The 56,509-nt window shown below is 60.6% G+C and carries 50 protein-coding genes and 4 pseudogenes (1 of these 54 cut by a window edge); 26 read left to right on the plus strand and 28 right to left on the minus strand.

Annotation, left to right across the window (positions count from 1 at the left end; genetic code table 11):
• Positions 1–549: 549 nt before the first annotated feature.
• Positions 550–915, minus strand: coding sequence for a 6-carboxytetrahydropterin synthase QueD (queD, locus tag ACVOLS_RS12640; RefSeq protein WP_057627955.1), 366 nt, complete (start codon positions 913–915; stop codon positions 550–552).
• Positions 916–1,098: 183 nt separating this feature from the next.
• Between queD and ACVOLS_RS12645 the strand changes: the two genes are divergently transcribed.
• Together ACVOLS_RS12645 and ACVOLS_RS12650 are read left to right on the plus strand one after the other, a co-directional pair.
• Positions 1,099–3,729 carry a TonB-dependent receptor gene (locus ACVOLS_RS12645; RefSeq protein ID WP_481545870.1) on the plus strand — a complete coding sequence of 877 codons (2,631 nt, stop codon included), beginning with the start codon at positions 1,099–1,101 and terminating at the stop codon, positions 3,727–3,729.
• Between the two features lie 176 nt (positions 3,730–3,905).
• Positions 3,906–6,482, plus strand: coding sequence for a M14 family zinc carboxypeptidase (locus ACVOLS_RS12650; RefSeq protein WP_481545871.1), 2,577 nt, complete (start codon positions 3,906–3,908; stop codon positions 6,480–6,482).
• A gap of 18 nt (positions 6,483–6,500) precedes the next feature.
• Here ACVOLS_RS12650 and ACVOLS_RS12655 read toward each other — a convergent pair whose 3' ends face one another.
• Complete coding sequence (locus tag ACVOLS_RS12655) at positions 6,501–6,872, minus strand: hypothetical protein (protein ID WP_481545872.1); 372 nt, start codon at positions 6,870–6,872, stop codon at positions 6,501–6,503.
• A gap of 259 nt (positions 6,873–7,131) precedes the next feature.
• Positions 7,132–8,532: a DEAD/DEAH box helicase gene (locus ACVOLS_RS12660; RefSeq protein ID WP_481545873.1), complete on the minus strand. Its 1,401-nt coding sequence runs from the start codon at positions 8,530–8,532 to the stop codon at positions 7,132–7,134.
• A gap of 372 nt (positions 8,533–8,904) precedes the next feature.
• Between ACVOLS_RS12660 and ACVOLS_RS12665 the strand changes: the two genes are divergently transcribed.
• Both ACVOLS_RS12665 and maiA read left to right on the plus strand, forming a co-directional pair.
• Entirely contained in the window at positions 8,905–9,894 is a 990-nt protein-coding gene (locus tag ACVOLS_RS12665; protein WP_481545874.1) for a fumarylacetoacetate hydrolase family protein, read from the plus strand.
• An 89-nt stretch (positions 9,895–9,983) separates the two neighbouring features.
• The gene (gene maiA / locus ACVOLS_RS12670; protein WP_481545875.1) at positions 9,984–10,640 is read left to right on the plus strand and encodes a maleylacetoacetate isomerase; all 657 of its coding nucleotides are present in this window, start codon (positions 9,984–9,986) and stop codon (positions 10,638–10,640) included.
• Positions 10,641–10,867: 227 nt separating this feature from the next.
• Here the strand turns inward: maiA and ACVOLS_RS12675 are convergent, their stop codons facing one another.
• Positions 10,868–11,998, minus strand: coding sequence for a PilT/PilU family type 4a pilus ATPase (locus tag ACVOLS_RS12675; protein ID WP_282266812.1), 1,131 nt, complete (start codon positions 11,996–11,998; stop codon positions 10,868–10,870).
• Positions 11,999–12,095: 97 nt separating this feature from the next.
• On the opposite strand from ACVOLS_RS12675, the gene ACVOLS_RS12680 reads away from it, so the two are divergent.
• The 11 genes and pseudogenes from ACVOLS_RS12680 to ACVOLS_RS12730 all read left to right on the plus strand — a co-directional run.
• Positions 12,096–12,482: a DUF4398 domain-containing protein gene (locus ACVOLS_RS12680; RefSeq protein WP_481545876.1), complete on the plus strand. Its 387-nt coding sequence runs from the start codon at positions 12,096–12,098 to the stop codon at positions 12,480–12,482.
• Positions 12,482–13,363: an OmpA family protein gene (locus tag ACVOLS_RS12685; protein ID WP_481545877.1), complete on the plus strand. Its 882-nt coding sequence runs from the start codon at positions 12,482–12,484 to the stop codon at positions 13,361–13,363. The genes ACVOLS_RS12680 and ACVOLS_RS12685 overlap by 1 nt, the downstream gene beginning before the upstream one ends.
• 329 nt (positions 13,364–13,692) lie before the next feature.
• Positions 13,693–13,911, plus strand: coding sequence for an HP1242/YdcH family protein (locus ACVOLS_RS12690; RefSeq protein ID WP_481508019.1), 219 nt, complete (start codon positions 13,693–13,695; stop codon positions 13,909–13,911).
• 180 nt (positions 13,912–14,091) lie between these two features.
• Entirely contained in the window at positions 14,092–15,462 is a 1,371-nt protein-coding gene (locus tag ACVOLS_RS12695; RefSeq protein ID WP_481545878.1) for a pyridoxal-phosphate dependent enzyme, read from the plus strand.
• A gap of 84 nt (positions 15,463–15,546) precedes the next feature.
• On the plus strand, positions 15,547–16,779 hold the full coding sequence (locus ACVOLS_RS12700; protein WP_481545879.1) for a cystathionine gamma-synthase: 1,233 nt from the start codon (positions 15,547–15,549) through the stop codon (positions 16,777–16,779).
• 2 nt (positions 16,780–16,781) lie between these two features.
• The gene (locus ACVOLS_RS12705; RefSeq protein WP_481545880.1) at positions 16,782–17,600 is read left to right on the plus strand and encodes an ABC transporter permease; all 819 of its coding nucleotides are present in this window, start codon (positions 16,782–16,784) and stop codon (positions 17,598–17,600) included.
• Complete coding sequence (locus ACVOLS_RS12710; protein WP_481545881.1) at positions 17,590–18,903, plus strand: ABC transporter ATP-binding protein; 1,314 nt, start codon at positions 17,590–17,592, stop codon at positions 18,901–18,903. The genes ACVOLS_RS12705 and ACVOLS_RS12710 overlap by 11 nt, the downstream gene beginning before the upstream one ends.
• On the plus strand, positions 18,900–21,002 hold the full coding sequence (locus ACVOLS_RS12715; RefSeq protein WP_481545882.1) for a GT99 family glycosyltransferase N-terminal domain-containing protein: 2,103 nt from the start codon (positions 18,900–18,902) through the stop codon (positions 21,000–21,002). The genes ACVOLS_RS12710 and ACVOLS_RS12715 overlap by 4 nt, the downstream gene beginning before the upstream one ends.
• The gene (locus ACVOLS_RS12720) at positions 20,999–23,755 is read left to right on the plus strand and encodes a glycosyltransferase (RefSeq protein ID WP_481545883.1); all 2,757 of its coding nucleotides are present in this window, start codon (positions 20,999–21,001) and stop codon (positions 23,753–23,755) included. Before ACVOLS_RS12715 ends, ACVOLS_RS12720 begins: the two co-directional genes overlap by 4 nt.
• Complete coding sequence (locus tag ACVOLS_RS12725) at positions 23,752–24,813, plus strand: glycosyltransferase family protein (RefSeq protein ID WP_481545884.1); 1,062 nt, start codon at positions 23,752–23,754, stop codon at positions 24,811–24,813. The genes ACVOLS_RS12720 and ACVOLS_RS12725 overlap by 4 nt, the downstream gene beginning before the upstream one ends.
• A gap of 48 nt (positions 24,814–24,861) precedes the next feature.
• Positions 24,862–25,059 (plus strand): annotated as a pseudogene (locus ACVOLS_RS12730) (IS630 family transposase); the annotation flags it as partial.
• 70 nt (positions 25,060–25,129) lie between these two features.
• On the opposite strand, the pseudogene ACVOLS_RS12735 reads toward ACVOLS_RS12730, so the two are convergent.
• From ACVOLS_RS12735 to ACVOLS_RS12795, 13 genes and pseudogenes are all read right to left on the minus strand, one after another.
• A pseudogene (locus ACVOLS_RS12735) lies at positions 25,130–25,561 on the minus strand (integrase core domain-containing protein); the annotation flags it as partial.
• An 18-nt stretch (positions 25,562–25,579) separates the two neighbouring features.
• Entirely contained in the window at positions 25,580–25,855 is a 276-nt protein-coding gene (locus tag ACVOLS_RS12740) for an integrase core domain-containing protein (RefSeq protein WP_481545885.1), read from the minus strand.
• A 41-nt stretch (positions 25,856–25,896) separates the two neighbouring features.
• Entirely contained in the window at positions 25,897–26,193 is a 297-nt protein-coding gene (locus tag ACVOLS_RS12745; RefSeq protein ID WP_481545886.1) for a DDE-type integrase/transposase/recombinase, read from the minus strand.
• Between the two features lie 210 nt (positions 26,194–26,403).
• Positions 26,404–26,720, minus strand: a pseudogene (locus ACVOLS_RS12750) (DUF1153 domain-containing protein).
• A 485-nt stretch (positions 26,721–27,205) separates the two neighbouring features.
• The gene (locus ACVOLS_RS12755) at positions 27,206–27,763 is read right to left on the minus strand and encodes a hypothetical protein (protein WP_481545887.1); all 558 of its coding nucleotides are present in this window, start codon (positions 27,761–27,763) and stop codon (positions 27,206–27,208) included.
• 258 nt (positions 27,764–28,021) lie between these two features.
• The gene (locus ACVOLS_RS12760) at positions 28,022–30,130 is read right to left on the minus strand and encodes a hypothetical protein (RefSeq protein WP_481545888.1); all 2,109 of its coding nucleotides are present in this window, start codon (positions 30,128–30,130) and stop codon (positions 28,022–28,024) included.
• Entirely contained in the window at positions 30,127–31,257 is a 1,131-nt protein-coding gene (gene rffA / locus ACVOLS_RS12765) for a dTDP-4-amino-4,6-dideoxygalactose transaminase (RefSeq protein WP_481545889.1), read from the minus strand. Before rffA ends, ACVOLS_RS12760 begins: the two co-directional genes overlap by 4 nt.
• A gap of 32 nt (positions 31,258–31,289) precedes the next feature.
• A complete protein-coding gene (locus ACVOLS_RS12770) occupies positions 31,290–31,652 on the minus strand; it encodes an EamA family transporter (RefSeq protein WP_481545890.1) in 363 nt (120 codons plus the stop codon).
• A gap of 25 nt (positions 31,653–31,677) precedes the next feature.
• Positions 31,678–32,382: a WbqC family protein gene (locus ACVOLS_RS12775; RefSeq protein WP_481545891.1), complete on the minus strand. Its 705-nt coding sequence runs from the start codon at positions 32,380–32,382 to the stop codon at positions 31,678–31,680.
• Positions 32,379–32,954, minus strand: coding sequence for a PglD-related sugar-binding protein (locus ACVOLS_RS12780; protein ID WP_481545892.1), 576 nt, complete (start codon positions 32,952–32,954; stop codon positions 32,379–32,381). Before ACVOLS_RS12780 ends, ACVOLS_RS12775 begins: the two co-directional genes overlap by 4 nt.
• Positions 32,951–33,898 (minus strand): glycosyltransferase family 2 protein, encoded by a 948-nt coding sequence (locus tag ACVOLS_RS12785; RefSeq protein ID WP_481545893.1) that lies wholly within the window; start codon positions 33,896–33,898, stop codon positions 32,951–32,953. Before ACVOLS_RS12785 ends, ACVOLS_RS12780 begins: the two co-directional genes overlap by 4 nt.
• 93 nt (positions 33,899–33,991) lie before the next feature.
• Positions 33,992–34,930: an electron transfer flavoprotein subunit alpha/FixB family protein gene (locus tag ACVOLS_RS12790; RefSeq protein ID WP_481545894.1), complete on the minus strand. Its 939-nt coding sequence runs from the start codon at positions 34,928–34,930 to the stop codon at positions 33,992–33,994.
• Positions 34,930–35,676: an electron transfer flavoprotein subunit beta/FixA family protein gene (locus tag ACVOLS_RS12795; protein ID WP_481513749.1), complete on the minus strand. Its 747-nt coding sequence runs from the start codon at positions 35,674–35,676 to the stop codon at positions 34,930–34,932. Before ACVOLS_RS12795 ends, ACVOLS_RS12790 begins: the two co-directional genes overlap by 1 nt.
• Positions 35,677–35,920: 244 nt before the next feature.
• Between ACVOLS_RS12795 and rfbB the strand changes: the two genes are divergently transcribed.
• From rfbB to rfbD, 4 genes are read left to right on the plus strand one after another with little or no spacing between them, the layout of a single operon-like run.
• Entirely contained in the window at positions 35,921–36,976 is a 1,056-nt protein-coding gene (gene rfbB, locus ACVOLS_RS12800) for a dTDP-glucose 4,6-dehydratase (RefSeq protein WP_481545895.1), read from the plus strand.
• Between the two features lie 51 nt (positions 36,977–37,027).
• Positions 37,028–37,915 (plus strand): glucose-1-phosphate thymidylyltransferase RfbA, encoded by an 888-nt coding sequence (gene rfbA, locus ACVOLS_RS12805; protein WP_481545896.1) that lies wholly within the window; start codon positions 37,028–37,030, stop codon positions 37,913–37,915.
• A complete protein-coding gene (gene rfbC / locus ACVOLS_RS12810) occupies positions 37,912–38,469 on the plus strand; it encodes a dTDP-4-dehydrorhamnose 3,5-epimerase (RefSeq protein WP_481545897.1) in 558 nt (185 codons plus the stop codon). Before rfbA ends, rfbC begins: the two co-directional genes overlap by 4 nt.
• Positions 38,466–39,365, plus strand: coding sequence for a dTDP-4-dehydrorhamnose reductase (rfbD, locus tag ACVOLS_RS12815; protein WP_481545898.1), 900 nt, complete (start codon positions 38,466–38,468; stop codon positions 39,363–39,365). Before rfbC ends, rfbD begins: the two co-directional genes overlap by 4 nt.
• A gap of 94 nt (positions 39,366–39,459) precedes the next feature.
• On the opposite strand, the gene ACVOLS_RS12820 is transcribed toward rfbD, so the two are convergent.
• Together ACVOLS_RS12820 and ACVOLS_RS12825 are read right to left on the minus strand one after the other, a co-directional pair.
• Complete coding sequence (locus ACVOLS_RS12820) at positions 39,460–40,863, minus strand: mannose-1-phosphate guanylyltransferase/mannose-6-phosphate isomerase (protein WP_481545899.1); 1,404 nt, start codon at positions 40,861–40,863, stop codon at positions 39,460–39,462.
• A gap of 8 nt (positions 40,864–40,871) precedes the next feature.
• The gene (locus tag ACVOLS_RS12825; protein WP_481545900.1) at positions 40,872–42,218 is read right to left on the minus strand and encodes a phosphohexomutase domain-containing protein; all 1,347 of its coding nucleotides are present in this window, start codon (positions 42,216–42,218) and stop codon (positions 40,872–40,874) included.
• A gap of 172 nt (positions 42,219–42,390) precedes the next feature.
• On the opposite strand from ACVOLS_RS12825, the gene ACVOLS_RS12830 reads away from it, so the two are divergent.
• Both ACVOLS_RS12830 and ACVOLS_RS12835 read left to right on the plus strand, forming a co-directional pair.
• Positions 42,391–43,122: a CoA transferase subunit A gene (locus ACVOLS_RS12830; protein WP_481545901.1), complete on the plus strand. Its 732-nt coding sequence runs from the start codon at positions 42,391–42,393 to the stop codon at positions 43,120–43,122.
• Position 43,123: 1 nt separating this feature from the next.
• Positions 43,124–43,750, plus strand: coding sequence for a CoA transferase subunit B (locus ACVOLS_RS12835; protein WP_481545902.1), 627 nt, complete (start codon positions 43,124–43,126; stop codon positions 43,748–43,750).
• Between the two features lie 65 nt (positions 43,751–43,815).
• Here ACVOLS_RS12835 and ACVOLS_RS12840 read toward each other — a convergent pair whose 3' ends face one another.
• Complete coding sequence (locus tag ACVOLS_RS12840; RefSeq protein WP_481545903.1) at positions 43,816–45,885, minus strand: glycoside hydrolase family 99-like domain-containing protein; 2,070 nt, start codon at positions 45,883–45,885, stop codon at positions 43,816–43,818.
• Positions 45,886–46,010: 125 nt separating this feature from the next.
• On the opposite strand from ACVOLS_RS12840, the gene ACVOLS_RS12845 reads away from it, so the two are divergent.
• On the plus strand, positions 46,011–46,610 hold the full coding sequence (locus ACVOLS_RS12845) for an alpha-ketoglutarate-dependent dioxygenase AlkB family protein (RefSeq protein ID WP_481545904.1): 600 nt from the start codon (positions 46,011–46,013) through the stop codon (positions 46,608–46,610).
• Here ACVOLS_RS12845 and ACVOLS_RS12850 read toward each other — a convergent pair.
• From ACVOLS_RS12850 to ACVOLS_RS12865, 4 genes are read right to left on the minus strand one after another with little or no spacing between them, the layout of a single operon-like run.
• A complete protein-coding gene (locus ACVOLS_RS12850) occupies positions 46,564–47,211 on the minus strand; it encodes an ABC-type transport auxiliary lipoprotein family protein (protein WP_481545905.1) in 648 nt (215 codons plus the stop codon). The genes ACVOLS_RS12845 and ACVOLS_RS12850 overlap by 47 nt on opposite strands.
• Entirely contained in the window at positions 47,208–48,134 is a 927-nt protein-coding gene (locus ACVOLS_RS12855) for an MlaD family protein (protein WP_481534592.1), read from the minus strand. The genes ACVOLS_RS12850 and ACVOLS_RS12855 overlap by 4 nt, the downstream gene beginning before the upstream one ends.
• A gap of 1 nt (position 48,135) precedes the next feature.
• Positions 48,136–48,945 (minus strand): ABC transporter ATP-binding protein, encoded by an 810-nt coding sequence (locus tag ACVOLS_RS12860; RefSeq protein WP_481545906.1) that lies wholly within the window; start codon positions 48,943–48,945, stop codon positions 48,136–48,138.
• A 4-nt stretch (positions 48,946–48,949) separates the two neighbouring features.
• Positions 48,950–50,062: an ABC transporter permease gene (locus ACVOLS_RS12865; protein WP_481545907.1), complete on the minus strand. Its 1,113-nt coding sequence runs from the start codon at positions 50,060–50,062 to the stop codon at positions 48,950–48,952.
• An 83-nt stretch (positions 50,063–50,145) separates the two neighbouring features.
• Here ACVOLS_RS12865 and ACVOLS_RS12870 point away from each other — a divergent pair, with 83 nt between their 5' ends.
• Entirely contained in the window at positions 50,146–51,417 is a 1,272-nt protein-coding gene (locus ACVOLS_RS12870) for a threonine/serine exporter family protein (RefSeq protein ID WP_282266883.1), read from the plus strand.
• Positions 51,418–51,712: 295 nt separating this feature from the next.
• Here ACVOLS_RS12870 and ACVOLS_RS12875 read toward each other — a convergent pair.
• The 3 genes and pseudogenes from ACVOLS_RS12875 to ACVOLS_RS12885 form a co-directional block, all read right to left on the minus strand.
• Positions 51,713–52,090: pseudogene (locus ACVOLS_RS12875) on the minus strand (H-NS histone family protein); the annotation flags it as partial.
• 175 nt (positions 52,091–52,265) lie between these two features.
• A complete protein-coding gene (locus ACVOLS_RS12880; protein WP_481545908.1) occupies positions 52,266–53,960 on the minus strand; it encodes a proline--tRNA ligase in 1,695 nt (564 codons plus the stop codon).
• Positions 53,961–54,260: 300 nt separating this feature from the next.
• Positions 54,261–54,650 (minus strand): DUF4124 domain-containing protein, encoded by a 390-nt coding sequence (locus tag ACVOLS_RS12885; RefSeq protein ID WP_481545909.1) that lies wholly within the window; start codon positions 54,648–54,650, stop codon positions 54,261–54,263.
• Positions 54,651–54,732: 82 nt separating this feature from the next.
• Between ACVOLS_RS12885 and pssA the strand changes: the two genes are divergently transcribed.
• Genes pssA through rimI form a run of 3 tightly spaced genes read left to right on the plus strand, consistent with a single transcriptional unit; the run spans position 54,733 to position 56,473 of the window.
• Positions 54,733–55,512, plus strand: coding sequence for a CDP-diacylglycerol--serine O-phosphatidyltransferase (gene pssA, locus ACVOLS_RS12890; protein ID WP_481537978.1), 780 nt, complete (start codon positions 54,733–54,735; stop codon positions 55,510–55,512).
• 56 nt (positions 55,513–55,568) lie between these two features.
• Entirely contained in the window at positions 55,569–55,991 is a 423-nt protein-coding gene (locus tag ACVOLS_RS12895) for an alanine acetyltransferase (RefSeq protein WP_481545916.1), read from the plus strand.
• Positions 55,988–56,473, plus strand: a complete 486-nt coding sequence (rimI, locus tag ACVOLS_RS12900) for a ribosomal protein S18-alanine N-acetyltransferase (RefSeq protein WP_481545910.1) — start codon at positions 55,988–55,990, stop codon at positions 56,471–56,473. The genes ACVOLS_RS12895 and rimI overlap by 4 nt, the downstream gene beginning before the upstream one ends.
• Before the next feature lie 12 nt (positions 56,474–56,485).
• Here the strand turns inward: rimI and ACVOLS_RS12905 are convergent, their stop codons facing one another.
• Positions 56,486–56,509: the 3' end of an EamA family transporter gene (locus ACVOLS_RS12905; RefSeq protein ID WP_481545911.1), read on the minus strand. Its footprint extends 801 nt past the window's final position; the window shows 24 of its 825 coding nt (coding positions 802–825); its start codon lies off the right edge, out of view; the stop codon is at positions 56,486–56,488.

Genomic DNA, 56,509 nt, shown 5'->3' on the forward strand with positions numbered 1-56,509 from the left:
GGGGGGGTGGGGGTGGGTGGTCTTCGGAGTAGGTCGTCGGGGTTGGCTGCCCCGCGGGCGGGCCGGCGCGCCCCCGGCCTCCCCCCCCCCGCCCGCCCCCCCCCCCCACTACCGCTCCCTCCCTTTGCCGCAGGCAAGGGGAGGGTTGGGGAGGGGTTGGCTTTGAGGCTTCATGCACGGCCAGCTTCGCGGCTCACACCGCTCCTACAAGGGCTGCTGCATGGTCGGGAAGTCCATGTAGTGCCGAGCCATGCTCGGCTGGGGAGTTCACGGGAAGGCCTCTGCCGAGCATGGCTCGGCACTACGCTCTGCTCCCTCCCTTTGCCGCAGGCAAGGGGAGGGCTGGGGAGGGGTTGGCTTTGAGGCTTCATGCATGGGCAGCTTCGCGGCTTACGCCGCTCCTACAAATGCCGCTGCATGGCGTGTAAAGCCCTGCCGAGCATGGCTCGGCACTACAGGTGGCTCCGGTAGAGCCCCTGCCGAGCGTGGCTCGGCACTACAGGTAACTCCGGTAAGGCCTCTGCCGAGCCTGGCTCGGCTCTACCGCAGTCAGGCTGCCTTGTCGCCCTTGTAGCTGCAGCCGGAGGTGCAGGTTTCGTGCACGACTACTTCGCTGAGCAGTGGCAGTGCGGGCTTCAGCTTTTCCCAGATCCACATCGCCAGGCGTTCGCTGGTGGGGTTTTCCAGGCCGGGGATGTCGTTGAGGTAGTTGTGGTCGAGCTGGTCGTAGAGCGGCTGGAAGGCGGCCTTCAGCTCGCTGAAGTCCATGATCCAGCCGGTCTCAGGGCCGGGTTCGCCGCTGACCCGCAGTTCCACGCGGAACGAATGGCCGTGCAGGCGCGAGCACTTGTGGCCGACCGGGACGTTGGGCAGCCGGTGTGCGGCTTCGAGGGTGAAAACCTTGAAAATATCCATGGACGCAATTGTAGGGTGCGGCCGTCGCCCAGCGTATGCACCTGTGATGCCAGCAGTAGTTTCATATCCATCCGGATGGAGCGATGTAACCGATGGTTATGTGCGAATGCAACAAAGTGATTGGCCGGACATTTGACTGTTGTGAGGTACTGCTGGCGTTGTCATTCACCTCTCCCGGACTCCATGCCTACTCGTTCCATGCTCGCTTTCGCGGTGGCTGCTGCCATCGCTGCTCCCTCCCTCGCCCTGGCCGAAGCCGCTGCCGACGGCAGCAAGACCCTCGATGCGGTGCGCGTCACCGGCTCCAACATCAAGCGCACCGATACTGAAACCGCGAACCCGGTGCAGGTGATCGAACGCCAGCAACTGGAGCAGACCGGCAAGGCCAGTGTGGCTGACCTGCTGCGTTCGATCTCCGCCAACACCGGCAACGCCAGCAACGAAACCAGCAACAGCGGCTGGGCCTCTGGCTCGGCCGGCATCGGCCTGCGCGGCCTGTCGCAGAAGAACACGCTGGTGCTGCTCAACGGCCGTCGCCTGGCCAACTACGGCTTCCCGTCTGGTGGTCTGTCGGATACCTTCGTCGATCTCAACGCGCTGCCGCTGGTCGCGGTGGAGCGCATCGAAGTGCTGAAGGACGGCGCCTCGGCGGTATACGGTTCCGATGCAGTCGCCGGCGTGGTCAACATCATCACCCGGCAGAATTTTGAAGGTGCCGAAGTCGGCGTCAGTGGCGGCACCTCCGAAGCCGGTGGGCTGGACCAGCAGAACCTCAAGTTTGTCGGCGGCATCGGCGATCTGGACCGCGATGGCTACAACATCCTGGTGTCGCTGGAAGGCTATAACCGCGACCGTCTGGATCAGGATCAGCGCGATCTCACGCGCTCAGGCATCTATACCGACAAGGCCGGTGGTCGCTGGAATGGTTGGTCGGCCAAGGGCGCGCGCTACCTGATCGGCGGCAAGTCGGTGCCGATGCTCGATGCCGCCGGTAACTGCCCGGAAGGCACGGTGCTTACCGCCAGTGCACCGATCGATGGCTTGGCTGGTGATACCTGCGCCTTCAACCAGGCGCCGTACACAACGTTGATCCCGTCGACCAAGCGTTGGCAGGCTTACGTCAACGGCACGCTGCGCATCAACGATTCGGTGGAAGCCTTCGCCGATGTGATCTACAGCGACATCAAGGGTGTGTCGTGGTTTGGTTCCAGTCCGTTCTTCACCTTGGAAAGCGGGCGCTTCGCGCTCAACGCCGACACCGGCCTGGCCGAGCCGGTGCGCTCGACGCTGCCGGCAGCCAATCCGTACAACCCGTACGGCGTGGACGTGCCGATCGAATACACCTTCTTCAACCTTGGCGGCACCATCAAGACCAACCGTTCGCGCTCCTACCGTGGCGTGCTCGGCCTGCGCGGGCAGACCGAGAAATGGGACTGGGAAGTCGGCGCGTTCCAGGCCGCCAGCAAGCAGCGCGAGACCGTCTCCGGTGGTTTTGCCAATCGTTGGACGCTGTACGACGCGCTGGCCAGTGGCAGCTACAACCTGCTCAATCCGTCAGCGACCGATCCGGCGGTGCTGGCTGCGATCGGCCTGAGCACGTTGCGCCCGGCCGAATCGGTGCTCAAGGGTGTGGACGCCAAGGTGTCCGGTACTTTGGGTGAAACCTGGGCGGGCGAGATTGGCTTTGCCGCCGGTGCCGAATGGCGGCAGGAAAAGCTCGACTCCAACAATCCCTGGCAGATCGATGCCGGCCTGCAGGTGCGTCCGGCAATCGCCGAAGTCCACGGCCAGCGCCAGGTCAGCGCCGCCTATGCGGAAGTAAGCGTGCCGCTGCACAGCACGCTGGAACTGCAGGCTGCCGCGCGTGCCGATCACTACAGTGATTTCGGCAATGCATTCTCGCCCAAGCTCGGCCTGCGCTGGCAGCCGCTGGATTGGTTGCTGGTGCGTGCTGCGGCCTCGCGTGGCTTCCGTGCGCCGTCGCTGTCGGAGAACTCGGCATCCACCAGCATCGCCTATGGCTCGGTGGTCGATCCGCATGATCCGGACGTGGCCGGTTCACGCCAGAACCCGACCTTCTTCACTGTCGGTAATACCAATCTCGATCCGGAGCGCACCCGCAGCTTCAATGCCGGCTTCGTGTTGTCGCCGTGGCAGAACACCAACCTCAGCGTCGATTACTACCGCATCAAGCTGGACAACCTGATCGGCACCGGCAACACCACCACGCTGGTGGCGGACAACAATCCGGCCGATGTGCTGCGTGACTCACGCGGCAAGCTGCTTGCGGTCTACAACCGTTACCAGAACCTGAGCCAGCTGGAGACCTCCGGCATCGACATCGAGCTGCGCCAGCGTTGGCAGACGGCAGCTGCAGGTGACTTCGGCCTGTCCTCGGCGCTGACCTATGTCATCGACTACAAGCGACCGCAGGTGGTTGGTGGTCCGCTGGTTGACTACGCCGGCTCCAACCTCGGCCCGTCGCTGCCGGATACCAAGGCCACCACCACGCTGGACTGGGCCTTGGGTGATTGGCGCACCGCGCTGACCTGGTATTACACCAGCAGCTATGACCAGGAAGGCAGTGCCGCGGCAAAGGCCGTGCAGAAGCAGGTTGCCAGCTACAGTCAGTTCGATCTGTACCTGGGCTACACCGGCATCGACAAGCTGACCGTGTATGCGAAGGTGCAGAACATCGGTGACCGCCAGCCACCGTACGACGCCACCTTCCCGGGTGTGCGCGCACCGTATGACTTCAGTCAGTACGACCTGCGCGGGCGCTATTACACGCTGGGTTTTGATTATCGCTTCTGATCTGAAGCCCGCAGTGCTTTAGCCCCTCTCCCGTTTACGGGAGAGGGGTTGGGGTGAGGGCAGCTTTTGGAGCATTACCGGGAAAGCCCCTGCCGAGCATGGCTCGGCACTACATGTTTCGCTTTTTCATTCGAAGTCCCGCAACAACGTTCATGCAATAGGGGAGTGCTACATCCATGTCGTTCCGCTTTTTACGTCTGCTGCCAGTGCTGCTGCTGGCAACACTTGTCAGCCTGTCGCCGGCCCATGCCCAGAACAGCTACTACTTCCCCACCGTGCAGCAGTTCGATGCGAAGGTGCCATCGCCGCAGCAGTTCCTCGGTTACGAGATCGGCAGCCACTACACCCGGCATGACCAGCTGGTGGCCTACTTCAACGAACTGGCGCGCGTTTCGGACAAGGTCAAGGTCGAGGTCATCGGCCAGAGTTACGAGCAGCGCCCGCTGCTGTTGGTCACCATTACTTCGCCCCGCAACCACGCGCGCAGCGCCGAGATCGCCGCGCAACGACAAGCGTTGATCGATCCTGCACAACCGCTACCCGGTGCTGATGCTCCGGCGGTCGCGTGGTTGGGTTACAGCGTCCACGGCAATGAAACCTCCAGCGGTGAAGCGGCGATGCTTACCGCCTACTATCTGGCTGCCAACCAGGACGCGGAAACCGCGCGCTGGCTCGACCACGCGGTAGTTGTGATTGATCCGGCACAGAACCCGGATGGACGCGACCGTGCCGCCAACTGGCATAACGCCTGGGGTTCGCGTCCGCCATCTGCTGATCCGGCCGACAAGGAACATGTCGAGCCTTTCCCCAGCGGCCGCGTCAATCACTACTTCACCGATCTCAACCGCGATTGGCTTGCATTGGCACAGACCGATAGCTGGCCGAAGGTCGCACAGTTCCATCGCTGGTATCCGAACATCCAGATCGACTTCCACGAAATGGGCAAGGACAGCACTTACTACTTCGAGCCGTCGCCGAAGAGCATGGAAAGCCCACTGTTGCCCAAGTCTTCGTATGAGGCGAACAAGTGGCTGGCACGTTTCCATGCCAAGGCGTTGGATGATCTGGGCTCGCTGTATTACACCGGCGAGAACTTCGACAACTTCTCGCCGATCTATGGCTCCACCTATCCGGATTTCCACGGTGCGGTCGGTGTGACCGTGGAGCAGGCCAGTTCGCGTGGTCTGGTACAGGAATCGGTGAATGGCCCGCTGCATTTCAACTTCACCGTCCGCAACCAGGTGGCGACGGGCCTGGCCAGCGTGCGCGGTGTGGTGGAAGACCGTGATCGTCTGTTTGCACTGCAGAAGGACTTCTTCCGCAGCGCGTTGAAGCAGGCCTCGGCCTATCCGGTGCACGACTGGGTGTTCGGCGATGCTGCCGACGCCACTTTGACCCGCAAGCTTCTGGCCGTGTTGCTGCAGCATCGCATCGAGGTACATGCGCTGGCGCGCGATGTGGAAGTGGATGGCAAGCGCTTCCAGGCCGGTTCGGCCTACGTGGTGCCGGCACGGCAGCCGCAGTTCCGCCTCGCGCATTCGATCTTCGAGTTCACCCCGGCGGTGAAGGGCGATGTGTTCTACAGCGGCACTTCGTATGCGGTGGCGCCTGCCTATGGCCTGCGTTATGCCGGCAGTCGTGGTGCCGTGCCGAGCGGTGCGGTGGTGGATGCAGTGCCGGTGGCACCGGGCGGCATCAGCGGCGGTCGTGCTGGCTTCGCCTATGTGGCCGATGCACGTGACTTCGGCAGCTTCCGTCTGCTGGGCGGGCTGCTGCGTGACAATGTGCGTGTGCGCACCGCGCACCAGCCGTTCACTGCTTCTACCGCGAACGGTGATGTGGCCTTTGGTCATGGCGCGGTGGTGATTCCGGTTGCGGGCCAGACCGTGGACGGCGAATTGTTGCAGGCCAAGGTGCTGGCGCGTGCGCAGGAAGCCGGTGTCACGGTTTACGCCTTGGCCAGTGGCCGCGCTGCCAGCGGCATTGATCTGGGCAGTGACAATGTGCGCGTGCTGCGTACGCCAAGCATTGCGCTGGTGATGGGCGAGGGCGTGTCCGCCACCGAGATTGGCTCAACCTGGTTCTCGCTGGATACCTCGCTGGGCTTGCCGTCCAGCAAGCTTGACCCGTCGCAGTTGGCCAGCGTTGATCTGGCGCGCTACACCTCGATCGTGCTCTCCGGCGGCACCTATACCAACGTCAGTGATGCCGGTGTGGCGGCGCTGAAACGCTGGATTGCTGCCGGTGGTTCGCTGGTGGTTTATGGCAGCGGCGCGCGCTGGGCGATCGACAAGGGTCTTGCCGAAGCCAAGCTGCACGAAGGCGACAAGAAGGATGAGGCGGAGCGGTTGGATTTCGGCACGGTGCGCGATGTGTTCGCGCTGGGCCGGGTCAGCGGCAACATCCTGAGCGCTGATATAGACCCGACCCATCCGCTGGGCTTTGGTGTGCAGCAGCGTCGCATCTGGGTCAACAAGGAAGGCGGGCTGGTATTCGAGCCGGTGAAGAATGCCTTCCTCAATGTGGTGAACATCGACCGCGAGCCGGTGGTGAATGGCTATCTGTCCGATGCCAATCGTGCACGTGTATCGGGTTCCAGCTATCTGCAGGTGGTGCCGACCGGGAGTGGCAACGTGGTCTTGTTTGCCGATGACCCGGCGCATCGCAAGTATTGGCATGGCACCGAGCGCTTGCTGCTCAATGCCTTGTTGCAGGCGAACCATCTGAGCACGCCGCGCCAGCGCGGGGAGTAAGGTTTAGCCCCGCAGTGCTCATAGCCCCTCTCCCGCTTGCGGGAGAGGGGTTGGGGTGAGGGGGCGGTGCATAGCACCGTGCTGTTCTGCTTTTCTCGGCCAGCGGGTATGGGTATCGCAAAGGCCAAAAGCCGCCCTCATCCGCCCCTGCGGGGCACCTTCTCCCGTAAACGGGAGAAGGGATAAGAACAAAGCTAAAGCGCAAAGCGCAAATCCAAATCCAAAGCGCAAATCCAAATCCAAAGCGCAAATCCAAAGCGCAAAGCCAAAGCCAAAGCGCAAAGCCAAAGCCAAAGCCAAGGCCAAAGCCAAGGCCAAAGCCAAAGCCAAGGCCAAAGCCAAGGCCAAGGCCAAAGCCAAGGCCAAGGCCAAAGCCAAGGCCAAAGCCAAGGCCAAAGCCAAGGCCAGAGGCCAGAGGCCAGAGGTGCAGGCGCGGTGCCGACTCTCGACGTGGCAATGACAGGCCTTCCCTTCTCCCGCTTGCGGGAGAAGGTGCTCCGCAGGAGCGGATGAGGGGAAGCCTTTGATCTCGCCTTGGCTCCTGCACGAGGCCAACGTCAAAAGCTTGATACTCAACATCGCAAAAACCAGAAAGGCCGACGCAATGCGTCGGCCTTTCTTTGCAACTCATCCCAACAAAAAGTTGGAATCAGGCGCTGGTACGGCTCTGACCGCGGCCACCACCACCACGACGCTGACCACCACCCGGGTGGGCATCACGACGCTGCTGGCCATTGCCGGCATTGCGCTGGCCACCTGGCTTCTGCGGCTGGCCGCCACGGCCGCCGCGCGGTGCATCGCCGGTCGGGCGACGTGCGGCATGGCCGCCGTTGCCGCGACGCGGTGCCTTGTGGCCGCCCGGATGCTCAGCCTTGCCCGGTGCGCTGTTGCCCCAGCGAATCGGGGTGTGCGGCTCAAAGCCCGGAACGTCACGGATGTCCATGTCGCGGTCGAGCAGACGCACGATCTGGCGCAGCAGCTTGGCTTCGTCCTGGGCAACCAGCGAGACCGCCTCACCGGTCGAACCGTTACGGCCGGTACGGCCGATACGGTGCACGTAGTCTTCCGGCACCATCGGCAGGTCGTAGTTGATGACCTTCGGCAGCTCGTTGATGTCGATGCCGCGGGCAGCGATATCGGTAGCCACCAGCACGGTCACGCGGCCGGCCTTGAAGTCAGCCAGTGCGCGCAGGCGCTGGCCCTGGCTCTTGTTGCCGTGGATCGCCGCGGTCTTGATGCCGGACTTCTCCAGGAAGTCCGCCAGCTTGTCGCAGCCATGCTTGGTGCGGCCGAACACCAGCGTCTGCACGCGGGAGTCCTTGGCCAGCAGGTGCAACAGCAGCTCACGCTTGCGCGCGCCGTCCACCGGGTGCACGCGGTGGGTGATGGTCTCGGCAACGGTGTTCTTCGGCGTGACCTGGATCTGCTCCGGGTTATGCATGAACTCCAGCGCCAGCTGCTTGATGCTGTCTTCGAAGGTGGCCGAGAACAGCAGGGTCTGGCGGTTCTGGCGCGGCAGCTTGGCCAGGATGCGCTTGATCGAGGGCAGGAAGCCCATGTCGAGCATGCGGTCGGCTTCGTCCAGCACCAGGATCTCGACGCCGGACAGGTCGACGCTGCGACGCTCCAGGTGGTCGATCAGGCGGCCCGGGCAGGCGACCAGCAGGTCGACGCCACGACGCAGGATGTCCAGCTGGTTGCCCATGCCCACGCCACCGTAGATGCAGGCGCTGGGGATACGCAGGTACTTGCTGTAGCTACGCAGGCTGTCATGCACCTGGGTAGCCAGTTCGCGGGTCGGTGCCAGCACCAGGGCGCGCGGACGGCGCGGGCCATTGCCCACGCTCTGCGGCGAGGTAGCCAGGTGCTGCAGCAGCGGCAGGCCGAACGCGGCGGTCTTGCCGGTACCGGTCTGGGCGCCGGCCAGCAGGTCGCGGCCGTCCAGCGCAAGCGGAATGGCCTGCTCCTGGATCGGGGTCGGGTTTTCATAGCCCTGCTCGGCGAGCGCGCGCAGCAGGAAGGGCGCAAGGCCCAGGTTTTCAAACGACATGGAGTACTCCGAAACATGAAGAACGCGCGCCCATAGGGGCTTGCGTTGCTGATCATTGAAGACCAGCTGATCTCGGAGCGTTCCCGTAAACCGCGCTGCAAGATCTGGATGCAACCAACGCGGTGCGCTGGCTGGAATGCGTGACGATAGGCGTCGGAGTGGGGGCGGGCGGGCGGATGGGCCAGATGGCCGCTGATCCTGCACCGCCGGCGATCCCTGAGGGAAACGGACGGCCGCTGGCAGACCGCGCTAGTCTAAGGGATTGTTTCGGCGGGCACAAAAACGCCCGTTCAGCATTCGGCTGGTGAGGCTGGTGGTAGCTGGCTTATTCATTACAATTGAAACTTATTTCTCCGCAGACTGGACACTCCCATGAAGCTTGGTTCCCTGAAGGATGGCGGCCGCGACGGCACCCTGATCGTGGTTTCGCGTGATCTGACCCGTGCTGTGCGGGCCGCTGGCATTGCCGCCACCCTGCAGCAGGCGTTGGAAGACTGGTCGAATCTGGCGCCGCGCCTGAACGCGCTGTCCGAGCAGCTCAATGCTGGTGCCGTGGACGGCGAGTTCGCCGTGGACATGCAGGCGCTGGCCGCGCCGCTGCCGCGCGCCTACGAGTTCGTCGATGGCAGTGCCTACCTGCCGCACGTGGTGCGGGTGCGCAAGGCGCGTGGCGCCGAAGTGCCGGAAAGCTTCTACACCGATCCGCTGATGTACCAGGCCACCAGTGCCGGTTTCTATGGACCGCGTGATGCAGTGAAGGTGATCAGCGAGGACTACGGCATCGACCTGGAAGCCGAGATCGTGGTCATCACCGACGACGTGCCGATGGCGGTGACGCCGGAGCAGGCTGCTGGTCACATCCAGCTGGTTGGTCTGGTCAACGACGTCAGCCTGCGCAACCTGATCCCGGGCGAGCTGGCCAAGGGCTTCGGCTTCCTGCAGTCCAAGCCGCGCTCGGCGCTGAGCCCGGTGTTCGTGACCCCGGACGAGCTGGGTGCCGCCTGGCAGGACAGCAAGCTGCACCTGCCGCTGGTGACCCACATCAACGGCAAGTGGTTCGGTGCGCCGGAAGCCGGCGTCGACATGCAGTTCAACTTCGCCCAGCTGGTAGCGCACGCGGCCAAGACCCGTCCGCTGTCGGCCGGTGCGATTGTCGGCTCTGGCACGATTGCCAATGAAGACACCGCATTGGGCGCATCCTGCTTCGCCGAACAGCGCACCGTCGAAACCCTGCGCGACGGCAAGCCGTCGACGCCGTTCATGAGTTTTGGCGACGTGGTGCACATTGAGATGCTGGACCGTGACGGCGTCAGCATTTTTGGTGCGATTGAACAGCGCATTGAGCAGGCTTCGCGTCCCTGATAAAACAGTTCGTGCATTGACTGTGCTGGCGGTGAAGGAATCCTCACCGCCAGCCGCTATTGTGGTGGCAGGTGATGGGGGAATCTGACATGGAAGCAGGGCTGTCGCTCTACAGTTATTGGCGCTCGAGTGCCGCTTATCGCGTGCGCATCGGCTTGAACCTGAAGGGTCTGGAGTACGCACTCATACCGGTGCATCTGGTACGTGATGGTGGGCAGCAGCATGCGCCGGATTACGCCGCATTGAACCCGCAGGAGCTGGTGCCCACGCTGCGTCATGGCGAGCGTGTACTGACCCAGTCGCTGGCCATTCTTGAGTACCTGGACGAGGTTTTTCCCGAGCCAGCCCTGTTGCCGGCAGATGCGGGCGGCCGTGCGCGCGTGCGTGCGTTGGCACAGCAGGTGGCCTGCGACATCCATCCCCTGAACAACCTGCGGGTGATGCAGTTCTTTGATCGCGAATGGAATGTGCCGCAGCCCGAACGCGACGAATGGACGCTGCATTGGATGCGGACTGGCTTTGCCGCGCTGGAGACGATGCTGGCAGGCTCGTTCGACACTGGGCGGTATTGCCATGGCGCCGAGCCCGGCTTGGCCGACTGCTGCCTGGTGCCGCAGCTGTACAACGCCCGTCGCTTCCATCTGGACCTGACCCCATATCCGACCCTGCAGCGGATTGAAGAAGCCTGCCTGGCGCTGCCGGCATTCGATGCAGCCCGTCCGGAAAACCAGATCGACGCGGTTTAGCCCGGCGGGATGGTTGTGGGAGCGGCGTCAGCCGCGAAGCTGATTTGCCATGTAGGAGCGGCGTAAGCCGCGAAGCCGGCATTGCATCCGAAGCAGCAGATCACCCAATGCCCGGCGAAGCTGCAGCCCGGGTCCATCAGTGGTTTCGCGGCTTACGCCGCTCCTACAAAAGTTTGGTTCAAAAAAAGCCCCGCAACGCGGGGCTTCTTGTTGCACGAACCGCCAGCTCAAAACCCGTGCGTGATCGCCGCAGGTGCCGACACCGCGAAATCCGCATATGGATCATGCTCGCCGCTGCCACCTTCGGAGAGGCGGAACTTCAGCGCCAGGCCATCGCGCGAGTCGGCGGCGCGCAGCGCTTCCTCCTGCTCGATGATGCCGTCCTTCACCATCCGGAACAGGCACTGGTCGAAGCTCTGCATGCCTTCTTCCAGCGAGTCTTCCATTGCCTGCTTGATGGTGTGCACCTCGCCACGGCGCAGCAGGTCGCGGATCATCGGCGTGTTGATGAGTACTTCGGTTGCCGGCCGACGACGGCCGTCCTTGCCCTTGACCAGGCGCTGCGACACCACTGCACGCAGGTTCAGTGACAAGTTCATCAAGACGTTCTTGTGCGCGCTTTCCGGGAAGAAGTTGAGGATGCGCTCGATGGTCTGGTCGGCGTTGTTGGAGTGCAGCGTGGCCAGGCACAGGTGCCCGGTTTCGGCGAAGGCGATGGCTGCCTCCATGGTCTCGGCATCGAGGATCTCGCCGATGAGGATCACGTCCGGTGCTTCACGCATCGCGTTCTTCAGCGCGTTGTGGAAGGCGTGGGTGTCCAGGCCGACTTCGCGCTGGTTGACGATGGACTGCTTGTGCTTGTGCAGGAATTCGATCGGGTCCTCGATGGTGAGGATGTGCCCGGTCGAGGTGCTGTTGCGGTGGTCGATCATCGAGGCCAGCGAGGTCGACTTGCCCGAGCCGGTCGAGCCGACCACCAGTACCAGCCCGCGCGGGGTCATGATCACGTCCTTCAGCACCTGCGGGAGGTTGAGCTCCTCGATGCTGGGGATGCGGCTCTTGATCGCACGGATCACCATGCCCACTTCGCCGCGCTGCTTGAACACGTTGACGCGGAAGCGCCCGGCGTCGGCCAGGGCGATGGCCATGTTCAGTTCCAGGTCGCGCTCGAACTGCGGCACCTGGCCCTCGTCCATCAGCGAATAGGCGATTTTCTTGACCATGCCGGGGGGCAGGCCGGTATTGCCCAGCGGGTACAACTTGCCTTCAATCTTGATGTAAACCGGCGCTCCGGTAGTCAAAAACATGTCCGAAGCGTTTTTTTCGGTCATCAGCTTCAAGAAATAGCCGATATCCATGCGAAATTTTCCCCAACAAACGGCGGCGTGCCGTTGCAAGCACGCCTCTGGCTTGACCACAATGGCCGCGCTCAGTCACCCAAGCAACGGCTCCCCAATGAAATCTAGCTTCGCACAATTAAGACGATTCCTGTGTGCTACCGCCTGCACATTCGTGCTATGCGGCAGCGCGTTGGCGCAGGATCCGGGCGCAATGGAATTGCTTGCCGCACAACAGGCCGTCGAGAAGGCCGACCGGGCCGATGCCGATCAGTACGCGCCCGACACGATGGCGATGGCCCGCCAGCAGTTGGGCCAGGCCCAGCAGGCAGCAGGCGACCGACGGCTGCGCAAGCAGGCGCCGATCCTGGCGCTGCGCGCGGCGGCCGACGCTGATCTGGCGCGTGCGCAAAGCGAGGAAGCCATCGCACAGGCGGAGCTGGCCCAGCGCAAGGCCGAGGTTGCACAGCTGCAACGCCAGTTGGCGACAGGGGAGGGACGTTGATGCGGATCAGGAATCTGGTGGTTGTCGGCCTGTTGGCCATGCCCTTGCTGGCGCTTGCAGCGGAAGACCCGGCAGTGGCTTCCTTGAACCAGCGTCTGCTGGTGCTGCAGGCCGACATGGCCATGGCCGACGTGGCCTCGTTCGAGAAGCTGCAGGCACAGCAGGCTATCGCGGCGCTGGCCAAGGCCAAGCGCAAGGAGCTGGATGATGCCCGTTATCTGGCCGAGCGCCGTGTTGCGATTGCCGAGGCGGCCAGCCGCGCAGCGCTGGCGCGACGTGAGGTTGGCGAGTTGGAGCGCACCCGCAGCGAGTTGCTGATCGAGGCCAGCCGCCGCGATGCGGCCCGTGCCCGTCAGGAGGCCGAACAACTGCGGGTACAGACCCAGATCCAGGCCGAGGAAGCAGAGCGCCTGCGCCTGGCTGCCGAAGCCGAGACCCTGGCCCGCCAGGACGCGGAAACCGCGTTGACGAGCGTTGCCGGTCGCCAGCAGGCGCGTTTGAGCACGGCCCAGCAGAACGCCGCCAAGCTGGCCCGCGAAGAGGCGGAGCTGGTGTCCGGGCAGAAGTTGCCGGCCTCCAAGTTCGATGGCCGTGGCGAGATCTACACCTTCAGCGGCGACGCGTTCGCGGCTGGCCAGGCGGCGCTGTCCGCCTCTGCCGGCAACCAGGCCAAGGCGCTGGCCGAGTACCTGAACATCGGCAAGAAGGGCCGGGTCACCATCGAGGCCTATGACAGTGCCAATGGCGTTGGTCAGCGGCGTGCGCAGGCGCTCAAGGACGCGCTGGTGGCAGGTGGCGTGGCGGCCAACCGGATCCAGGTGACGGGCAAGAAGGCAGCCTCTACCCGGGCCCGTTCAGCGGAGGTCATTATCGCGCCATGACAAACTTAAATAGCTGAACTTGTTAGGTTTTTGTCATTCTCGTGAGGCTGAATGTGGGGTGGTTTGAATATTCAGTAAACGTTTCCGCATAGCCCTTGCCGGAACCTTTTTGCAGGCGTAGGGTCAATTGTCCGGGCGGCACTTTCGTCGTCCGGACAACGGAGGGCCGAGCCGGTGCAAGCGTGGCGCGAACCAGTAACCGATAGCTCCTGGCAGGTTGGCCGGAGGACGGTTGGTGGTGCCGCGGTGGGCGGGCCCGGCTTTCCAATCCAGCAACGCCCCGTGCCGTCAGGCCGGGGCGTTCTTGTTTCTGCATGAAGGAGGTAGTCATGTTCGAAGGGCAGCCGCAGAGTGAAATCGACGCATTGGCCAAGGCCAACCCGGAGTTCAAGCAGCTCTACCAACAGCATAAGAAGCTGAACAAGAAATGCATGGACGCGGAGCTCGGTGTACTCCCGATCGACGGAGTCACCTTGGGACAGATGAAACGGGAAAAACTGCTGGCCAAGCAGAAGCTCCTGCGGATTTACGAAAACAGCATCAACTGAACCTTCCCCACGCTTGACCGTTTATGTCGCGGCCGGTTGCGGCCTCCTCGTGGGCCGCAACCGGCCGCGTCACTTGGCAGTGTGGTTGCTGTTGCTGAAGGTGCGGTTACCTGACTTTCGTGCACAACCATCGGATAATCATCGGTCCGGCCGCTGTGCGGCGCGATCTGAATCAAACCGATGCCCATCCATTCCTCCATCCTCGAACTCATTGGCAATACGCCCATCATCAAGGCCCAGCGCCTGGATGTCGGCGTGTGCGAGCTGTACCTCAAGATGGAGAGTGCCAACCCGGGCGGGTCGATCAAGGACCGGATTGGCCTGTCGATGATCGAGGCCGCCGAGAAGCGTGGTGATCTCAAGCCTGGTGCGACGCTGGTGGAGGGCACGGCCGGCAATACCGGTCTGGGCCTGGCGCTGGTGGCGCAGCAGAAGGGTTACAAGCTGATCCTTGTGGTTCCGGACAAGATGAGCCGGGAGAAGATCTTCAATCTCAAGGCCATGGGCGCCGAAGTGGTGCTGACCCGTTCGGACGTGGCCAAGGGTCACCCGGAGTACTACCAGGACCTGGCCAAGACCGTCGCTGACCGTACCCCGGGTGCGTACTTCATCAACCAGTTCGGCAACCCGGACAACCCGGCCGCGCATGAATTCGGCACCGGCCCGGAGATCATCGAGCAGATGGGCGGTGACCTGGACGCCATCGTGTTCGGCTGCGGCAGCTCCGGCACCATGACCGGCCTGTCGCGCGCCTTCGCCAAGCTTTCGCCCAAGACCGAACTGGTGCTGGCAGACCCGGTCGGCTCGATCCTGGCCGAATACATCAACGATGGCACGCTGAACGAAAAGTCCGGCAGCTGGCTGGTGGAGGGCATCGGTGAGGACTTCCTGCCCGATATCGCCGATTTCAGCCGGGTCAAGAAGGCTTACGCCATCAGCGATGCCGAGAGCTTCCACACCGCGCGTGAGCTGCTGGGCAAGGAGGGCATCCTGGGTGGCTCGTCCACCGGCACCCTGCTGGCCGCCGCGCTGAAGTACTGCCGCGAGCAGGCCACGCCGAAGAAGGTGCTGGTGCTGGTGCCGGATACCGGCAACAAGTACCTGTCCAAGATGTACAACGACTACTGGATGCTGGACAACGGCTTCCTCGAGCGCCCGCAGTTCGGCGACCTGCGCGACCTGATCCTGCGCCCGTACAGCCAGCGCGACACCGTGGTGGTGGGCCCGAAGGACCTGCTGACCACCGCTTACCAGCGAATGAAGTTGTACGACGTGTCGCAGTTGCCGGTTATGGACGGCAGCCAGCTGGTCGGCATCATCGACGAGAGCGACGTGCTGCTGCACGTTTACGGCGACGAAGCCCGTTTCCGTGACCCGGTGTCGGTTGCCATGGTCAGCAAACTGGACCGCTTGGACGTCAAATCCCCGATCGAAGCCCTGCTGCCGGTATTTGACCGCGGCCAGGTGGCGATCATCACCGATGGTGACGCGTTTCTCGGTTTGATCACCCGTATCGATCTGCTGAACTACCTGCGTCGCAGGGTTCAGTAAGACCGGCAGATCCCCCGGAAGAGGGGGACAACGGTAGATTCAGACACGACTGATAGAATTTCGCTCCTTTAGCTGGAAGCCCTTATGACGGATCAGCATTCACGCGGCCAGGACGGCGAGCGCAGCCTGTCGCTTGCCACCTTGGCCATCCATGGCGGGCAGTCGCCTGACCCCAGCACCGGCGCAGTCATGCCGCCGATCTACGCGACCTCGACCTATGCCCAGTCCAGCCCGGGCGAGCATCAGGGTTTTGAATACTCGCGCACGCACAACCCGACCCGCTTCGCCTATGAGCGTTGTGTGGCCTCGCTCGAAGGCGGCACGCGTGGCTTCGCCTTTGCCTCGGGCATGGCCGCCAGCTCCACCGTCATCGAACTGCTGGATGCCGGCAGCCACGTAGTGGCGATGGACGACATCTACGGCGGCAGCTTCCGCCTGTTCGAACGCGTGCGTCGTCGCACCGCTGCACTGGATTTCAGCTTCGTCGACCTGACCGACCCGGCTGCGTTCGAAGCCGCGATCACGCCCAAGACCAAGATGGTGTGGATCGAGACCCCCACCAACCCGATGCTGAAGATCGTGGACATCGCTGCGGTGGCTGCAATCGCGAAGCGTCATGGCCTGATCGTGGTGGTGGACAACACCTTCGCCTCGCCGATGCTGCAGCGTCCGCTGGAGCTGGGTGCGGACCTGGTGCTGCATTCGGCCACCAAGTACCTCAATGGCCACTCCGACATGGTCGGCGGCATGGTGGTGGTTGGCGACAATGCCGAGCTCGCCGAGCAGATGGCCTTCCTGCAGAACTCCATCGGTGGCGTGCAGGGCCCGTTCGACAGCTTCCTGGCCCTGCGTGGCCTGAAGACCCTGCCGCTGCGCATGAAGGCGCATTGCGCCAATGCGATGGAGCTGGCCAAGTGGCTGGAAACCCACCCGGCGGTGGAAAAAGTGATCTACCCGGGCTTGGCTTCGCACCCGCAGCATGCACTGGCGGGCAAGCAGATGGCTGGCTACGGCGGCATCGTCTCGATCGTGCTCAAGGGCGGTTTCGAGGCAGCCAAGCGTTTCTGCGAGCGCACCGAGCTGTTCACCCTGGCTGAATCCCTCGGCGGCGTGGAAAGCCTGGTCAACCACCCGGCAGTGATGACGCACGCCTCGATTCCCGTGGCGCGTCGCGAGCAGCTGGGTATCAGTGATGCGCTGGTGCGCTTGAGCGTGGGTGTTGAGGATGTTGAGGATCTGAAGATGGACCTGGAAAGTGCTTTGGATCTCTTTTCGAGAAATGGAAATGATAAGACCATTCTGGGCAGGACGCGCTGACCATGCAGAAGTTCAACGCATCGCCGTCTGCAATTGTTTCGAGTGTGATCAGGAACCGACATCTCATCTATTCTTTGGCAAAGCGCGAAGTTCTGGGGCGTTACAGCGGTTCAGTATTCGGAATCATGTGGTCGTTCTTTAATCCGCTGTTGATGCTGCTGATCTATACCTTCGTTTTTAGTGTCATTTTCAAGGCGCGATGGGTTGGCGGTGGTGGATCGAAAATCGAATTTGCGATGATTCTGTTTTCCGGTTTGATGGTGTTCAATGTTTTTTCGGAGTGCATCAATCGTGCGCCGACGCTTGTCTTGATGAATGTGAATTATGTAAAGAAGGTGGTATTTCCTCTGGAAGTACTGCCGGTCGTTTCACTTTGCTGTGCTCTTTTCCATGGAGTTGTCAGCTTTGTCGTGTGGTTCATTGTTTACAGCATCTTTCTCGGACTCCCTCCTTTGACTGCAGTAGTGCTTCCTGCTGTGCTTCTGCCCATGTTGCTCATGGTGCTGGGTGTCAGTTGGTTCCTGGCATCGCTTGGTGTCTATCTGAGGGATGTCAATCAGGTCGTAATGTTGCTAACCACTGCACTGCTTTTCCTGTCGCCAATTTTCTATCCGGTTTCGGCGCTTCCGGAGAATTTCCAGAATCTAATGCATCTTAATCCAATGACGGGCTTGATCGAGGGTGTTCGCGGAGTCCTTGTGCAAGGCGTGCTCCCCAGTTGGTCAGATTATCTGCTGAGATTGTTGGCGTCTGGACTGATAGCTTGCATGGGTTTTGCCTGGTTCCAGAAGACCCGGGAGGGATTCGCGGATGTGCTCTGATGCTGTTATTCGTGTAGATAATCTCAATAAGTCTTTCGCTATCTACGAGACACCTCGTGATCGCCTGAAACAGTTCTTCCTGCCTCGTTTGCAGCGCTGGATTGGAATGACGCCTCGACAATACTATCGGGAGTTCAAGGCGTTGTCTGATGTTTCCTTCTCCATGCGCCGAGGGGAGACTATTGGAATAATTGGGCGAAATGGCGCTGGCAAGTCAACCTTGCTTCAGATTATATGCGGGACATTGAGTCCAACATCAGGTGAGGTGGCAGTTGGTGGCCGGATCGCTGCGCTGCTCGAGCTCGGGGCCGGCTTCAATCCGGAGTTCACTGGCCGCGAAAATGTCTATCTCAATGGCGAGGTTCTTGGGATATCCCGGGAGGATATGGAACGAAAGTTTCCTGAAGTGGAAGATTTCGCCGGTATTGGTGAGTTCATCGACCAGCCTATAAAGACCTATTCGAGCGGCATGTACGTGCGACTTGCATTCGCTGTGCAGGCTTGTGTAGATCCGGAGATTCTGATTGTAGATGAGGCTCTTTCCGTAGGAGACATTGGCTTCCAATACAAGTGTTTCAAGCGAATGGAAGAGTTGCGTCGACGAGGTGTTACCATTTTGATGGTGACTCACTCAACGGGAAGCATTCTCGAGTACGCTGACAGATGCATCGTTATGGATGGCGGGCGTGTTCAGGTTGATACGACGGACGTATTGGCGGCCGTCCTTACCTACGAGAAAGGTATGCTGGCGGCGCGCGCAGCCGCACGCCCCAAAACATTGGTCGATACAGGAGTCATTTCTCACGAGTATCTTCTGGAAGCTCAGCGAACCGAGGTGAATGAGCAGGTTGCGGAAAAGCGTTTCGGAACCGCGAGGGCAATCATTGAATCAATGACGATCATTCGTTCGGATGGTACGGAATTCTCTGATGAGCCCGTGATCAGGTCTGGGGAGCAACTTGTATTCAGGTTCATCCTGGCTGCCGCAACCTTGCTTGATGATGTTGTTTTAGGTATTTCCATATCGAAAACCCAGGGCGGGGACGTGTGGGGAGATAACAATATCCGCGCCAATTGCCCGTTAACGCTCGAGCCGGGAAGGCAGCAGGTGAGTTTTTCTGTCGCCTTGCCCATAAGCTCTGGCGAGTATCTTGTTCACTGTGGTCTCGCCCGCATTTCAGCTAGTGGTGACAGGGAAGAGCTCGACCAGCGGAGGCCAATGCAGGGTCTGAAGTTCTGGTCCGCCCGGGAGCAGGTCGGCGTGGTGTTCGCTCCTGCCGTAGTGATGGTCGGTGAGCAATGATCTGCGCCTTTCTTTCGCCGTACCCGTTTCGCGGTCAAGTCGCGCCATATCTTTGGGTTTTCTATAAGTTATTGGCGTCGATAGATGAGCCCATGGCGTTTATTATTTCAAGGGATTACCTTGAGCAGCCTGACGGTATCATTCTCGCGGGTCGCTCGGAAGTTTCCGAGCGACGGCAGGCCGAGCTTGGCTATAGTCTGCCTGGTCCCGATGAGCTGGCAAGGCACCATTTTGGGTTCCTTGACGATAAGTTGTTCTTTGAACTTTTGCCTGAATATAATAATAACCCGATCGCGTTCTTCAAGGATTTCTTGGGTAGGGATATTCCCGAGCTTCGCCGACTCATTAAGGAGCAGTTGCTGCAATTGCCGGAAAAGCCGGAAGTCATTCTGAGCTGGAGCAACTGTCCTTCATTGGCTGTCGCTGCGGGAGAGCTTGGAATTTCTGTTGTATATCTCGAAATCGGGCCGTTGCGAGCGCCTGCCTATAGAGCGACCGGTTATTTTGATTTCAGTGGTGTAAATGGCAATACCGAGGCGGAAAATAGGTATGCTGAATTCAGTGAATTCAGCTCTTTGGACCTGGACCTGAAGGGCTTGCGAAGGGCGTTCTCCACACTGCCCGATACCAGTTCACGTGGCGATTTGTGCGGGATTGCTTTGCAGGTTGAGGATGATTCCAATCTTGTATGTTATTCAAATGGCTATGATAACACCAGCTTGATAGCGAGGGGGTTGCTGGATCATCCTTCCGATAAGATACTCATCCGCGGGCACCCGGGCAGTCGGCATGTGCTGAAGTCAGACTGGGCTATGCATGATGCTTCGCCGACAGTGGTTGAGTTTCTCGATAGATGCAAGAGTATATTGACTGTCAATTCCAGCGTGGGTGTTGAAGCGTTGCTGCGTGGCATTCCGGTAAAGGCCTGTGGTGACGCGTCGTATGTTTATGTAACCGCAGGGAAGGGGGAGCGAGAACTGGAAAATCGATTGGCGTTCTATCTTCTGGCGTATCTTGTTCCTTTTGATCTCATTTTCTCGCCGGATTATATTCGATTTCGGTTGGGGCAGCCGAATGAATGGGATATTATCTCCCGTCACTTGAGTGAGTATGGTGTGATGAGCAAGTCCGCTGACTTGGCTTGCGAGTTGGGCGGCGTTGTCGAGAGGATGGCGGTGACAACGGGTGTAGAGCGAGCGGAAGTTGCAATGCGTGCGCCGGATTTTGGAATGTCCAAGTTGTATTACAGATGCAACGGGCAGCAATATTCCGAAGAGAACTCGCTGGTTGCCGAGAATCATTTGTTCTTGGACGGAGGGTCGCTTCAAGCAAAATTCGTCCTGCCTGCGGGGGCGCGCCCGTCTTATGTGCGTTTTAACCCCCCTGCAGGCGAAGGTAGTCATGAACTGCTGGCGCTGCGCTGGGGGTGGATGCGCTCCGGGGGGAGCGAGGAGCTCGCTGGCTTGGCGGATCTGGATGTTCGCTTGGTGGCAGCAAGTGGGCCTCGTTATCTGGATGACAGCTATCCAACGCTGTTGGCTGATGACACGAATGTGTTCTTCGAACTTTCCGTCGATGATCTGTGGGCGAGTGCGTTGGCTCAAGGCAGCGGCGGAGGGGTGCTTGAGTTCTCTTTCTCGCGGAAGAGTATTCAAGCGGAAATGGCATACGTCATTTCCAAGTTCCGGGAGCAACTCCAGCATCTTGAGGGGGTGATCAGCCAACAGCGGGCAGTCACTGTTTCATTGCCGGATGCGGGTGATGAATTGAGCGGGCTGGCTGGAGGTCGTTATAGCCGGCTCGCGGATTTCGTCAATAACAGGCTTTCGGAGATGGAGGAAAGGCTTGGTGCATTGCTCAAGTCGGAGTTGTTGAAAGTCGAGCATCCGGCAGCCGCAGATTTGGCGGAAGATTCGCCGCCCACTCAGCTGAAAGCTGCAGATGGGCATGTACTGAAACAGCACGAGATTTCGGATCTGACTGGGCTTATCAAGGAGCAATCCAAGAATCTGCTCGAGCTGAAGGAGGCGATGGAGGCCATTCTTCGAGGCATAGCCTCGGGTGGTGCATTGGTTGAAAGGGGAACGGAAGAGTCATGAAAGGAGATATGCGCTTGTTGCGTAATGGAAAACTGCGGGCGAGGCTGAAGCGCTGGGGGCTGGTCAATCCTTGGTCATTGCTACCCAATGCCCTTAAGGTAAGGATGCTGGCCAGGACGCCCATCTATGACGAGCAATGGGTAGCGGAGGCGTGCGGGAGAAAGCTTGATCGAATCGAGTGGGCTAGGGCTCTATCCGCTGATGTGCTTAGCGCTGTGTCTCCGCTGGTAAACATTGATTGGTATCGCTCACGTTACGGAATTAATGCAAGTGCTGGCGATGCGTTGCTGCACTACATTTACATGGGAGATCGATTGGGGCTCAGATGCCATCCCTGGTTTGATGCAGGTACTGCGCGGCGCTCCTTGGGCACCGCGGGCAGGTGGTTGCATGCGATGCTGCCGCGATACATGAGCAACTGGGCAGCGTTCGATAGTCCGCATCCTCTCTTTGACCAGAAGTTCTATCTGGAGGAGTATGTGGATGTGAGGCAGAGCGGCATCAATCCTTTGGTCCATTTCGTGCTCCACGGTTTGGTTGAAGGTCGCCGACCGAACGCGCTATTCGATCCCTCTTGGTATAAGAAGGCTAATCCTGACGTTGCCGCATCCGGAATGTTGCCTGCATTGCATTTCGCGCTGTATGGGGCTTATGAAGGACGGAATCCAGGGCCTGACTTTGATGTCGGAAGCTATCGTACCCAGGTAGGTAACGCTGCATTGGGCGGGTTGGATGCTCTTTCGCACTACTTGACCATTGGGCGTGCGGAAGGGATCGTTCCGGTGGCAAGGGCTATACCTGTATCGTGCCTGGTCGAGGAGTATGGGATCGGCCAGCGGGATTGCGAAGTCGCGCTCGTCGACGTGGTAATCCCTGTCTATCGAGGTTTGGATGAGACTCGTGCTTGCATTGAATCGGTTCTCAGTAGCCGCTCAATCAATGTGACCCGACTTCATATTTACAATGACTGCTCGCCCGAGCCTGAGATAACCGGGTATCTGCGGGAATTGGCTCAGCAGAATCCTCATGTTCGCTATGTGGAAAATGAGGTCAATCTCGGCTTTGTCGGTACTGTCAATCGTGCAATGCGTGCAGCTAGGGATCTACCTGACTTCAATGGTGTGATTCTTCTGAATAGTGATACCGAGGTGTCAGGCGATTGGGTCGAACGAATGCAGGCCCATACCGCATTGGATATGCAGGTTGCGACGGTGACAGCTATGTCAAATAACGCAACGATCTGCAGTTATCCACATTTCGGTGACAACCCCACGTCTGAGGACGAAACTGTTTGCGACATCGACGCCTTGGCTGCAATTGTGAACTGCGGAAAAAGTGTGGATCTGCCCACTGGCGTTGGGTTCTGCATGCTTATAACGAAGCGAGCGCTTGATAAAATTGGATTATTTGATGAGGAGGCATTTGGAAAAGGCTACGGTGAGGAGGTTGATTTCTGTCAGCGCGCGTTGCAGGGAGGGATGAGGAACCTGCTTGCACTCGATGTGTATGTAAAGCACGCAGGTGAAGTCAGCTTTGCAAGTTCCAGCAAGCCTGGGAAGATTGCTGCGGAAAAGATAATCGTTGGAAGGTACCCGAACTATCCTGAAGATGTGTCCACATTCATCGCACGCGATCCTGGGTTGTATGGCAGGTTGCGCCTGACATTTGCCCGATGGCGCGCATCCGGGCGGAAAGTCCATGTCTTCTTCACGCACGCGCTGGGTGGCGGTACCGAACGTCGAGTGCGTGAACTCGTCGAGTCCATTCCGGTGGCTTCCCGCGCGGTTGTTGTACGTCCTTCAAAAGGAAGTGCAAGAAGGCTTTCGCTTGATTGCAGCCATCCTGACGAGTCTTTCTTGCTGGATGTGGAGGTCGAAGATGGCGCTCAGCTGGCCGCCCTGTTGCAGGTGATGGGAGCGAGCAAGATTGAGGTGCATCACGCCCTTGGTTTCGATGATTTTCTTCGGGAGGGTCTGGCGGCTTGCGGGGTGCCTTTTGACTTCTTTGTTCATGACTACTACGCGGTTTGCCCCCAGATTACTCTCACCGATGAGAATGGCAGCTACTGCGGAGAGCGGGGGGTGTTTGCTTGTGATGGATGCATAAGCAAAAGGCAGAGCCACGGCGCCAAGGATATTAGAAACTGGCGGACCTCGAACGAATGGCTTATCTTGGGGGCGAAGGACTTGGCCGCGCCGAGTCTCGATTGTTCCCAACGTATTGGCCGTTATCTTGGGCGTTTTCCAGATGTGAGGCCGCATGAGCCTGCCGAGCCAGAGATCGTTTCGCGGGTACATCGTAGATCAGACAAGGGGGGGCGGGCACAGATAATTGTTCTCGGTGCGCTTGCACCGCACAAAGGCAAATGGCGGGTATATGAAGTCGTGCGTGACATGATTCGACGCTCGATGGCCCTGCAAATTCACCTGATTGGCGACCCTCTAGGCGATGTGCCGAAGTCGCTGTGGCCGGCATTCTCATGGTCCGGGGCATACAATGAGAACGAGCTCATGGACCAAATCAGCGATGCCGGGGCGGATGCGTTCCTGTTCATGTCCCAAGCTCCGGAGACCTATTCGTACACGTTGACGGCGGCGATGAAGACCGGCCTGCCAATCGTGGCGACGGATCTTGGTGCTTTTGTGGAACGACTGGAAGGCTATCCAGCCGCCTATATCGTGAAGCATGATATTCCTGCAAATGAACTTGCTGACGTTCTACAGAGAGCGGTGCGCGAAAGGAGAGTTGCGTGAACATGCGGGTTGCTGTTATTCCGGAGAGATTGGGCGGGGGTCTTTCTCCTTGTGGCTCAATCCGCTTGGCTGCCTTCTTCGATTTCATGAGGGGCATGCCTGATCTGAAATGGGACATACGCTATCTGATCTTGGAGGAGCTGGAGCAGTTCTGCCCAGATGTCATTGTCTGGCAACGTGTTTCGCTCCCTGAGCTGGCTCAGGTGGAGCTTGTTGCGAGCTATGCGAAGCGTACAGGTGCTTTGATGGTCTACGAACTGGACGACAATCTCCTTGAGCTTGAGGATCCGGGTGAGCGGAAGGCGTATGCAGATAAGCTGAAGGCAGTTGAAAGGTCGTTAGCCGCGGCGGATTTGGTTTGGTGCTCCACGTCAAATCTTCAGGAGCGTGTTTCAGGGCTGACTAGGAACCCCCCTCAATATTTACCAAATGCACTTGATCCGGTGCTCTGGTGCAATCGGCAGGCGCAGGCGCAGGCGCAGGCGCAGGTTGCAGGTGGGGGAGCTTTCAGGATTCTCTACATGGGGACTAGAACGCACGCAGCCGATCTGCAGCTTCTGCTTGGTGCCATGGATATTCTACATGGCAAGTTTCCAGATCGTTTCAGGCTTTCTATTATCGGTGTTGCCGATCAGTATCCTCAGCAGTCATGGTTGGAAGTGATTGAGCCGCCTGCTTATATAGGTTCATCCTATGGGGCGTTTGTTTACTGGCTGCAACAGCAGAATGGCTTTAACCTTGGAGTGGCCCCGCTATTGAATAGCAGGTTTAACGAATGCAAGAGTGGGATCAAGGTGCTTGACTATGCTGCGCTCGGGTTGCCATCGCTGGTTTCCGATGTTGCAGCATACGCAGATTTTGCAGCGGACGTGGACTGCTTTAAGGTGGAGAACCGGGCGGAGTCATGGGCGGAATCTATTGCTGAGGTGCTTTTCGATGGATCGAGAATGAGGCGCGTGTCCTCGCGCGCGAAATCTCTGGTTGATGAAGGTATTTTTTCTGCAGCGGCTCGTTCGCGGGTTGAATCTATTTGTTCGGGATTGAAAAAAGTATGTTAATAAGAGCGCTTTCCCTTAGTACTCATAAGTCAGAGAATTAGGGAGCAAATTTCATCCTCTGTTGTCCAACCCGAGATGAAAGGAGGCGGGCGAACGGTGTCGCGTGCGGCACTGGAAGAATTCCGGCTGCTCGCGCTTGATCGAATGAATGATGGTCAGTCGCCTGCCGCTGTGGCTGCTTCGATTGGCCTGAATCGCGGCTGGGCCTACAAGGGTGTAGCCAAGGCGAAGGGGCGTGGCCGCGGCAAGCGTGCCTTTCTGTCCGCCAAACGGTGCATGTCAACATAGTTGTCGCGTCGTTCAAGCGACTAAGCTGTTATCCGAGAGGTTTCGTATCCGGCTCCTTCTCCGGGTTGAGGGTGGCCGTGGTGACCGGGCTCCAATTGCGCGTGCCACGACTCCATTGTGATGGATGGCTGGCGCGACCCTGCTGATAGAGCTGCTGGCGTGCCGCCAGCAGCTGCACGTCTTCGCCCGCATGATGCTGGCTTGGTGTCGGGTAGTTGATGCCGCTATGGCGCAGTTCGTCGTTGTACCAATCGACGAACTGCGCCGCCCTGGTGCGGGCAGTTGCCAGTTCGGCAGAGCCCTTTGCAGGGAACTCAGGGCGGTATTTTGCTGTACGAATCAACGACTCGATAAAGGGGTTGTCTTCGCTCACGTGCGGACGCGAGGAGGGTGGCTTGATGCCCAGATAGTGCAGCATTGCCAGCACCGTGATCGCTTTGAGCGTAGCGCTGTAATGACCCACCGATTCCTGCTCAGGTCACGCGGTTAATGTAGCGGCATAAGCCGCGTCTGGGGTCATCATCTTTAGCGCTTGGTACGGGCGCTGTTGGTTGTAGAGGGCGATCCAGTCAGCAATCACCCGCAGGGCGTGGGTTTGGCTTTCGAAGCGATGCCGATTTACGCATTGCTCTTTCAATGTCCGGATCACACGCTCCACCATGCCGTTCTGCTGTGGACAATGCGGCGTAATGAACTCCTGCCTCAAGCCGTAGCTGCGTACCAGCCGGGTGTGGTCACGACTGGTGAAGACCAATCCGTTATCAGAGCGCAGCAGAAATGGCTCTGGCACGCGCCCTAAAGCGCCGTAACCGGTATCAGGGCTTGCTCCAAGGCAGCGGAGGCGGTGCTGGCCCGGCCGGTACGCGACAGATGCCAGCCCAGCAGGTGCCGGGTGTGGCAATCGATTACCAGTGCCACGCTAAGCCAGCCGTCGTTGCCGCCCCACACGCGGCACAGGTCTGTTGCCCAGCGCTGATCTGGTTGTTCGGCGCGGGAGACCTTCGTCTCTATCCGCGGGCGCTGGCCCAAGGTCCGCTTACGAACCCGCCAGCCCTTGAGCTGGAGTATCCGCTGCACCGTGTTCGTGTTCATACCTGGTAGCGCCGCCACAGGGGGGTAACCAAATGAGGGCTCTGCCTCGATCATTTCCTTGATCGGCGCAGCCAGTTCGGCGTTGATTTTCGCCGGCGCTCGGGCGGGCTTGTAGTACGTCGTGCGGCACGCGACCTCAAACCAGCGGGCAAAGCTTGGTCATCGGTACCGCGAAACCTTCATCCTTCAGGCCCTGCTGGACCGAGCGCATCAGCTCTCGTTCTTTCCCAGCAGGGAAGCCAAATTTTTTCTCGCACGGATCTCCAGCATCGCCTCGCCGTAAGCCTCATGCATATCTTTGAGCTGCCGCTCGTACTACTCGCGCATATCCCCTCCGGCTTGGCTCGCAGCGCGTTCTCCATACCGCACTTGCCGTCCTCGAGCCGGCTTTCGATCTCGGCCGGGGTCAGATCGAACTGACGGCTTGCAGCGGCTAGCGTCGTCTTGCCCTGGATGATCTCAAGGACCAGCGCCGAGTTGCGCCGGGCGGTCCAGCGCTTGATCTCTTCTTCCATCATTTCGCTCATCGGTGTCTCCTTCGGGAAAACTAACGCCTGAGCAGGTTTTCAATGGGTCATTGCAGCGCACGGCTGGTGATACCCAGCACCTGGCACCCCTTGAACTCGTCAGCGCCGGCTGCCACCCCGTCACTGATCAGGGTGGCGGCCATCTGTTTCAGCGACGGCGCAATCACCGGACGGAGAACGTCTGGTGGTCGTGGAAATATTGCGCCCTGCTAAGCAGGTTGAGCTGCTGTGCGTGATTTTCCAGCGGCTGCAGCAATAGCTTCGGGGCATCCCGGCCACTGTGGCCTCTGGGGACCGACCCGGTCGAGGGGATCAACAGCAAGATCAAGATGAAGATCATCGAGCGCGCCGCCTGGGGATACCGAGACGGCCTGTGTTTCTTTCCGAAGATTCGAACTGCTTTCCCCGGAGTTGGGTGCAGAACCAAAAAAGCCGGGCGCAATGCGCCCGGCTTTGGGATAACCAGTTGAATCGGAGCGTCGCTCTCAGTCGCCGATGACGACTTTTGCCTTCAAGTCACACGCTTTGTCCGAGGCTTGCGGGCCGGTAGCCAGCCAAAGATGATACTCGCCGGCCGGCAGCGTGTTGACATTGATCAACGTTGTGAATCCGGAGTTCTGGGCACTTGGCAGGCCAAACGAGGTAGCAACGTCTGGGCGCGGCGCGCCGGTCTTGATCCCAGCTTTATACGTGCCAGCTGTTCCTTCAAAGACCATCAGCGGAGCTTCCAGTACTGGCTGGTTAGCTTCGAATGCCCAGCCTTCGAAGGAGGCGGCATTGGCGCGTGTGAGGGAGATTGGTCCGGTAACTGGGCTACCGGAGGCAAGGTCAAGACTGCACTGGATGCTAGTGCGGTCAGTGGCCTGCAGGCCGCCCTGCAGCGGCGCTGTCGCGTTGTCATCCACGATTGGATTTGCGGGGGCTGCGGGGGCTGCGGGGGCCTCTGACGGAGTCTGCGCGACCTCCTCCTGCTTGCCGCAGCCAGCAAGGGTAACCACCGCCAGCAGTAGTGCTGCTGGGACGACTCGTGAACCTTGACTCATTTGAACAACTCCTTGGATGATGATGATGTTCTGCTCGCTCCGTTGCGGGAACGTCAGGTTCCGGTTCTGATGGCAGCCTTACTCGGCCGATGATGTTTGTCGGACGTGCAATCAGGGCTATGCCTTTCCCATTGCTGGTAAGCAACTCAGGTTCCACGCGTCGCCGACCGCGCCTTACGGCACTAACTGACGGTCGCATTGCGGAATTGTATTCTGTTGTACGGTGCCTTGCGAGAGGGTGTCGCAGCTGGGCGGGTTCTACATGCTCAGTGAGGGCAGGCCGATACGAACGAACGAGTAAACGCCCATCAGGAAAAGTGCGCTGATACTGAGGTTGGCTGCGGCATAGATGCGGTTGGTTGCCTGCAGTCGGAAGATAAAGGGCATGGCGAAGGCCGCGCAGCCAATCAGGTATCGCCCCTGTGCCTGAAAGTCATAGGTCCAGCTGTGCAGGAATGAGGCGCCGATCAGCGCCAGAGTGCTGCAGCCTGCGAGCAACAGGTAGCTTTTACCTAGTGGATCGACCAACAGGGTAGACCCAGTGGCAATGAGCAAGAACAGTGCCGCAAAGATTCCTACAATCAGATAGTAGGGCTCCGGAGCGTAGTATTGCATGTAACCATAGACACCGAAGAAGCTCTTGAACGTTGATGTTTGCCATTCCAGTGGCGGCGAGAGCAGTTGTTTCAGGCTGTAACCTTGGTCCCGCATCCGGATGCCCCCCGCCGGCGTCTGTTGGCTGGGTTTGAATTCAGGAGCGGCATGCGCCTCGCGCATGGCCTCGATTTGGGCATGCTTGCCCGCTGGACCGTCATTACGGTCATAGTCGACGATGACCCAAGGCGCCGCCAGCGCGAGGGCCAAAGCGACTACACCGGAGTAGCGCAGGGCATTGCGCCTGAGCGTGGTCGCAAGCCCGTTGCGAAGGGCCCAATGCACAAGAATGCACGCGCTTATCAGTGCAGCCATTCCTGCAAGGATGAGCACGCCATTGCCATAGGTGGCAATCAGTGCGCTGCCTCCGGCGGCGCCGATGATTGCCAGTAGTAGCAGTATTGATACGGCCGCTACTGCGCGTACATTCAGTCCTAAGGGCGCAATGGCGGCGCCGGCGACAAGAAACGTAGCAACAGGCCAGAAATTCCGCTTGGATATGATCAGCACGGCCAAGCAGCAGACGAAGGTTGCCACCTGGACTACTGTTGCGACGTCGACGGGTGCGGAGCGGCAGAGGAAGGATTTGAGCCGGCTTGCGGGGGCAAAAACCAGTGCGCCGGCCAGCATCGAGGCTGCCAAGGGTAGCGCGTCACCGTTCATGTAAGAGAATAGGTACCAGATTTGTGGTGTCAGCAATATGGGGATCGTTGCTGCCCGTGGCAGGCCCAGTAGCATGATCAGGCACAGCAGGCCCGCGAAGATCCCCGCTTGGTAGAGCCGGAAACCGATACGGTCATCAATGCCTAGGCGCTCGGTTAGATTGCTGAATTTTCCTGCGAACAGGTAGGTGAGGTTCCATTCGTTCAGATAGCTGACGCCATAGGGGCTGGCCTTGTACGAAGGAAGCATTGCTTCGGAGTCGATGCGTGGCGGCGACCAGGCATCGGTAAAATAACGAGCGTCTGCTTCATGCAGCCGTTCGTCGGGGCTGACTGAATGCGATGTGGTAGCGAAACAGGCCATTACCAGGACTAGGCCAAGTGCCACCAAGGCCAAAAATGCGTGGGCGTTCCGCTGGGTCAGCCAGATGGCGAGCACGATGACGCTACATATCGTGACAAGCAACCAGCCTGCGGATTCCAGCACATGCCTTGTTCGACTGGCTTGGACTACTTTGCGGTCGGGGACGAACTGGATCTGCGCGTCATTGGCATCGCCAGCCAATACAAAGCGTACGGCCCCCCCTGCCAAAGGCTGCATGGATTCGACCTGTGCCAATGGACGCATGGAGCCACTCACTAATAGCTGGTCTTGCGAATCCTCTGACCCGCCCAGCCCGATCTGATCGATCTGAAGCTCAGTGAGTCCCGCCGGCGGGTCGAGCCGGAAGGACCTTGACTTCCCTTGAGGAAGGGCGAAGGTAAGTACGGAATTGCCAGCTCCGAAAGCTCGCTTTGCAGAGTATTCCTCACGGAACCCGCCTTCTTGCTCGAAGTAGACCTGCAGTTCACCTGCGGCTGGAGCGCTGAGGGATATCCGTAGAACAGTACTGGATGTCGGAGGCAGGGCCATGAACAGAGCAAGTACTATGATGATGGCGGTTACGCAGACTGCCTGCAGGCGGCGAGCGCGGGGTATAGCACGCCAGCTCGAAAGCAATTGTTCACCTACTGCTGAAACGTGTGCGATGGAATGGGGGAGACTGTTCATTTTGCGTGGAGTGCTTTGTCGGCCGCTTCCAGTATCTTTTCCATGTGTTGCTCCACGCCCAACCACAACGGCATCCGTACCAGACGATCGGACAGATCGTTGGTAACCGCAAGATTGCCTTGGGCACGACCGCAGCGCTGACCGGCAGGCGAGGAGTGCAGCGGGATGTAGTGGAACACCGATTGCACGCCCTTTTCCCGAAGTGCGGTAATGAACCGGCTGCGCTGCTCGAGGCTGGGTAGCAGCATGTAATACATGTGCGCGTTGTGCTGGCAATGCTCAGGCACTGTGGGGCGGACCAAGAGGCCATTTTCCTCGTGTGCTTGAGCCCATTGGTGGTAGCGCTCCCAAATGGCCAAGCGGCGCTGATTAATGGTCTCGGCCTCTTCAAATTGAGCGCACAGGAACGCTGCGGTTATCTCCCCGGGCAGGAATGAAGAGCCGACGTCGACCCATGTGTACTTGTCCACCTGCCCACGGAAGAAGCGACTGCGGTTGGTGCCTTTTTCGCGAAGAATCTCTGCGCGTTCGCCGTAATGGTTGTCGCGGCACAGTAGTGCGCCGCCTTCTCCGGAGATGATGTTCTTGGTTTCGTGGAAGCTGAGTGTGCCCAGATCGCCGATAGTGCCCAGCGGACGTCCCTTGTAGGTAGACATGATGGCCTGTGCGGCGTCTTCGACCACCGCCAGTCCGTGGCGTCGGGCGATATCCATTATGGTATCCATTTCGCAGGCGACACCTGCGTAGTGGACCACACAGATTGCCTTGGTGCGGGCGGTGATGGCTGCTTCGATCAGTTGCTCATCAAGGTTGAGAGTGTCCGCACGGACGTCGACGAATACCGGGACGGCGCCGCGCAAAGCAAACGCACTGGCGGTGGATACGAAGGTATACGAGGGCATGATGATTTCGTCGCCAGGCGATAGATCCAGCAGCAAAGCTGCCATTTCCAGAGCGGCGGTGCAGCTGTGGGTGAGCAGTGCATGTGACGCCTGCAGGCGCTGCTGCAACCATGAATGGCTGCGCTTGGTGAACTGGCCGTCACCAGAAAGGTGGCCATTGGCGTGAGCCTCCGCAATGTAGGCAAGTTCACGGCCAGTCATGAAAGGTTTGTTGAAGGGAATCATGCTTATGTACTCCGTGCTGGTGTGCCTGTCGTTCACACTGAGCGCGAGACGACGACTACGCCCGCGATAATGATCAATGTGCCGACAATTTTGTAGGCATCGAGTTGTTCGCGGAACAGCCATGCGGCAAACAATGCGACAAGAACAAAGTTGCACGACATGAAGGGATAGGCTTTGCTCAGCGGCAGTTTGCTTATCGCTGCCATCCAGCAAATTGATGCAGCGAATGCAGCTGCGAAACCCGATATAACCCAAGGCTTCAGTAGCAACGTGGTGATGTTGATCAGCGAGAACGGTGCAGACACAAGGTGCGGATACTGTGCAACCTGCCATTTAAGGATCAGTTGGCCATATACGGTCAACAGGATGGTCAGAGCAATGAAGAAGTAAGCCATGGGGATCTTCCAGGGAGGGCGGCGGTCAGCCTCGGTCGCGCCAACCCCAGATGAAATCGGGGGCGGATGTGCCGGTGTTGAAAAGCAAATCCAGTACGCTGACGGCATGCTCAAACGTCTCGCTAGCCTGCGAATACTGCGGATATCCACTGTAGTCTTTGTACTCGAGCTCTATGTTTGCCTGCTCGAACAGCTCAGGCTCGATGTAAGCGCGGGCGGCTGGGCCAGAAAGATAGTGTGTGCCCCCAACCTTGCGGCAGACATCGATCAATCGCTCGGTCTTGGCCCCCCGAGCGCCGAGCGATGTAACATCAATGAAACGCGTGTTGATACCCAGCATATCCGTCAACACGCGAATCATGTGCTGGTTGAATTCTGAGAGCGATTCCCAGTTTTGGCCCAGGTAGATATCCTCCAGCTGGGCAGCATAATCCTTGAAGAACGGACTCTTCGCGTAAGCATGGCGAATCGTGGTCCAGTGCTTTCGTTGCCAGCTGTGGTCAGCCAGCTTGACCTCGTTAATCAGTCGCTTGATATCGCTACCCGCTGGAATGCTCAGCCAGATCGGGCTGCCGTTGGAGATCACCCGGTTGCGAGAGCGCCAATCACACTTGGTGTACTGGACATCATCGAAGAAAACGAAGGTGTCGACATCATGGATGATGTCAAAGAAGCCCTTCCATGGAATGTAACTGGACTGGAGGATAGCGACGCGATTCTGGGAGGTCATGTTGCTTTGTTCTTGGAATAATGCAGGGATGCTGCCTTGACGAAGCTGCTATCTCTCAATGTGGATCCGTCCACAATGGTGCTGTTGGCGCCAATGAAGCTGCTTTGGCCCACGGTGACGAAGCCGCACAGAGTTGCTGCGGGGCTTATGAATGTGTTTCTGCCAATCCTGTTGTCATGACTCACCACTGCGCGCGGCCACAACACGCAAACTGAACCGATTTCACTGAAAGCGTCGACGTCTGCGCCGCCCATGACTAGACACCCCTCTTCCACGTTTGCATGCTTACTTATCCGCGCCGTCGGATGAATCAGCTTTGGAAAAAGGAATCCCACCTCTTTCAGTCGGATGAACTGATCCAGCCGTGCCTGTAAGTGCTTGTAGCCTATGGCTAGCGCAAGCTCGTAGTGCAATGGTTGCAGTTCAGTGCCGAGATCGTGGGTGTTGCCCAAAATGCTTGGTCCATCGATGGTATCGTCGATGAAGCCCGCCACCGGCCGGCCGCATTCCTCGGCGAGAGCTGCAATAAGGCGGCCGAACGAAGAGGCGCCGATGATAAGCAGTGGTTTCACAGGCGTGATTCCTGTTCCACTAGGAACAGCGGCATCGAGGCAGTCTTGAAGTTGATGCGCGCGATATATTGCCCAAATATACCGAGGATGAGCAGCTGTAGGCCTCCGAGGAAGGTCATGCCTGCCATGATTGATGCATAACCGCTGGCATTGACCACGCCGAGCAGCTTTGCTGCCATGATGATCACTCCCCAGGCGGCTCCGCCAATAGAGGCGCTTACTCCCAGCCACGTAGCGATGCGCAGGGGGAGGTCTGAGAAAGTAACGAAAATATTGATCATGTGCGCGAGCAGCTTGCGCAAGTTGTAGCTGCTGGTTGTGTGCATTCCCGCATCATGCGGGACTATTACAGTCGCGTAGGTGTTCGTTACCCAAGAGATGTAGCCATCGATAAAGGTAAAAGGCGACTGGAACCGCTCCAGCTCTTTTGCCACACTTTGATGGATTACGCGGAATGATGTGTATTCGCGATTCAGTGAGGGGATCGCAAATTTGAACGCGCTGCGGCCAAGCTCGGAAGTGATGTTCCGCCAACGTGCGTGCGTGCGTTGTTCATTGACCCCGTAGACCACCAAGTGGCCTTCTCGAGCCTTTGCCAACATCGAAGGGATGGACTCAGGGGGTTGTTCCAAATCTTCATCGATGGTGATGATCCATTCACCTTTCGCGCGTGAAATACCGCACAGTGTCGCGGCATGCTGGCCAAAATTGCGGCTCAGTCGAATCCCGCGGACCTGCGGGTGGACCAAGGTTAGCGCTTGGATGGCTGGCCAGTTGTCAGCGCTGCCGCGATCATCGACGAACAACACCTCGAATTGCTCGTCTGCACCCTTCAGAGTGGCCTGCAGTCGGCGGAATAGCTCGGAGATCGAGTCGGCGCCCCGGTACACCGGCACCACTACGGAAACAGTGGGCGCGATACGGGATGGAGTACTGTCGGTCATGCAGGTGGTTTACTCGTGTCGAGGCGAGATGTTAACCGCCTTCCATGAAATTTGCGCGATGCCGACCTGATGGTAGGTCGGCATCGCCGGGGCTCAGCCCAGTGCCTTCTCTAGTTCCGGTAGCAGGGTGAAGAGGTCTCCTACCAGGCCGATATCGGCGACCTCAAAAATCGGCGAGTCGGGATCCTTGTTGATGGCAACGATGGTACCCGCATCCTTGATGCCTGTCAGGTGCTGGATGGCGCCAGAGATGCCCACGGCGATGTACAGCTCGGGGGCAATGATCTTGCCGGTCTGGCCAACCTGCATGTCGCTGGGCACATAGCCTGCGTCCACGGCGGCGCGCGAGGCACCTACGCCGGCACCGAGCTTGTCGGCCAGGGCATAGATCACCTTGAAGTTCTCTTCCGAACCGACGCCACGGCCACCGGAGACCACGCGCTTGGCGCTCTGCAGATCGGGACGGTCGCTCTTGCCGGCAGCCAGGCCGATGAAGCGGGTGTGGCCCGGCAGGGCTGCATCGACATTGATCGCTTCGACCGGCGCGCTGTTGCCCTTGGCTGCTTCCTGCCAGGAGGCGGCACGCACGGTGGCGACGACGACCTGATCAGTTGGCACCTCGACGGTGATGATGGCGTTGCCTGCGTAGATCGGGCGCTTGAAGGTATGCGCGCTTTCGACCGACATCAGGTCCGATACCTGGTTGACGCCAAGCAGGGCGGCCACGGCCGGCATCACATCCTTGCCAGTGGTGGTCGAGGGACCGAATACATGGCTGTAGCCGGCAGCGGCCTTGGCGATCTGCGGCGCCTGTACCTGTGCCAGCGCATGTTCATTGGCCGGGTTGGCGATGGTCAGCACCTTGCTGACGCCGGCGATCTGCGCGGCTTCGGCAGCGATGGCGGCCGGGTCGGCGGCCAGCACCAACACGTGGATGTCGCCGCCCACGGCGGTCGCTGCCGACACGGTCTTGGCCACGGCGCTGTTGAGCTTGCCGTCCAGGTGTTCGGCGATGACGAGAATCTTGGCCATTACAACAACCCCTTCTGCTTGAGTGCGGCTACCAGTTCGGCAGCGTCCTTCACCATCACGCCCTTGCTGCGCTTGGACGGCGCGGCGTACTGGGTGGTCTTGAACGTGTCAGCGGCTTCAACGCCGAGGTCGGCCAGCTGCAGGGTCTCCAGCGGCTTGGCCTTGGCCTTCATGATGTCCGGCAGCTTGATGAAGCGCGGCTCGTTCAGGCGCAGGTCGGTGGTGATCACGGCCGGCAGATCGACTTCCAGCGTTTCCAGGCCGGCGTCGACTTCACGGGTGACCGTGGCCTTGCCATCAGCGATCTCGACCTTGGAGGCGAAGGTGGCCTGCGGGCGCGCCCACAGCGTTGCGAGCATCTGCCCGGTCTGGTTGGCATCGTCGTCGATGGCCTGCTTGCCGAGGATGACCAGGTCCGGCTGTTCCTTTTCCACCAGCTTGAGAAGAGTGCGAGCGGCGGTCAGCGGCTGGATCGCTTGGTCAGTGACCACGTGGATGGCGCGGTTGGCGCCCATGGCCAGGCCATTGCGCAGGTGGGCCTGGGCATCGGCCGGGGCGATGGTGGCCACGATCACTTCCGTGGCGATGCCCTTGTCGCGCAGGCGCAGGGCTTCTTCCAGGGCGATCTCATCGAACGGGTTGGGCGAAAGCTTGACGCCATCGGTGACCACGCCGGAACCATCCGGCTTGACTTGAATGCGGACGTTGTAGTCCACCACGCGCTTGTACGCGACGAGGATTTTCATGTGCTGCGGGGTCCTTCGGTTGCTGATGGGGGCCGGCGCGGGCCGGGGACAAATTTTCCCGATTCTAGCCGGGTTGATAGGCCCGTGCGAATGCGTATGGTGGCTTGCATTTCTTTGGCAAATGTCCGGACAATGTTTGGCGCAAAGGCTTTCGTTGTCAATGGTGCAGATCAATGCACCCTGGCGTTATATGCTTGTAGCAATTAATCGCTGCCTTGGCAGCTGTAATCAGGAGAAACAACGCGTGACCACATGGCTTGTGACCGGCGGCGCCGGCTTTATCGGCGGCAATTTTGTATTGGAAGCTGTAGCAAAGGGCATCCGCATCATCAATCTGGATGCGCTGACCTACGCAGGCAACCTGAAGACGCTGGATAGCCTCGAAGGTAATCCCAGCCACACGTTCGTGCAGGGTGATATTGGTGACCGCGCGTTGGTTGCAAGCCTGTTGGCCAAGCACAGCCCTGATGCCGTACTGAATTTCGCTGCCGAAAGCCATGTGGATCGTTCGATCGACGGTCCAGGCGCATTCATCCAGACCAACGTGGTTGGAACCCTCGGTCTGCTGGAAGCGGTGCGTGACTATTGGAAGGCGTTGCCGGCTGACAAAGCCGATGCATTCCGCTTCCTGCATGTGTCCACCGATGAGGTCTACGGCACGCTCGGTGAGACCGGCAAGTTCACCGAGACTACGCCGTACGCGCCAAACTCACCGTACTCGGCTTCCAAGGCAGCCTCCGACCACCTGGTGCGTGCTTTCCATCACACCTATGGCCTGCCGGTGCTGACCACCAACTGTTCGAACAACTACGGCCCCTATCACTTCCCGGAAAAGCTCATTCCGTTGGTGATCGCCAAGGCATTGGCCGGCGAGTCGTTGCCGGTCTATGGCGATGGCAAGCAGGTGCGTGATTGGCTGTTTGTTGCCGATCATTGCGAGGCAATCCGCACCGTGTTGGCCAAGGGCAAGATCGGTGAAACCTATAACGTTGGTGGCAACTCTGAGAAGCAGAACATCGAAGTGGTGCAGGCGATCTGCGCGCTGCTTGACGCGCGCCGCCCGCGCGCGGATGGCAAATCGCGCGCCGAGCAGATCACCTATGTGACGGATCGTCCCGGCCACGATCGCCGTTACGCGATCGATGCTTCCAAGCTCAAGAACGAACTGGGCTGGGAGCCGAAGCATACGTTCGAGCAGGGCATCGGCTTCACCGTGGATTGGTACCTGGATAATCAGGAATGGGTGAACGGTGTGTTGGACGGTAGTTATCGCCTGCAGCGCATTGGCACCGACGTCTGATATCGATCATCCAGTGCCCGCGCGGATGTGCGGGCCTACAAGGAAGCAACTATGACGCAACGTAAAGGCATCATTCTGGCCGGCGGCTCTGGTACGCGCCTGTATCCGATTACCAAGGGCGTCAGCAAGCAATTGCTGCCGGTCTATGACAAGCCGATGATCTATTACCCGCTTAGCGTGCTGATGCTTGCGGGCATCCGTGAAGTGCTGATCATCAATACACCGCATGAACAGGCTTTGTTCCAGCAGCTGTTGGGTGATGGTTCTCAGTGGGGAATGGACATCCAGTACGCAGTGCAGCCGAGCCCGGATGGCTTGGCGCAGGCTTACCTGATCGGACGTGATTTCGTCGGGGGTAAGCCCAGTTGTCTGGTGTTGGGTGACAATATTTTCCATGGGCATGGTTTGCGCGATGTACTGAGTCGAGCCGACGCACGGACCAGCGGAGCTACAGTGTTTGGTTACTGGGTCAACGACCCTGAACGCTATGGTGTCGCCGAGTTCGACGAAAGTGGCAGGGTTGTCGGTTTGGTCGAAAAGCCGCAGAACCCGCGCTCCAACTATGCAGTGACTGGCCTGTATTTCTATGACGGAAATGCCAGCGACTACGCGGCTGCGCTGAAGCCGTCGCCGCGCGGCGAGTTGGAGATCACTGATCTGAATCAAGTGTACTTGGACGAAGGAAAGCTGCAGCTGGAGCCGCTTGGTCGAGGCTATGCATGGCTGGATACGGGTACGCACCAGTCGTTGCTGGAGGCCTCCAATTTCATCGAGACTATCCAGACGCGGCAGGGCTTGCAGGTCTGTTGTCCCGAGGAAATTGCCTATGGCCAAGGCTGGATTACGGCGGAGCAGCTTGAGGCATTGGCGGCGCCCTTGTCCAAGAATGGTTATGGGCTGTACCTGCAGAAACTGGTTCGGCGAGGAATTGTTCCGTGAAAGTAATCGAGACCGCCATGCCTGGCTGTGTCGTCATCGAGCCGGCGGTGTTTGGCGACGAGCGCGGCTTTTTCTTCGAAACCTGGAATGCCGAGCGTTTCAAGGCGCTGGGTCTGCCCGATAAGTTCGTGCAGAGTAATGTGTCAGCTTCCAGCAAGGGCGTGCTGCGCGGGCTCCATTACCAGTGGCCGCGTCCGCAGGGCAAGCTGGTCAGCGTGCTGGAAGGTGAGGTGTATGACGTGGCGGTTGATATCCGCCGTGGCTCGCCGACCTTCGGCAAGTGGGAGGCGGTTGTCCTGAGCGCGGAAAACAAGCGTCAGTTCTGGATTCCAGAAGGCTTCGCTCATGGCTTTGCGGTGCTGTCCGAGCGCGCGGTGTTCAGCTATTTGTGCACCGATGTCTACCTGAAAGAGTTTGATGCCGGGGTCCGTTGGAACGATGCTGAAATCGGCGTGGATTGGCCTATCAGCACCCCGAACTTGTCCGCCAAGGATGAGGGCGCGCCGTTCCTGAAGGACATCTCCGAAGACCGCCTGCCGGTTTACATTCCATGACCATGCTGGTGTTTGGTGGCAACGGGCAGGTTGGTCAGGAATTGTTGCGCGCGCTGGCTTCGCTCGGCCCGGTTGTTGCCACCACGCGCAGCGGCAAACTGGCTGATGGCAGTGCCTGTGAGGTCGCGGATTTCGATGCACCCGAAAGCCTGCCTGTTTTGTTGGATCGGTTGCAGCCTTCGGTGGTGATCAATGCAGCTGCCTACACAGCAGTTGACAAGGCCGAGCTGGACCCGGAGGCCGCGTTCCGGGCCAACGCCCAAGCGCCAGGAGTGATTGCTCAATGGTGCGCGGTTAACGGCGTGCCGATGGTGCATTACTCGACCGACTACGTGTTCAATGGTCAGGGTGTGGCGCCTTATGTTGAAGACGAGGTGACCGAGCCGCTGGGTGTCTATGGCGCAAGCAAGCGCGATGGCGAAGATGCAGTGCGTGCGGCCGGTGGTCGTCATCTGATTTTCCGCACCGCATGGGTGTATGCGTCGCACGGCGGCAACTTCCTGCGGACGATGCTGCGCGTAGGTGCGGAGCGCGATGAGCTACGGGTGGTGGCTGACCAGGTTGGCACGCCGACGCCGGCCGCCTTGATTGCGGATGTCACCGCACAAGCGCTGCAGCATCCAGGGCAGCTGTCCGGAACCTGGCATCTGACTGCATCGGGGCAGGCCAGTTGGCACGGTTTCGCCGAGGCGATCTTTGCCGAGGCGCTGTCTGCGGGGGTGCTTACCAAGGCGCCGAGGGTGCTGGCAATCTCAAGTGCCGAGTATCCAACGCCGGCTAAGCGTCCTGCCTGGTCGGTACTGGACAACCGCAAGTTGCAGCGGGATTTTGGTATCGCCTTGCCTGCGTGGCAGGAAGGGCTGCAGCGCGTCATCGGCGAGATTTCGAAAGCTTGACAGGCATCTGCTAGCCCTGCCAGGTGACGTGGAACTATCGCTGAAAAAACCCCGGGGCCTCCCCGGGGTTTTTGTTTTCAGTTTGCAGACAATCTCAGGTGCGCCCGTAGGTATCCTCGAAGCGCACGATATCGTCCTCACCCAGATAGCTGCCTGACTGCACCTCGATCAACTCCAGGGGCAGTTTGCCGGGGTTGCGCAGACGGTGGGTGACGCCGAGTGGGATATAGGTGCTCTGGTTTTCGGCCAGCAGCAGTACTTCATTGCCACGGGTGACTTCGGCCGTACCGCTGACCACGATCCAGTGCTCGGCGCGGTGATGATGCATCTGCAGGCTCAAGGTGCCGCCCGGCTTGACGGTGATGCGCTTTACCTGGAAACGTTCGCCGTTGTCGATCGAGTCATAGGCACCCCAAGGGCGATAGACCTTGCGATGCCAGGTGGCCTCGCTGCGGCCGTCAGCCTTCAGGCGTGCCACGACATCCTTCACTTCCTGCATGCGGTCGGATTTGCCAACCAGTACCGCATCATCGGTCTCGACCACGATCACATCGTCCAGACCAACCATCGCTATCAGGCGCTCGCCGTAAGCGAATGTGTCGTGGCAATCGATTGCAATCACGTCGCCGCGATGTGCATTGCCATTCGCGTCCTGCTCGGATACATCGCGCAGCGCCGTCCACGAGCCGACATCGCTCCAGCCGGCATCCAGCGGAACCACCGCAGCATCGGCGGTTTTCTCCATCACCGCGTAATCGATGGAATCCGAAGGGCTGGCCTTGAATGCATCAGCGTCGAGACGGATGAAGTCACTCTCGCGGCGTGCTTTTTCCCAGGATGCGCGGCAAGCGGCCAGAATTTGCGGCTGCAGACGTTCCAGCTCCTGCAGGTAGCGCGAGGCGCGGAACAGGAACATGCCGCTGTTCCAGTAGTACTCACCGGAGGCGACATAATCCTGCGCGGTTGCCAGGTCAGGCTTCTCGACGAAGCGTTCGATGGCGCGTGCGCCTTCACCGCCGACGGCCTTGATGTAGCCGTAGCCGGTTTCCGGTGCGGTCGGCTGGATGCCGAAGGTGACCAGCTTTCCCTGCTCGGCGATATCGGCAGCGTCCAGGATCGCGCGGTGGAAGTGGGCAACATCACGGATCAAGTGATCTGAAGGCAGCACGAGCAGCAACGGGTCGGCGCCGTCGCGGCAGGCTTCCAGCGCGGCTGCGGCAATAGCCGGTGCGGTATTGCGGCCGATCGGCTCCAGCAGGATGGCTGAAGGGGTGGTCCCGACCTGCTGCAGCTGTTCGGCGGCGACGAAGCGATGCGCTTCGTTGGCCACAACGATTGGCGCCTGCGTGGCGACATCGGCAACCCGCAACCAAGTGGACTGCAACATGCTGTGCTCGCCGGCCAACTGCAGGAACTGCTTGGGGTAGGCTTCGCGCGACAGCGGCCATAGGCGCGTGCCGGAACCACCGGAAAGAATGACGGGCAGGATCTGGCTCATGAAGGCTCTCAGGCGGTGATCAAGGTGGAAATTTCGGCGGTGCGCTCGGCCAGCAGCGCGGCATCACCTCGGGTTTCAACGTTCAATCGCAGCAGCGGCTCGGTGTTGGAGCTGCGCAGGTTGAAGCGCCAGCTGCCGAAATCGGCGCTGATGCCATCGGTGTGATCCAGTGCAGGCGTTTGCGTGGCGAAGTGTGCCATGACCCGCGTAACTGCAGCCTTGGCGTCGGCAACCTTGAAGTTGATTTCGCCACTGCAGGGGAAGCGGGCCATGCGGTCCTCGACCAGTTCGGCCAACGACAAGCCGCTGCTGGAGACCTGCGCGGCAATCAACAGCCACGGGATCATTCCAGAATCGGCGTAAGCGAACTCACGGAAGTAGTGGTGCGCGCTCATCTCACCGCCGTAGACGGCGTTCTCCGCGCGCATCTTTTCCTTGATGAAGGCATGGCCACTCTTGCACAGCACCGGCACGCCGCCTGCAGCCTCCACCATCTCGACCGTATTCCAGGTCAGGCGCGGGTCGTGGATGATCTTGCCGCCGGGGTTGCGGGCAAGGATGGCTTGGGCCAGCAGTCCAACCAGGTAATAGCCCTCGATGAAACGGCCGTTGTGGTCGAAGAAGAAACAGCGGTCGAAGTCGCCATCCCAAGCGATGCCGAAATCGGCACCGTACTCGCGAACGGCGCTCGCGGTGGCGTCGCGGTTCTCCGGCAACAGCGGATTGGGGATGCCATTGGGGAAGCTGCCGTCGGGCTCGTGGCAGATACGCACGAACTCCAGCGGCAGGTGCGGCGCCAGCAGGTCGACGATGGCACCGGCGCCGCCGTTGCCTGCATTGACCACCAACTTCAGGGGCTTGAGTTGGCTGCTATCGATGTAGCTGAGCAGGTGTTGGATGTAAGCCGTCTTTTCATGCAGGGAGGTCTGACCCGCACGCGCAGGCTGCGGTTGTGAGTCGTCTGCGGCCACCGCGTCGGAGATGGTGAACAAGCCGGTATCGGAGCTGATCGGGCGCGCTTGTTCACGCACCAGCTTCATACCATTGTAATCCATCGGATTGTGGCTGGCGGTGACCATCACCCCGCCGGCGGCCTGCAGGTGGCCGGTCTGGAAATAGACCTCCTCGGTGCCGCACAGGCCGATGTCGATGACCTCCCTGCCTTCCCCGCGCAAGCCGGCAGCCAGCGCGTCCTGCAGTGCAGGACTGGTCAGGCGCACATCATGGCCGAGCACTACCGGACCAGCGTCGAGTTCGGCGGCCAAGGCCTTGCCGATCTTGCGGGCCATGTCTTCGTTGAGCTCTTCAGGCACGCGGCCGCGGATATCGTAGGCCTTGAACGCGGGGAGGGGCATGCATGCATCCTGCTGAGTGAAAGATTGCCTAGTTTAGTCGGGTACGCGTTCGCTGGCTGTCTGCACGCTGGATGACATTTCCCGGGCAAAGCGCGCTGGCCGAAAGTCCAAGGGGGTTGCCCCTGCGGTATGGCTAGAATATGGGCATCTTCAGCACTGTGAGCGTGATGCGATGAGCGATCTCTCCCCGACCCGGCAACGCGGCAAGGTTTTTGCCAGCGCCGCCGACGCCCTGGCCGGTATCGTGGCCGATGGGCAAACCCTTGCCGTAGGTGGCTTTGGCCTGTGTGGCATCCCCGAGGCACTGATTGCCGCGCTGCGCGACAGCGGGGTCAAGAGCCTGACCGCGATTTCCAATAATGCCGGTGTCGATGGTTTCGGACTGGGCCAGCTGCTGGAAACCCGCCAGATCAAGAAGATGATTTCCTCTTACGTTGGTGAGAACAAGGAGTTCGAGCGCCAGTATCTGGCCGGCGAACTGGAGCTGGAATTCAACCCGCAGGGCACCCTGGCCGAGCGCCTGCGTGCCGGCGGCGCTGGCATCCCGGCGTTCTTCACCGCCACCGGCTACGGCACCATCGTTGCCGAAGGCAAGGAGACCCGCGAGATCGACGGCAAGCACTATGTGCTGGAAACCGCGCTGAAGGCCGACGTCTCGCTGGTCAAGGCGTGGAAGGCTGACGAGGCCGGCAACCTGTTGTTCCGCAAGACCGCGCGCAACTTCAACCCAGCCTGCGCGATGGCTGGCAAGGTCTGCGTGGTGGAAGTGGAAGAGGTCGTGCCGGTGGGCGCCATCGATCCGGATCAGGTCCATCTGCCGGGTATCTACGTCGATCGCATCGTATTGAATGCAACGCCGGAAAAGCGCATCGAACAGCGCACCGTGCGTCAGGAGGGGAACTGAGATGGCCTGGACCCGTGACGAAATGGCACAGCGCGCCGCGCGCGAGCTGACCGATGGTGCCTACGTGAATCTGGGCATCGGCCTGCCGACCCTGGTGGCCAACCACATCCCCGAAGGCGTCGACGTGTGGTTGCAGTCCGAAAATGGCCTGCTCGGCATCGGCCCTTTTCCGACCGAAGCCGAGGTGGATGCCGACCTGATCAACGCAGGCAAGCAGACCGTCACCGCGCGCGCTGGTGCCAGCTACTTCGGCAGCCACGATTCGTTCGCGATGATCCGTGGTGGCCACATCAACCTGGCCATCCTTGGCGCGATGCAGGTCACCGACAAGGGCGATCTGGCCAACTGGATGGTGCCGGGCAAGATGGTCAAGGGCATGGGCGGCGCGATGGATCTGGTCGCCGGCGTGCAGCGCGTGGTGGTGCTGATGGAGCACACCGCCAAGAGCGGCGAGCACAAGATCCTGCCGGATTGCACCCTGCCGCTGACCGGCGTTGCGGTGGTTGATCGCGTCATCACTGACTTGGCGATCTTCGATGTGACCGCTGATGGACTGGTGCTGGTGGAAGCCGCGCCGGGTGTCAGCGATGAAGAGCTGAAGGAAAAGACCGGCGTGCCGTTCCGCTGAGCGTAGTGCTGTTGTCTTCCGGCGACCCGTTGCGGGTCGCCGGAGCCATTGGATACAACTGCCGGCTATCCGCGCTTTGCGTATGCATATGGCACCGAGCTGTCAAAGGGAATGCCCAGCAGCTCGGCAGCTGTAGTCTGGCGATATCCGGCATCGCGCACGGCGAGGGAGAATGTCCGCTCTACTGCATGCGCCAACGTGCCGTCCACCTGCCCCTGTTCTGATTCGAACATCGACGGTGCCAAATGCGTGTCCAGTATTGGCCTTAGTGCCTCGGTGCGCACCCAGAACATGCTTCCTGATACGAAGGTATCAACATCAACATCAACCTCTGGCGTCCTGATTCCAAATTGCGTCAGTAGCGAAAGCACTTTGTTCTTGTTTGCACCCCAGTAGAAGCTCAGCGGGTGAACGTGTCCTTCCGGCGCAACCAAGCCGAGGTCTGGCTCGGATTGGAAAGAGCGCAGGATTGCCGATGCCCGTTCCGGCGCGATCAGACGCTCGGTCAGCTCCTTGCGCCACTGTCCGCCATCATCGCGGTGAGTGGAGCGCTTGGTATGCAGTTTGAGTATCAGTTGCTCGCCTTGTTCCAGCAGGTCGTTGGCTACATGAAGGAATGGCAGAATGTCCCTGCCATGGTTCGGGAATACATGGATTTCTGCCTCCGCCCCCAATTTGCCGCAAATGGACTGGACCTCCATTTCATGCGATGGATCTGTGGTTACCAGCAGGCGCCAGGTCAGTTTGGTAGCGCGCAAGGCTTCGAGAATTTCGCCAAGAATTTCCGGGTACCATGCGTGGATGACAGCACAGGGGCGAATTGGTGAAGGAGCTGGTTGCGGGCAAAGGGCACTACGTGTTGCCTCGAGCCAGGCGTGCCCCAGGCGTGCATCCGGTTCAAGCACGGCCCCTTCAGCCCATTCGTTCCAGGCATTGATGAAAATGAAGCGATTGTGCGATGGAACATCCGCAAGCCTTTCGTGAATGGTGCTGCGCAACCAATCGCGGTAGCCACGCGGGGATGCATGCAGGTAGATCCTGCCGTTCCCTGAGCGGCGAGCTTCATTGTCCCAGCCTGGGTTCACTCCGGGATAGAGCGGGTAGTCTGGCAACGGGCGCTGGGCGATCTGCTTGGCAAGTTGGCGCCAGTCGCGGACATCGCCGCGGAAGTCAGGATTGATCAGCCACTGATCACCTGAGATCTGCTGGGGGTTGCTCATGTTCGGGGGGAACTCGACCGCTGCATCAAAGCCGATCTGCCGAGGGTCGGGGCGTTCAAAGCTTTGCACGTAGGCCAGATGAATCTCGCCTACGCCATTCTCAAGGCACCAGTCACGCCAACGCTTGGCAGTCGCATTCGGGTCGGGCAACAGGCCTGGTCGATAGATCAGCAGCATCGGTTTGCCATTGACTTTCACTGCCCGTCGATCGCGAAGATACGGCGCGATATGGGCAATGAACGCGATATCGTCTTCGGCACTGTGCTGCTGTTGCATCAGGATGTCTTCATCGCGGCCATCCCAACGCCTGGCCCAGCTCTCATTGGCCCAGCAGAGGCAAAACGAAAGATCGATGCTGTCATCCGCCAGCCATTGGCGCAGCGGTTGCTCCATCAAGGTTCTGCCGCCGAACCAATAGAAGTAAAAGCAGAACGCCGAGATGCCGTATTCATGTGCAAGTCGCGACTGATCCCGCATTACCTGCGGGTTACGCAGATCGTAGAAGCCTAGGTCGGCAGGCAGGCGAGGTTGCACGTGACCCTCGAACTGCGGCAACGCTCGGGTGACATTACGCCATTCGGTAAACCCCTTTCCCCACCAGGCATCGTTTTCCGGGAAGGTGTGGAATTGGGGGAGGTAGAATGCGATCAGGTTCGCTGGCAGGGATGATGGCAGTGTTGAATCGCGGTGAGCGACATGACCGATGGCTGGTTCATCTGCTCGTCGGTATGCGCGGATCTTGGCTGCTGTGTCGCCATTCTCAGCATGACCCTTCGGTGGTGGAGGGGCTAGGCGTACATAGGCTTTCATCAGCGCTGCGCGCAGTCGATCACGCCGGCCTTCACTCAGTGGCAACGCACGGAATGCGTTGCGCAGGAGCAAAAATACGGAATTCCGCAAGCGCATGCCGTTCATTGGAACGCTCTCTCAGGCCGGTAGCGATTGGGAAGCATTGAAGGTCCGAGTAGGGGCACTGTAGGCATTTTCGGCTGTTGCGACACTTCCGGCAAATGGCCATGCCGTCATGAAGCGCGAGAACGATGAGTTTATTGCCCGATATTCATGCAGATATCCTTCATGTGCCCGGCTGGCTTGGGCAGGAACAGGCCGGTGCGTTGCTGCAACAGATGCCGTCTTTAGCCTGGAGTGTGCACCGCATACGCATGTTCGGGCGCTGCTTGGACTCACCGCGCCTGAGCTGCTGGATGGGTGATGCGGACGCGCATTACCGCTATTCGGGTGCGGATTTCGCTCCGCATCCTTGGGTCCCTGCCGTGCAGAAAGTGCGCGAACAGCTGCAGCAGGCATGTGATCGCCGCTTCAACAGCGTGCTGCTCAACCGTTACCGCGATGGCCGTGACAGCATGGGCTGGCATAGCGATGACGAGCCTGAACTTGGGCCGACGCCGTTGATCGCCTCGCTGAGCCTTGGGGCACCGCGGCGCTTTCTACTGCGGCGTCGGGATGCTCCTGCGCAGAAGTTCGAATACCTGCTCGGTCACGGCGACCTGCTGCTGATGCGCGGGCATTGCCAGCGCGACTATCAGCATGCGCTGCCCAAGACCGCGCGGGTGTCGGGCGAACGCATCAATCTCACTTTCCGCCAGATCGCAGCTGTGCCGCATCGCGCTGGCCGCTGAGCAGGGTCCAGCCGATCAACTCGTTGCTGGTCTTGTTCAACGCGGTTTCGAAGGCGGCAGCCACGCTGCTGATCTCGGCACTGGCGGCCGGTTCGGCGACGACGAAGGTGCGGGCGGCAACCACGCGCTGGTCCAGGCTGTGGATGAGTTTTGCGTTGAGCTCGATGGTGGCCGCTGGCACTTCGCCGCCGCGGTAGTCCGATTCGAAGCGGCGCAGGTCGGTGGTCAGCTTGTAGTCGGAGCGGATGCCGGTGGCAATGCGTGCAACCGCATCGATCTTTCCCGAGTCCTCGAAGCCACGCAGCAAGGTGTCTTCCAAGATGTCGGTGGCCGGCTGCGCCCATGTGGCGCCGCGGTAGACCTCCAGCTCACCCGGCGTTGGCCGCACGTTGATGCGCGGGCTGTCGATCAGGCGGGCGGCGCTGGGTTTGGCAATGGCCAGCTGCCAGCTGACCTGCGGCCAGCCGGGATCGGCCTGCACCCTGACTTGAGGTGCATAGATGGTGATGGACTGGCGGTCGCCGCCGGCCAATACCGAGCAGCCGGCCAAGGCCAGCAGGCAGACGGGTGCGAGCAGCTTGATCAGGGAAATGCGCTTCATTTGGGTTCGAACTCCTTCGGGGCGTCGCGGCCGAGCAGGTAGCGCGCCGGGTTGTTCTCCAGCCGGTCACTGACCCGGCGCAGGTCGCGGATCAGGCCGCGCAGTTCGGTCAGGGTCGGGCCGAGCTGGGCCAGACCGTCGTTGGCGAAGCTGTTGATGGCCGCGCGGTTCTCGCCAAGGATGGCGTCGGCATTGCCGGCGGCCGAGTCGAGCTTGGCCAGGCTGGTATCAAGCTTGTCCATCGTTGCCGGCAGTTCCCGCAGCACGTTCTCGTCCAGGTTCTTGATGGCGCCGTTGGCCGAGCCGAGGGTGACGTTGAGGTTGCGCGCCGCATCGCGGGCTTCCACCAGCAAGGCCTGGGTGCCTTCGTCGCGGTCGGCCAGGCCGCCGCTGATGGTTTCCAGGTGGGCCAGGGTGGTGGTGATCTTGCGGACGTTCTCATCGCTGAGCAGTTCGTCCATGCGCTCGACCACGCGGTTGGCGACATCGGTGATGTTCTGCAGTGCCGACGGTGAGGTTGCGATGGTTGGTACCGGTTCCTTGCTGACCGCGGTCAGTGCGGCGGCCTGCGGGGTGCCGCCACTGAGCTGGATGATCGACGGTCCAGTCAGGCTGGTGATGGCCAGCTTGGCGCGGGTGTCGGTCTTCACCGGGGTGGTCGAGTTCAGCCGCAGCTTGGCCACCACCTTGCGCGGGTCATCCGGGGCCAGGGTCAGCTCGGTGATCGAGCCGACCGCGATGCCGTTGTATTGCACGGGGCTGCCCACCGACAAACCGGTCACCGCCTCGGTGAACACCACCCGGTATTCCTGCCAGGTGCGGTCGGAGGAGTACTTGGCCGCCCATAGTCCAAAGGCGAGCAGGGCAACGCCGATGAGCAGGGTGAAGGCACCGATCAGGACGTAGTTGGCTTTGGTTTCCATATCAAGCGTGCTCGTGCTGGAGGCCGCGCGCGGCGCGGGCGCGGGGGCCGTGGAAGTATTCGCGTATCCACGGATGGTCGAGTTGTTCAATCTCGGGTAACGGAGCGTTGGCGATGACCTTGTTGTCGGCCAACACCGCGACGCGGTCGCAGATGGCGTAGAGCGTGTCCAGATCGTGGGTGATCAGGAACACGGTCAGGCCCAGCGCTTCCTGCAGGGTCTTGATCAGGCGGTCGAATGCCGCCGCGCCAATCGGGTCGAGTCCGGCGGTAGGTTCGTCCAGGAACAGCAGCGGCGGGTCCAGCGCCAGCGCACGGGCCAGACCGGCGCGTTTGCGCATGCCGCCGGAGAGCTGCGAGGGCAGTTTGTTGATGGCGTCGGCGGGCAGGCCGGCCAGCTTCACCTTCAACAAGGCCAGCTCGTAGTGCCAGCGCTCGCTGAGTTCGGGGTGATGCTCCTTCAGCGGCACCTGCACGTTCTCGCCAACCGTCAGCGAGGAGAACAGCGCGCCGTCCTGGAACAGCACGCCGGTATTGCGCTCGATGCGCAGGCGGTCGGCCGGGTTGCCCGAGCGTGCATCCACGCCCAGCACTTCAATCTGTCCGGCGTCTGGCGTGCGCAGGCCGAGGATCGAACGCATCAACACCGATTTGCCGGTGCCCGAGCCGCCGACCACGCCGAGGATCTCGCCCCGCCGCACGTCCAGGTCCAGGCCATCGTGCACGGTCTGGCTGCCAAAACGATTGAGCAGCCCGCGCACGCGGATGGCCAGCTCGTTGCTGTCGGTGGTGGCATCTTCCATCGCGCTCATCGCCTCACCACCCCATGTGCATGAACCACAACGCGGCCAGCGCGTCGAGGATGATGACCAGCGAGATCGTCTGCACCACGCTGGAGGTGGTGCGTTCGCCCACCGACTGTGCCGTGCCTTCCACCTTCAGGCCTTCCAGGCAGCCGATCAGCGCGATGATCAGCGCGAACACCGGTGCCTTGGACAGACCGACCAGCATGTGCCGCACCTCGATGGTGTCGTGCATGCGCGCCAGGTACATCTGCGGCGGGATATCCAGGTCGAAGGCGCCCACAGTAACGCCACCTGCCAGACCGGCGATCATCGCCACAAAGGTCAGCAGCGGCAGCATGATCAGCAGTGCGACCACCCGTGGCAGCACCAGCAGGTCGATCGGGTCCAATCCGAGTGTCTGGATGGCGTCGATCTCCTCGCGCGCCTTCATCGCACCAATCTGCGCGGTGAAGGCGCTGGCGGTGCGGCCGGCCAGCACGATGGCGGTGAGCAGTACCGCGAACTCGCGCAGGAAGGCGATGGAGACCAGCTCCACCACGTAAATCTCCGCGCCAAAGTCGCGCAGGATGGTGGAGCCGAGGAAGGCGATCACCGCGCCCACCAGATACGACAACAGGGCCACCAGCGGCACCGCGTTCAGCCCAACCTCTTCCATCTGGTTGACCGCGGCGGTGAGCCGGAAGCGGCGGGGCTGGCGGAACAGCCGCGTCAGCTTGGCCAGGTTCTCACCGAGGAAATTGACCAGCACCACGATATTGCCCGCAATGGCGTGCACCGAGCGGCCGAGGCGATCCAGGGCCGCCGCCACCCCGAAGTCACGTTGTGGCTTGGGTCGCTCGTCGGCGACTTCCTCGATGGTGCAGACCAGCGCCTGATGGTCGGCCCGGAACTGCAGCGCATCGTCCTGCAGCCCCAGCTTGTGCGCGTAGCGCAGCAACAGCAGTACGCCGGCTGAATCCAGCCGGTCGATGGCGCGCGCATCGATACCGGTTACGGTCCCGGTCTGGGCATGCAATACCTCGCTTGAGCGCAGTGCGGTCGCCAAGGTCCAATTGCCGGAAAGCCTGAGTAGGCCGTCCGCATCGGGGGGCAGAACGCAATCGGGCGGGGGAATGTGTTTCATGGTGACCATTGGTTACGGAGAATAACCTGTCCGCGCTTCAAGCCAGATGAGTATTTCATCCGCTTCAGGTGATACTAGCGGTCATGTCTGCCGAAACCCTTGCCGCTGCCCCGGCCACCGCTTCCAATCGCGCTACCTACGCGCAACGTGTGGCCTTCGTTTCGGAGATGGCCGGGCGTCTGCACAGTTATGGCACAACCGCCCAGCGACTGGAGGCGGCGGTGGTGGCGTTGGCGCAGCAACTGGATCTGGACTGCGAGCCGTGGTCGAACCCGACCGGCTTGATTCTGAGTTTCAGCGACCCGACCCGGGCGATTGGTTCCAGTGATATCACCCGCGTGATCCGTCTGGGCCCTGGCGATACCAATCTTCACAAACTGGCGATGGCCGACCAGATTGCCGATGCGGTCTCCGCCGGGCAGATGTCGATCGCGCAGGGGCATACCGCACTGCGCCAGCTCGACAAGGATGGCGGGCTGCGCAGCAAGATACAGCTGCTGGCGTCGTTCACCCTGGGCTCGGCCGGCGTGGCCGGTTTGTGGCGGCTGCCGTGGCTGGATATCGCCACCGCTGGCATTACCGGTCTGCTGATCGGCTTGATGCTGTTCTATACCGACCGCCGCGTCGCCACCCGTGAGGCCGGCGAAGCATTGGCAGCCTTGCTGGCGGGTTTCGTGGCGGTGCTGGTGGCCAGTTTCATCGGGCCGCTGAACATGAACTCCACCATCATCGCTTCGCTGGTGGTGCTGTTGCCGGGCATGGCGCTGACCAACTCGGTCAATGAGCTGGCCAGCGGGCATTGGGTATCGGGTACGGCGCGCTTCGCCGGTGCGCTGACCACCATCATGAAACTCACGGTAGGCGCGATGATCGCGGTGACCATCGCCAATTCCATCGGTCTGGAACCGATCATCCGTGCCTCGCGGCCGCAGTCCAACTGGGTGGAATGGGGCTCGGTGCTGGTGGCCTCGTTTGCCTTTGCCATGCTGTTCCGCGCCAGCAGGCGCGATTACCTCTGGGTAATGGCCGCCTCGGTCGCCGGTTATGCGATTTCCCGCTATGGCGGGCAGCAGTGGGGCGCGCCGGCCGGTATCTTTCTGGCGGCGATGACGGTGACTGCCGCTGGCAATCTGTTTGGACGCATCGTCCAGCGCCCGGGGGCGATCATCCGCCTGCCCGGCATCATCATGCTGGTGCCCGGTAGTACCAGCCTGCGCGGTGTATTGAGCCTGATCCAGCAGCAGAATGTGAGTGCCGGCGAATCGGCGCTGCTGACCGTGGTCAATGTGGTGATGGCGCTGGTGGCAGGTCTGTTGTTCGGTAATCTGCTGGTGCCGGCGCGCAAGAATCTGTAATTGCTGCAGGCGCTGCCGAGCTTATTCGAGTGGCGCTGCCAGTTGCAGTGGCGCAGGCTGCTTCAGCCTGTGTAGCCGGGGAAACGCAGCACACCCGGAGCCGTTCGCGGATGGTTCGCTAGCTCAATCGAACCGAGTTCCCCCGCATGCGCTGCGCTTGTCCGGGAGACTTTGTTGTTGGCATGGCCAGCGAATGCCGACAATAAACAATTTGTAATTACTGCGAATACAGGAATGCAATAAGAAAACGCCGGCAAACTGCCGGCGTTTTGTAATGCCCATTCCAGATTGATTACTTCTGGATCAGGAAATCTTCAACCTTGCGACCTGCCTTGGTGTGCTCTGCCAGCCAACGCGGCTGCTTGCCACGGCCAGTCCAGGTCTCAGCGGCATTGGCCGGGTTGCGGTACTTCGGCTCAACCTTGGGCAGCTTGCGGCCGGTCTTGGCGGCGCCCTTGCTGGCCTTGGCGCCACGCGGGGCCTTCACTGCAACGGCAGCGCCGGTGCCGAACAATTCTTCGACCGTATAACCAGCCTTCTTGGCGGCGGCGGCAACCAGGGCGCGGGCCTTGGCAATCGGCTGGCGCTTGGCGACAACGGTCTTGCGCTTCTGGGCGTCGCGGATCAGAACGGCCAGTTCTTTGGCCGACAGCTGGGACAGATCGATACTCATCGAATAACTACTCCGGATAATGGGGTTGGGGGTGTATGCCATTCCGTGGCAGCGCAGCAGAGCATACCGGGCTGGTTACGGTAATGACAGATTAATAGCGTTCTCGATGTTATCTGCAAATGAAAACGCCGGGACTATGTCCCGGCGCTATAAGCAGTTTCCCCAGTGATTAGGCTCAGCCGATGATCTTGCTGATCACCGTGGCCTGATCCAGATTTTCCGCTTCGCTGGCGCTGCGTGCGCGGTATTCAACCGTGCCTGCAGCCAAGCCACGCTCGGACACCACGATGCGGTGCGGAATGCCGATCAGTTCCATATCGGCAAACATCTGGCCCGGACGCAGGCCGCGGTCATCCAGTGCGGCATCCACGCCGGCGGCCTGCAGTTCGGCCAGCAGTGCCTCGGCTGCTGCAGTAACCGTCGAGTCCTGCTTCGGATTGATCATGCACACCACCGCCTGCCACGGGGCCATGCTGACCGGCCAGATAATGCCTGCGTCGTCGTGGTTCTGCTCGATGGCGGCAGCGACAATGCGCGATACGCCAATGCCATAGCAACCCATCGCCATCACCGCCGCCTTGCCGTTCTGGTCCAGCACGGTGGCTTTCAGTGCCTGCGCATACTGGCGACCCAACTGGAATACGTGGCCAACTTCGATACCACGGGTAATCTTCAATTCGCCGCCGTCCTGGGCCCGGTCGCCGGCCACGACGTTGCGGATATCGGCCACCTCCGGCTCGGCCAGGTCGCGGCCCCAGTTGACGCCGGCAATATGCAGACCTTTCTCATTGGCACCGACCACGAAATCGGCCATTGCCGCTACTTCGCGGTCAGCGACCACGCGGATCGCCTTGCGCGGGTTCAAGGGGCCGAGGAAACCCGGCTCGCTGCCGAGATAATCGGCAATCTCGGCCTCGCTGGCCATGCGGTAATCATTGAGGCCAGCAACCTTGGCCAGTTTGATTTCGTTGACTTCGTGGTCGCCACGGACCAGCGCCAGCACGAATTCATTCTCGGTGGTCATTACCGCAATCGATTTGACCGTACGCAGCAGGGCGATGCCCATCAGCGCGGCCACGTCTTCGCAGGTCTTCTGGGAGGGGGTGTCGATCCTGCGCAGTTCTTCGCTGGCGGCGGCGCGCGCTGCCGGGTCGGCGGCAATGGCGGCCTCCACATTGGCGGCGTAATCCGAGCCGGTGGAGAACACCAGTGCGTCTTCACCGGAATCGGCGATGACGTGGAATTCCTGTGAGGCATCGCCGCCAATTGCGCCGGAATCAGCCTGCACCGCGCGGAACTCCAAGCCCAGACGGGTGAAGATACGGGTGTAGGCGGCCTTCATGTTTTCGTATTCTGCGACCAGGCTGGCGTCGTCCAGATGGAAGGAATAGGCATCCTTCATCAGAAATTCGCGCGCGCGCATGACGCCGAAGCGCGGACGGATTTCGTCACGGAACTTGGTCTGCACCTGGTAGAAATTGACCGGCAGCTGCTTGTAACTGGACAGTTCCTGGCGTGCGAAGTCGGTAATGGCTTCCTCGGCGGTGGGGCTGTAGCAGTACTCCTGCTCCTTGCGGTCCTTGATCTTCAGCAACTGGCCACCGAACTTCTCCCAGCGACCGGTTTCTTCCCACAGTTCCTTGGGCTGGATGGTCGGCAGCTGCAGTTCCACCGCGCCGGCACGGTTCATTTCCTCGCGGACGATGGCTTCCACCTTGCGCAAAACCCGCAGGCCCAGCGGCGACCAGGTGTACAGGCCCGATGCCAGCTTGCGGATCATGCCCGCGCGCAGCATCAGCCGGTGGCTGATCAGCTCGGCGTCGGCGGGGGTTTCCTTGGTGGTGTGCAGGTGGAAGCGGGAAAGACGCATGGCAGGGGGCTTCGCAAAACGGACGATCCCCTATTTTGCCAGCCTTGCAGCCCAGTGCGCACGGCCACGAATGGGGTAGGGCGATCCTGGAGTGGCCTAGGTGTAGTGCCGGGCCATGCTCGGCGAGGACCTTCCGAGCGCGCCATCAACGCTGGGGGAGCTGTGTGGGAGCGGCGCAAGCCGCGAAGCCCGAGGACCAGCAGTTGTCGGCGTTTTTGCGGCAATCAGGGGGTTTCCGGCTTCGCGGCTTGCGCCGCTCCCATAGCCCACGCAAGCGCACAACCCAGCAGCCCTGAGGGCTTACTTCTTCGGTGCAGGCTTGCAATAGACCGCAGCGGCGGCCTCGGCGAGCTGCTTCTGCGCCGCGCGCTGGGCGTCATCCAGCGGAGCGCCCGGTTTGCCATCGGCACCAACGCCCTGGCTGACCGGGCCATTGCCGTTCAGCAATTCCAGATTCCTGCGTGCGCCCAGGCACTGCTCGGATTCGCCGGCGTCGGCCGCAGCCTCTGGTTCGGCGACAGAAGCTCCGCTGGCGGTGATGCGACGGGTTTCGAACTGCTTGCCGGCCGGTGGCCGCTCCGAGTACTGGGTAACGCCATTGGCGTCCTTCCACTTGTAGAGATTGGCGGCGCTGGCATTGGCAGCGGTGCTGAGCAGGAGCAGGCAGCAGAGGCGTGGCAGGGTGAGCATGGCAACTCCAGACACCGGAACAGGGCAGGCAGCGATTGCAGCACCCGGTGACGCGGCTGGCAAGTCGATTAAACTCTCCGGTATGGACGAATTGAGACCACCACCGCGTTCGCGCAGCATCTACCTGCTCCCGAACCTGTTTACCACCGCCGGGCTGTTTGCCGGGTTCTACGCGATCATTGCCGCCTCCAACGGGCAGTTCGTCCACGCCAGCGTCGCCGTGTTCGTGGCGGCAGTGATGGACGGGCTGGACGGCCGGGTTGCGCGTTTGACCGGCACCAGCAGCGAGTTCGGCGTGCAATACGACTCCCTGGCTGATCTGGTCAGTTTCGGCATGGCGCCGGCACTGGTGATGTACCACTGGGCCTTGTCCTCTCTGAAATTCGATGGCGACGTGCTGGGCCGCGTTGGCTGGTCGGCGGCTTTCCTGTATGCGGCCTGCGCGGCGCTGCGCCTTGCCCGCTTCAATACCCAGGTGGGCACGGTCGACAAACGCTGGTTTGTCGGCCTGGCCAGCCCGGCTGCGGCCGGTTTGATGATGTCCTTCGTCTGGGCCTTCGCCGATGGCGAGCTGGGCTGGAGCGGTGAGGAACTGCGCTATGTGGCCTTGGGCGTGACCATCGTGTCCGGCCTGTTGATGGTCAGCCGGATCCGCTTCTGGAGCTTCAAGGGTGGCAGCGAGAAGGGCCCGCGCTCGGAACGCGTACCGTTCGTGGTGCTGGCGCTGGTGCCGATCATCATTTCCATCGTGGTACTGGACCCGGCGCGCACCTTGTTGGCGGTTGGCGTGATCTATGCACTGTCCGGCCCGGTGATGTGGGCGCTGCAACGCTGGCGGCAGCCGGCCGGCAAGGTGCAGTGATCGGCTTCTCGCCCGAACCGGTGTGGACCGCCGAGCAGCAGGCATGGCTGCAGGCGATGGGCTACACCGTTTATCTGGAAGGCGGCGCGCTGGATGCGCCGCCAGCCGTGGCTGCGCCAGCCTTTGACACCGCTACGGTAGCGGTGGAGTTGGCAGCGCAGCCGCAACCTGCAGTGAACAAGCCGGTTGCTGTTGCCCCACCGCGTGACGTGGCCGCAAAGGCCCCGCAGGCACCGAGCACCGCACCGGCGCCGGTATTTGCTGCCGCTACAGCGGGTGGTGTTCGTCGCAGCGGCGGCCTGGGGATGCCCGACCGCCTGCAGATCGCCTTGTTGCGTGCTTCCGGCTGCAATCCCAATGAGCCGGAAACACGGGCGCTGATGGACAGCTGGCCCTTGGCCGAGCTGCGTGCCGATCCGGCCGCCAAGCGTGCCCTGTGGCCGCAGCTGCGCAGTCTGCGGCGGAAAGCACGGCAATGACCGCGCTGGGGTCGGTCCTGCGTCCCATGCATGAAGGGGATCTGGATGCGGTGATGGAAGTGGAGTTGCGCGCCTATCCATTCCCATGGACGCGCGGCATCTTCCAGGATTGCCTGCGTGCCGACTACCCGTGCCGGGTGTTGCTGCAGGATGACGGGATCGTCGGCTACGCCGTGCTCAGCATTGCCGTCGATGAAGCGCACGTACTCAATGTCTGTGTTGACCCGCTGTGTCAGTCGCGTGGTCACGGCCGGCGTCTGCTGCGCGAGTTGGTGCGGGTTGCTCGGCAGCGTGGTGCGTTGCGCGTGTTCCTGGAAGTGAGGCCATCCAATACCTCGGCCATCGCGCTGTACCACAGCGAAGGCTTCAACGAGATCGGTCGCCGTCCGCGTTACTACCCGACCGCGAACGGGCGCGAAGATGCGCTGGTGATGGCGATGGAGCTGGTGGACGACGACATCAGCGTGATGCCGCCGCTCTGAGTTTCGTCTGGTTTACGTCAACCGCAACAGCACGAC

It is taken from the genome of Stenotrophomonas sp. STEN038, from assembly GCF_056759895.1.

Excerpts from the sequence above, each read along its gene's own strand:
- queD (WP_057627955.1), bottom strand. The coding sequence starts at position 915 with ATGGATATTTTCAAGGTTTTCACCCTCGAAGCCGCACACCGGCTGCCC.
- ACVOLS_RS12645 (WP_481545870.1), top strand. The coding sequence starts at position 1,099 with ATGCCTACTCGTTCCATGCTCGCTTTCGCGGTGGCTGCTGCCATCGCT.
- ACVOLS_RS12650 (WP_481545871.1), top strand. The coding sequence starts at position 3,906 with ATGTCGTTCCGCTTTTTACGTCTGCTGCCAGTGCTGCTGCTGGCAACA.
- ACVOLS_RS12660 (WP_481545873.1), bottom strand. The coding sequence starts at position 8,532 with ATGTCGTTTGAAAACCTGGGCCTTGCGCCCTTCCTGCTGCGCGCGCTC.
- ACVOLS_RS12665 (WP_481545874.1), top strand. The coding sequence starts at position 8,905 with ATGAAGCTTGGTTCCCTGAAGGATGGCGGCCGCGACGGCACCCTGATC.
- maiA (WP_481545875.1), top strand. The coding sequence starts at position 9,984 with ATGGAAGCAGGGCTGTCGCTCTACAGTTATTGGCGCTCGAGTGCCGCT.
- ACVOLS_RS12675 (WP_282266812.1), bottom strand. The coding sequence starts at position 11,998 with ATGGATATCGGCTATTTCTTGAAGCTGATGACCGAAAAAAACGCTTCG.
- ACVOLS_RS12680 (WP_481545876.1), top strand. The coding sequence starts at position 12,096 with ATGAAATCTAGCTTCGCACAATTAAGACGATTCCTGTGTGCTACCGCC.
- ACVOLS_RS12685 (WP_481545877.1), top strand. The coding sequence starts at position 12,482 with ATGCGGATCAGGAATCTGGTGGTTGTCGGCCTGTTGGCCATGCCCTTG.
- ACVOLS_RS12690 (WP_481508019.1), top strand. The coding sequence starts at position 13,693 with ATGTTCGAAGGGCAGCCGCAGAGTGAAATCGACGCATTGGCCAAGGCC.
- ACVOLS_RS12695 (WP_481545878.1), top strand. The coding sequence starts at position 14,092 with ATGCCCATCCATTCCTCCATCCTCGAACTCATTGGCAATACGCCCATC.
- ACVOLS_RS12700 (WP_481545879.1), top strand. The coding sequence starts at position 15,547 with ATGACGGATCAGCATTCACGCGGCCAGGACGGCGAGCGCAGCCTGTCG.
- ACVOLS_RS12705 (WP_481545880.1), top strand. The coding sequence starts at position 16,782 with ATGCAGAAGTTCAACGCATCGCCGTCTGCAATTGTTTCGAGTGTGATC.
- ACVOLS_RS12710 (WP_481545881.1), top strand. The coding sequence starts at position 17,590 with ATGTGCTCTGATGCTGTTATTCGTGTAGATAATCTCAATAAGTCTTTC.
- ACVOLS_RS12715 (WP_481545882.1), top strand. The coding sequence starts at position 18,900 with ATGATCTGCGCCTTTCTTTCGCCGTACCCGTTTCGCGGTCAAGTCGCG.
- ACVOLS_RS12720 (WP_481545883.1), top strand. The coding sequence starts at position 20,999 with ATGAAAGGAGATATGCGCTTGTTGCGTAATGGAAAACTGCGGGCGAGG.
- ACVOLS_RS12745 (WP_481545886.1), bottom strand. The coding sequence starts at position 26,193 with ATGAACACGAACACGGTGCAGCGGATACTCCAGCTCAAGGGCTGGCGG.
- ACVOLS_RS12755 (WP_481545887.1), bottom strand. The coding sequence starts at position 27,763 with ATGAGTCAAGGTTCACGAGTCGTCCCAGCAGCACTACTGCTGGCGGTG.
- ACVOLS_RS12760 (WP_481545888.1), bottom strand. The coding sequence starts at position 30,130 with ATGAACAGTCTCCCCCATTCCATCGCACACGTTTCAGCAGTAGGTGAA.
- rffA (WP_481545889.1), bottom strand. The coding sequence starts at position 31,257 with ATGATTCCCTTCAACAAACCTTTCATGACTGGCCGTGAACTTGCCTAC.
- ACVOLS_RS12770 (WP_481545890.1), bottom strand. The coding sequence starts at position 31,652 with ATGGCTTACTTCTTCATTGCTCTGACCATCCTGTTGACCGTATATGGC.
- ACVOLS_RS12775 (WP_481545891.1), bottom strand. The coding sequence starts at position 32,382 with ATGACCTCCCAGAATCGCGTCGCTATCCTCCAGTCCAGTTACATTCCA.
- ACVOLS_RS12785 (WP_481545893.1), bottom strand. The coding sequence starts at position 33,898 with ATGACCGACAGTACTCCATCCCGTATCGCGCCCACTGTTTCCGTAGTG.
- ACVOLS_RS12790 (WP_481545894.1), bottom strand. The coding sequence starts at position 34,930 with ATGGCCAAGATTCTCGTCATCGCCGAACACCTGGACGGCAAGCTCAAC.
- ACVOLS_RS12795 (WP_481513749.1), bottom strand. The coding sequence starts at position 35,676 with ATGAAAATCCTCGTCGCGTACAAGCGCGTGGTGGACTACAACGTCCGC.
- rfbA (WP_481545896.1), top strand. The coding sequence starts at position 37,028 with ATGACGCAACGTAAAGGCATCATTCTGGCCGGCGGCTCTGGTACGCGC.
- rfbD (WP_481545898.1), top strand. The coding sequence starts at position 38,466 with ATGACCATGCTGGTGTTTGGTGGCAACGGGCAGGTTGGTCAGGAATTG.
- ACVOLS_RS12820 (WP_481545899.1), bottom strand. The coding sequence starts at position 40,863 with ATGAGCCAGATCCTGCCCGTCATTCTTTCCGGTGGTTCCGGCACGCGC.
- ACVOLS_RS12825 (WP_481545900.1), bottom strand. The coding sequence starts at position 42,218 with ATGCCCCTCCCCGCGTTCAAGGCCTACGATATCCGCGGCCGCGTGCCT.
- ACVOLS_RS12830 (WP_481545901.1), top strand. The coding sequence starts at position 42,391 with ATGAGCGATCTCTCCCCGACCCGGCAACGCGGCAAGGTTTTTGCCAGC.
- ACVOLS_RS12835 (WP_481545902.1), top strand. The coding sequence starts at position 43,124 with ATGGCCTGGACCCGTGACGAAATGGCACAGCGCGCCGCGCGCGAGCTG.
- ACVOLS_RS12840 (WP_481545903.1), bottom strand. The coding sequence starts at position 45,885 with ATGAACGGCATGCGCTTGCGGAATTCCGTATTTTTGCTCCTGCGCAAC.
- ACVOLS_RS12845 (WP_481545904.1), top strand. The coding sequence starts at position 46,011 with ATGAGTTTATTGCCCGATATTCATGCAGATATCCTTCATGTGCCCGGC.
- ACVOLS_RS12850 (WP_481545905.1), bottom strand. The coding sequence starts at position 47,211 with ATGAAGCGCATTTCCCTGATCAAGCTGCTCGCACCCGTCTGCCTGCTG.
- ACVOLS_RS12855 (WP_481534592.1), bottom strand. The coding sequence starts at position 48,134 with ATGGAAACCAAAGCCAACTACGTCCTGATCGGTGCCTTCACCCTGCTC.
- ACVOLS_RS12860 (WP_481545906.1), bottom strand. The coding sequence starts at position 48,945 with ATGAGCGCGATGGAAGATGCCACCACCGACAGCAACGAGCTGGCCATC.
- ACVOLS_RS12865 (WP_481545907.1), bottom strand. The coding sequence starts at position 50,062 with ATGAAACACATTCCCCCGCCCGATTGCGTTCTGCCCCCCGATGCGGAC.
- ACVOLS_RS12870 (WP_282266883.1), top strand. The coding sequence starts at position 50,146 with ATGTCTGCCGAAACCCTTGCCGCTGCCCCGGCCACCGCTTCCAATCGC.
- ACVOLS_RS12880 (WP_481545908.1), bottom strand. The coding sequence starts at position 53,960 with ATGCGTCTTTCCCGCTTCCACCTGCACACCACCAAGGAAACCCCCGCC.
- ACVOLS_RS12885 (WP_481545909.1), bottom strand. The coding sequence starts at position 54,650 with ATGCTCACCCTGCCACGCCTCTGCTGCCTGCTCCTGCTCAGCACCGCT.
- pssA (WP_481537978.1), top strand. The coding sequence starts at position 54,733 with ATGGACGAATTGAGACCACCACCGCGTTCGCGCAGCATCTACCTGCTC.
- ACVOLS_RS12895 (WP_481545916.1), top strand. The coding sequence starts at position 55,569 with ATGGGCTACACCGTTTATCTGGAAGGCGGCGCGCTGGATGCGCCGCCA.
- rimI (WP_481545910.1), top strand. The coding sequence starts at position 55,988 with ATGACCGCGCTGGGGTCGGTCCTGCGTCCCATGCATGAAGGGGATCTG.